A 57,671-nucleotide genomic window follows, 5' to 3' on the forward strand; every position below is an offset into this window, starting at 1 on the left:
TAGAAGATGAAGATAAAGAAGTAGAAGATGAAGAAAATGATAATTTAGCAGAAGTAAAAAATGAAAAGGAATGGAAGAAAATAAAAAACGAATTAAAAGCTAAGAAAAAGGAATTAGAATCTCAAAAAGATGAAGTAGAAAAGCTAAAAGATGAGTTGGAAGAAAAATATGAAGCAGCTAGAGAAAGTGGAGATCAGGAGCTTGCAGATCAATTAAAAGAAGAGTTAGATTCTGCTAAAGAAGATTTTAGAATTATAAAAGATGATATGCAAAGTGTTATTTTAGAGAAAAAACAAATAATTAAAAATAAATATACTAAAGAAGAAATTGAAGAGTTAAAGGAACTAGAGAAAAAAATAATAGAAGAAGATCCAGAAGTGAAAGTCTTATCAGTAGATAGTATACTTTCAGATTCAGGGGATATAAAGTTTGATACACCACCAGTAGTAAAGAACGGAAGGACTTTAGTACCGGTTAGAGCAATTACAAAAGGATTTGGAGCAAAGGTTGATTGGAATCCAGAAACTGGAGAAACTGTAATTACCAAAGGAGAAGTAGAGATAGTTCTTCCTTTAGATACAAATAAAGCAATAGTAAATGGAGAAGAAATAGAACTGGATATTAAGCCAGGAGTTATAAGCAACAGAACGTATGTACCCTTAAGATTTATTGTAGAAACATTTGGTTTAAATGTGGATTGGGACTCTGATTCTGAAACAATAGAAATTGAAGATGACATAAATGAAGAAGAAAGCACTGAAGAAGAAAGTACTGAAGAAGAAAGCACTGAAGAAGAAAGTACTGAGGAAGAAAGTATTGGAGAAGAAAGTGCTGAAGAAGAAAGCACTGAAGAAGAAAGTATTGAAGAAGAAAATACTGAAGAAGAAAGTACTGAAGAAGAAAGCACTGAAGAAGAAAGCATTGAAGAAGAAAGTACTGAAGAAGAAAGTACTGAAGAAGAAAGTACTGAAGAAGAAAGTACTGAGGAAGAAAGTACTGAGGAAGAAAGTATTGAGGAAGAAAGTATTGGAGAAGAAAGCGCTGATCAAGAAGTTAATACAGAAGGACAAACAATATAGAAATAATTTATATACAGTTTAAAGCAAAGGTATTATACCTTTGCTTTTTGGGATTTTTGTATATATTTAATTTGCCAGCAGGAGAAGATAATTTAAAAAAATTGTAAATAAATAATGCTTAAAATTGAATAATTTTATCAAAAAATGTATTGACAAATAGTGACTACAAGTGTAAACTAACATTAGACTACAGTTGTAGTTGAAAGGAGGTGAGATTGATGAAAGATATGCCACAGATATCCGATTCTGAATGGATAGTTATGAAGATACTTTGGTCAAATTCCCTATATACATCTAGTGAAATCATTAAAAGTTTACCTAAAAATACAAATTGGAAGCCTACAACTGTAAAGACTTTGATTAGTAGATTAGTAAAAAAAGATGCAGTTGGATTTAAGAAAAAAAATAGAACCTACTATTATTATCCATTGGTAACAAAGGATGAATGTGTAAAAGCAGAAAGTAAATCATTTTTGAAAAAGGTTTATGGCGGGGCACTAAAGCCAATGATTGCAAATTTTTTAGAAATACAGGAACTATCAGAAAAGGATATTGAAGAATTAAAGTGTATTCTCGATAAGAAGAAGGATTAAAGCGAGGTAGCTATTTATGAATTATTCAGAAGTGTTTTACTGGTTAATTGATACATCTATAAAGGGAAGTTTATTAATAATCAGTATTTTACTAATCAAGTTGCTTTTGAAAAATAGGTTGGGGGCTAGATGGCATTATTCCATATGGTTTTTACTTTTAATAAGATTAGTTATGCCATTTGCACCCCAAAGCTCAATTAGTGTGTTCAATTTATTCATCCACAAAAATATTATAACAGAAAAATATAGCCCTAATCAAATTATTGGCTGGTTTAACACAGAAATTACAGACCCAAATTTATTACATAATAATTCATCAACAGCTTTTGAAGAACCACTTACTAGGTATATAAGCTTATTTATGGAAAGTAGTATCCACTTTAAGCTTGTGTTAATTTGGTTTATAGTGGTAATTTCACTATCGATATTTACAATAATAGTAAATGTAAAATTTGCATTAAATATTAAGGGAAATAGCTTTAGTGTAAATGATTATATTAATGGGATATTAGAAGATTGTAAGGAAAAAATGGGGATTGGGATTAATATACCTATAATACAGACAAGTTATGTGAAGGCTCCTGCCTTATATGGTTTTATTCATCCTAAATTGCTGCTTCCTGTCAATATAGAAAGTCAAGTTAATAAAAATGAATTACAATATATTATTTTTCACGAACTATCTCATCTGAAAAGAAAAGATATTATGGTTTTTTGGATAATGACTTTTTTGAAAATAATATATTGGTTTAATCCTATAATATTGTATGGATTTTATCAAATGCGTCAGGACTGTGAAATATCCTGTGACGCTTTAGCTCTTTCTTATATTGATTATAACGACAGCAAGAAGTATGGAAAAACAATAATTCGTTTGTTAGAAAATAACGCAAAACCCTTAAATCACTTTATGACAGCTGGTTTATTAAGTTCAAAATCACAATTGAAAAGGAGAATAAGAATGATTGCTTTATTTAAAAAGAATGCTTATAAATTATCCTTAGTATCAATAGCTATTTTGATACTTATGGGAGGAATGTTTTTAACAAATGCCAAGGAGAAAACAACTGAAGTTAATAATACTCCCCAAGAGAATAATCAAATAGAAATAGAAGAAATTAATAATACACAAGATAATATAACAGAGGAAGAAACTATAAAGAAAATGATTTGGCCATTACCTGATTCAACTAAGATTGTATCTCCCTTTGGATGGAGAGTACATCCTGTACTAAAAACGAAAAAATTACATACTGGTACAGATATAGCAGGCAAAGAAGGATTATCAATTGTTGCAGCGGTTGATGGTGTAGTAATACATTCAGATGTTGAAGGAGGGTATGGTAAGGCGATAATTATTGACCATGGAGATGGTGTTGCTACTCTTTATGCTCATTGCAGTGAATTATTGGTAAAAAAGGGTCAAAAAGTTAAGGCCGGTGATGAAATTGCAAAGGTAGGAAGTTCTGGCTTAGCTACACAAGCACATTTGCATTTTGAAATTAGAAAAGATGATGAGCCAGTAGATCCATTCAAAGGATATATAGATAGTAAATATGATAATAAGTAAAAATAGGGCATTCCATATATTTTATATGGAATGCCCTATTTTTACTTATTATTAGACTTGAAAGTATTTATTTTCTAATTTGTTGATGTTATATTAAATATATATAATAATAGGAGATGTAAATTTTATGAAAAAAAAGAAATTAGTATTGATAACAATGTATAAATCAACTAAAGAAAAGTATTTAAAAGATCTCTACTATTTTTTTGATGATTATTTAGATATAGAAGGATACAGTATAAGTGAAGGTATAAATGATGTAATAAAAGGAGATTTGGCACTTATTATATCTGCTATATTACCTAATCTTGCTAAAGAATATTTGTCCCATGACATAGAAATAGTATATATGAATAGGACATTTACTAAAGATAGTGTCAGACAATTATATGATTTACCCTTTGGTATGAAAGCTATGCTATCTAGTAACACTAGCAGTTCGTCAATTTCATGTATATCATCACTATATGGTATAGGAATAAAGCATCTTCATCTGATTCCAGTATATCCAGGGATTGAAATTATGCCTGATACAAAGATTGCTATTACTCCAGCCCAGCGAAAATACGTGCCTAAATTTGTAGATAATATAATTGATATAGGCTGGAGAGTTATTGATGTATCAACTTTAATGGATATTACTACAAAACTGGGGATCATGAGTAAGGATTTAGAAGAAAAAATTATAAAATATTCTAAAAATATTATTCCGCAAAGTGATGGACTAGACTTTACTATTAATAATACAAGTATTATAAAAAATGAAATGGATACTCTTTTAAATGTTATTGATGATGGAGTAATTGTTACTGATATGGATTATAAAATCATTCATTATAATAAGGCTATTGGCAGAATATTAAATTTCAATGAAAGTTATATATATAATTTAGTAGATCTAAATGAAGTATTTCCTTCAAAGGTTTTAATGGGAATTATGGAAAAGAAGAGTATAGACAATAAATTAATAAAGTCATTAAAATCAAATAAGAGCTTTGTTGTAACAAAGAGAATTATAAATGTTTATGACAATATGTACGGATATGTAATTATAATAAAGGATATAACCGAATTTGAAAACTTGGAAAGAAAATTAAGAAAACAACTAGTGAAACAAGGATATATTGCTAAATATAAGTTTGAAAATATCATAGGGAAAAGCGAAAAGATGATAGATACTATTAAAAAGGCTAAGAAAATAGCTTGTATAGATGCTACTACACTAATTACTGGAGAAAGTGGGACCGGTAAAGAATTATTTGCCCAGTCTATTCATAATGCTTCAAAAAGAAAAAATAATCCTTTTGTGGCAATAAACTGTGCTTCCTTACCATCGGAATTACTTGAAAGTGAATTGTTTGGTTATGACGAAGGAGCTTTTACTGGTGCAAAAAAGGGTGGGAAAAAAGGTTTGTTTCAGTTAGCTCATAGTGGTACCATATTTCTTGATGAAATTGGAGATATGCCTATAAAGGTGCAAGTTAAATTGCTTAGGGTTTTACAAGAAAAAGAAGTTATGAGTATAGGCAGCAACAGTATAGTTCCTATAGATGTAAGAGTAATAGCTGCAACGAATCAAAATTTAAAAGATCTTATGCATGTAGGAAAATTTAGGAAAGATCTCTATTATAGATTGAATGTTTTAAATTTATATATACCACCTTTAAGAGAGAGAAAGGGTGATATTCCTTATTTAGCAAAAAATATATTGCAAAATATTAATATGAATAATAAAAAAATAGATAACATATTAATGAAGTTTTTTGAAAATTATTCATGGGAAGGTAATGTTAGAGAGTTGAAAAACTGTATAGAATATATGGCATATATGGGGGCGGATGTTCTAACAGCAAAGGATTTACCTAAGGACATGGATTATAGTAAACAAGATGAATATGATTTTATCGAAGAAGAGATTTTTCCCGAGCTTCTTCCTAAGGAAAAAGAGTTGACAGTTTTTATTCTCAAATTATTAAAAAAGAGGAGTGGAGGTAGAAGATTTATATACAATCAAGCTTATTTAAATGAGATAGAAACTACTGAGCATGAAATAAGAAAATTAATGAATTATTTGACCAAAAAGGGCTTTATTACTATAAAAACAAAAAGACAAGGTTCTATATTAACAGATAAAGGGAAAAAAGCACTTTATAATATCTAATTGAAATCCATGTAACGGGAGAAATATAGGTTTAAAATAAAAGTTGTATCCTATATTTCTCCCGTTGTTGTTTTTGAATTTATATTTTAAAAAAATTTATAACTTAGTATGTGTTAGTTAATTGAAAAAATGAGATGTTTATGACTTTGTAAAACTCTATAGTATATATGGTATGCCTTTAAATATTTTAAGACGGTATATAACATATAGTTTCTTTGGAAAGGAACTATCAAAATCTCTATATTGGCATTAATATTGCATAAATCAACTAATAATTATTAATTATCTAAAATTATAACAATAATCGACAAAGAACTATGTAAAAATATTTTATTAGTGTTAGTGGATTGTAAAATAGATTGAAGAAAGATTATAGTCTCTTATTCCTACCTAAATTAGAGTAATAATGATTACGAAAAGAAACAAATACAAAAGAATCAATATTAAAGTTATCTCTAATTAAATTTAGAAAAACCACTGATTTTTCATAAGAAAGTACATTTAAAGAATTAAACCTATCAAATAAATTTAGTTGTTCAAATTTTGATAAAGAAAATATGGTAAAACTCTCCCTATGATGGTATTTTATTTTAATCCCATATTTACTAATATCCACATAGTGGAGGTAAATAAAAAGGCCTATCGGCCCAAATATAGGAAAAAAGCTGATTGTAGTATTTGGCAATCGACTAAAATTATTTAATAATATAAGGAGGTTTAAAATGTCAGTTAATGAAAAGAGAATCCCTTATGATCCAGCATTATTACCTAAAGTAAAAATGTGCTTTGAGAAAATTCTTGGCAATAATGAGGTGAATCTAGGATTAAAATTTTTAGCAGATGACCATGAAAGTACTATTGAGGAACAAAAGAGTATTTGTTCAATTCCTGCACCACCATTTCAAGAAGAAAAACGTGCTATAGATTATATGGATAGGTTAAAAAAGTCGGGATTAGAAAATGTTAAAATGGATGAAATAGGAAATGTATATGGCTTGCTAAAGGGGAAAGCTAATGGACCTAAGCTGTTAGTATCAGCCCATTTAGATACTGTTTTTGATAAGGGAACAGATACCCTTGTTAAAGATAGGGATGGGCTTTTATGTGCTCCTGGAATTGGTGATGACACCCGTGGATTAGCTGAAATACTGTCAATAATAAGAGCATTCAATAAAACTCAAATACAGCCCCTTGGAGATATAGTGTTTTGTGGGAATGTTGGAGAAGAAGGAATTGGGGACCTGCGAGGAATAAAGCATATATTTAAAAAAAATACAGATATTGATGGGTTTATAAGTATTGATGGGAGTGGTGTAGCATCAATTACATACCTAGGAACTGGTAGCTATAGATATAAGATTACATATAAGGGCCCAGGGGGACATAGCTTTGGGAGTTTTGGACTACCTAGTGCAATTCATGCTCAAGGAAGGGCTATTAGCAAGATAGCAGATATTATTCCGCCAGCTACTCCTAAAACGACCTTTACAGTTGGGAAGGTTGAAGGCGGCACAGCCATCAATTCAATTGCTGATAGAGCTAGTATGTATATAGATATTAGATCAGGTGATAAAAGGGAATTAAAGAAGTTAGAATCAACAATTTTAGAATGTATTAAAAATGCAGCTGAAGAAGAAAATAGACGTTGGAATCACAAAGAAAAGATAACAATAGATATTGAATTGATTGGAGACAGGCCTGCTGCTGCACAATCCGTTGACAATATTATAGTTCAAGCAGCCATTGGAGCCATTAATAGTATGGGACTAGGGGCAAAATTAAATGGACCAGGAAGTACCGATGCTAATATACCTATGAGCTTAGGAATCCCTGCTATTGCTGTTGGTAGAGGAGGAATTTCTGGATCAATACATACTTTAAAGGAATGGTTTGATCCAAGGGATGCATATTTAGGTCCTCAGAAAACCTTTTTAACAATATTATCACTAGTAGGAATTGTAAATGTCTGTGAGCCCTTATTACCTTATAAAAAATAATACACTATAAAAAAATAATATTGGATTATGGGATATAAAAATTAACTAAAAATATTTTATTGAGAGGAGGGAACAGCAGGTGAAATATGATTTGATTTTAAAAAATGGAATGGTTGTAGACCCCGCAAACAATTTAGAGAATACATGTGATATAGCCATAAGCCATGGTGTTATAGAAAAAGTTAGCTCTGAAATCGACACTAGTCAAGCTGATCAAGTAATGGATGTAAGTGAATATTTAGTAGTTCCTGGTATAGTTGATTCCCATGTACATATTGTAAGAGAAAATTCAAAAGCAGCAGGATATAGAATGCTTATAAGGGCAGGAGTAACGACTGCTATTGATTTTAAAGGGCCAGTAGATAGGGTTATTGATGAAATAATTCCATATGGATATGGTTTAAATGTAGGGGTTCTAAATAGTATTTTTCCCGGTAACGGAATAAAGGATATTAAGGCAAGTAAAGAAGAAATAAAGGATACTGTAAATAAGGACTTAGCTTCTGGAGCATTGGGAATTAAGATAATTGGGGGACATTATCCTTTAGAGCCTGAAACTGCACAGAAGATAATAGAGGTTACCAATAAGGAGAAGGGTTATATTGCCTATCATGCTGGAACAACAAAGAATGGAAGTAATATTAAGGGAATGGAAGAAGCTATTAAGCTTGCCAACGGATTGCCTCTACATCTTGCTCATATAAATTCTTATTGCAGGGGAGCAGTTAAAAACCCTTTAGAAGAGGTTAAAATGGCCTTAGAACTTCTAAAAAAATCACCCAATATCGTGTCAGAATCCTATTTAGCTTCAATTAATGGAACTAGTGGAGAAATTGATGATAAGGGCTTACCTAAAAGTCATGTTACGAGAAATTGTTTAAAGATGTTCGGATATGAAGTCAATATAGATGGATTAGGAAAAGCTATTCTTGAAAAGGCGGCAGCTGTATATATAAGAATAGGTGAAGAAATGAAGCTAATTTGGGGGCAAGATGCCTATGATATATGGCTGAAAAAAGGTTATAATGCAAATGTTTGTTTTTCTGTTAATCCAAGCACATCAATTTTGGCCTGTGCTACTGCAAAGGATGATAATGGACGATTTATAGTGGATGCAATAAGTACAGATGGAGGAGCAATACCGAGAAACTATATTTTAACCTATGGAATACCATTAGTTAAGATAGGTGCCTTGTCAATGAAGGAGCTAATATGGAAATCAAGCTATATGCCGGCCCAAATGTTTGGGTTAATAAATAAAGGCCATCTTAGCATCGGGGCTGATGCAGACATTACTGTGGTCAACCCCAATAATGGTAAGGCCTATATGACAATAGTTAATGGGAAAGTTTGTATGATAGATGGATACCTAATTAATAATCCCGGTACTTTATTAACTACAGAAAGGGGCTCAAGATATATTAAAAAGTTAAAGATTCCATTTAAAGATATCAATTTAAATCAAAGTATTTTGTATAAAGGAAGGAAGGAGATATATATAAACTAAAATTAGTAGTATATTACTTTAACTATTTATTCAACTAAAATCTAAGGAGGTTATTAAAAATGATAGGTCTTTTATTAGCTACTATTATTACAGTATTTGTTGCAAGATTAATTTTAAAAAAATATAAACCTCAACCAGTTTTGATTCTGGGTGGAATTATTTTAATGCTTTTAACTATAATTTTAGGTTCAGGAACTATTTTACCTAAAGATACTTCTACTGGCTTTGTGTTATTTGATATCTTTGAATTTATTAAAAACACATTTAGCAATAGAGCTGCTAATCTCGGCTTAATTATTATGGCAGTTGCTGGATTTGCTAAATATATGGATCATATTGGAGCAAGTAAAGCATTAGTTAAGCTAACTACTAAACCTTTTAGAAAGCTTAACTCTCCATATTTGGTATTATCATTGGGGTACATAATAGGCCAAATTTTAAATGTTTTTATTCCCAGTGCATCAGGACTTGGCGTTTTACTTATGATTACTATGTATCCAATTTTGGTAAGCATTGGAGTAAGTCCATTGGCTGCAACAGCAATGATTGGTACATCAGCATGTTTAGACTTAGGTCCTGCTTCTGGAAATTCCAATCTAGCCGCTAAAACAGGTGGAATAGATGTATCAATATATTTTGCTAAGCATCAACTTCCAGTTTCAATTGCTGTTATAATAACAATAGCTGTTTTACATTTTTTAGTACAAAGATGGTTTGATAAGAGGGATGGATACGATCCATCAAAATTATCTAGTGCTGAAATTGCAGCTACAAAGGAAATAGAAGAAAATAATGTACCGTTAATTTATGCTCTTTTACCTATACTACCATTGATACTTATTTTGACATTTAGTAAATTAATAATATCCAGTATTAAAATGAATGTTATAACAGCTATGTTGATTTGTATATTTATTAGTTTAATATTTGAATTTATAAGGCTAAAGGATGCTAAAAGTGTTTTTGCAAGTATAGAGATATTTTTTGATGGTATGGGTGCTCAATTTGCAACAGTAGTTACATTGATCGTTGCAGGGGAAACCTTTGCCCATGGGTTAAAATCAATAGGTGCAATAGATAAAATAATTAATTTAGCTCAAGAAGCAGGGTTTGGAGCTGTACTAATGGTTATTGTAATGACAGCCATTATAGCTGTATCTGCAGTTGTTATGGGATCTGGAAATGCTCCTTTCTTTGCCTTTGCAGCATTGGTTCCAGATGTTGCATCAAAAATGGGTATTTCTGCTATATCAATGCTGTTGCCAATGCAGTTTGCGTCGGGAATTGCCAGAAGTGTTTCTCCAATTACAGCGGTAATAGTTGCAGTTTCAGGTATATCTAATGTTTCTCCAGTAGATGTAATAAAGCGTACAGCTATACCTATGGCTGGAGCACTTATAGTTACTGTTATTGTTAACTTTATTTTGTTTTAAAGATAAATATTTTTCAATGATTGAGATATTTTTAAAATATGCCAAAGGGAGGATTCAAAATGACGGATTTGAAATTTGACTTAAATCGATACTTAGAGGAACTAGAAGTCTTAGTTAATATAGATAGTGGGAGTAACTATCCTGAAGGCGTAAAAAAAGTTGCAGACTTTTTCAAAAAAAAATATTTAGAAATTGATTGGTTAATTAAAGAACATAAATTTGATGATTCGGTAGGACCATGTCTTGAAATTAAAAATTGTGAAGTAGATGAATATGATATTTTATTTATAGGACATATGGATACTGTTTTTCCAGCTGGAACAGTGGATAAAAGACCATTTTCTGTTCAAAATAGTAGAGCTTATGGACCAGGTGTAATAGATATGAAATCGGGGCTTTTATCATTATACTATGTAATAAATTTCCTTGATATAGATAAATATAAAAATCCTTCTTTTTGTATTGCTTTAAATAGTGATGAAGAGATAAGCTCTAAATTTTCCAGTGAGTGGATTGAATCTCTAGCTAAAAAAAGTAAATATGCTTTTGTATTAGAACCTGCTAGAAAAAATGGGGCTTTGGTTTTAGAAAGAAAAGGCTTGGCAAAATATGAGGTTGAATTCCATGGAATAGCAGCCCATGCAGGTGTTGAACCTGAAAAGGGTGCTAGTGCAATAACTGAATTAGGTCATTGGATTGTTGAGCTTAATAAATTAAATAATATTGAAATAGGAACTACTGTCAATGTAGGAGTTGTATCTGGAGGAACAAAGGCTAATGTAGTGGCAGATAAAGCCTTAGCTGAAATAGATTTTAGATTTAAATCTAAAGAAGAAGGAGAAAAAATAAAGGTTAAAATGGATGAGCTTAAAAATAATCCAATTGTTTCTAAAGTAAATATTATAATGAATAGAACTGGATATAGACCACCAATGAATCCATCCAAAGAGACAATAAAGTTATGTGGAATAATTGAAGAGGTTGGAGAAAAGCTAGGAATAGATATAAAATGGGCATCTACTGGCGGAGGATCAGATGCAAACTTTACTTCAGCTGCAGGGACTTCGTCAATTGATGGATTAGGTCCAATTGGTGGAAATTCCCATAGTGAGTCAGAGTATTTAGAAAAAAATAGTATAGAACCAAGGATTCAATTGTTAAAAAAAATAATTGAGAAGTTAATCTAATTAGCTGAAATGATTAGATATTTTGAAAAAATCAACAAAAATATTGACCAGAAAGTAGTAATATAGTTTTCGTATATAATCCTTTCTTAAATGAGGAAATTGCATAACTCTAATTTGGTTGGGTTGCATATGCGAATATTATCCTTAATTTAATTATTTAGAATTAAATATATTTCGATGATATGGTTTTGAAGATTTTAAAACTATATGTAGTAGATAATCTTTTGGGAAGGTAATTATGCAATTTGCTCAAATAATTATTTTTAAAAAAATTTAAATATAAGGCTCATGCTTTTCTAAGAAGTTAATATCTTAGCTAAGTTATGAGCCTTATTTAGTAATCTCCATTCAAAATTCATCTTTTAATCCTCAAAGCATAAATCTTCTAAAAGCCCAATTGTTTTTTATCTGTCCAAATACATACTCTAACCAATAGGTCTTTTGAGCGTAAGAAGATACGATAACTTTTAGTATCTTTTTTTATTGAAAGACTATATGGTGATATATATAATTGTTAATAATTACTAAATAAACAATATATATTTGTTATTTAATTATAAAGATATTAAGTTTAATGTAATGTAATATATATAATAAGGAGTATTGTAAGAATCTAGTGCTTATATTTTTTATTGCTATAAATTATAATATTAAATAAATTTTTTTGTGAAAATATTTAAGGGAAAGAAGGCTAGATGATGAGGGGATTTGTATTAGAAGAAGCCACTATAGCTCAGGTGCATAAATCCATGAAAAAAGGAATATTAAAATGCAGAGAACTTGTTGAAGGGTATCTGGAAAGAATAGAGGCTTATGACAAAAAAGGTCCATCTATCAATTCGGTAATTTATGTTAATCCTAAGGCATTAGAAGAAGCTGATAAGCTTGATGAAAAATTTAATAAACAAGGTTTTACAGGGCCATTACATGGAATTCCAGTTCTTTTAAAGGATAATATAAATACTTTTGATATGCCAACTACTGCCGGTTCATTGAGCTTAGAAGGAGTTGTTCCTGAAAGGGATGCATTTATTACTCGTAGGCTTAGAGAGGCAGGAGCATTGATTCTTGCTAAAGTTAATCTTCATGAATTTGCTATATGGGGAGAAACTATTAGTTCGATTTTAGGTCAGACTTTAAATCCCTATGACTTAACTAGGACTCCTGGAGGCTCAAGTGGCGGTACAGGTGCTTCTGTGGCTGCTAACTTTGGTATGCTGGGCATTGGCACTGATACTATCAACTCTATTCGCTCACCAGCTTCTGCTAATAATTTGGTAGGTATTAGACCTACTATGGGACTTATAAGTCGTAATGGCATAGTTCCTTATTCATATACTCAGGACACAGCTGGCCCAATTACAAGAACTGTTGAAGATGCAGTTAGATTATTAGATGTAATTGCTGGTTATGATAATGATGACTCGGAAACTTCTTGGAGCTTTGGAAGAAAACCAAAAGCATACATTGAATATTTAAAGTTAGATGGACTCGAGGGTAAGAGAATAGGGATACTTGAAAGCTTCTTTGGAAAAGAAGAAATTCATGAGGATACAAATAAAGCTGTTAGAAATAGCATTAAGACCATGGAAGAAAAGGGAGCTATTATTGTATCAATAGATGAAATAATTGATTCGGAATATCTTGTTAAGAATGTAAGTGTTCATCTTCATGATTTGAAAGATCATCTAAATTCGTATTTAGATAAATTACCTGAAAACGTACCAGTTCGTACAGTTAAGCAGATATTTGATTCTGGCAAATATCATCGGGGAATTAAAGATAATCTTAAAAAGGCAATGAACTTAAACATAAATACCCCAGAGTATAATAAAAGATTAGTGGAAAGAGAGAAAATCAGAAAAATAGTTATGAAACTAATGGCTGATTATGAATTAGATGGAATTGTATATCCACATCAAAAGCAGCTTGTTTGTCTAATAGGTGAAAGTCAGAATGAGAGAAATGGTGTTCTCGGTTCTGTATTAGGATTTCCCTCTATTTGTGTTCAGGCTGGTTTCTCTAAAGCAAGTGATACAGCACCTATAGGTATTCCAATTGGCATGGAGATTCTTGGAAGACCCTTTAGTGAAGGAAAGCTAATTGAGATTGCTTATTCTTTTGAACAAACAACTAAAATTAGAAAAATGCCACTAAGTACTCCTCCTTTAAGAAAGTAATAATTTTAGGTAAATCTTTTCTTTATAAACATTATAAACATTTTGAGAATATTTTAAGTTTTTTATATTATTATTTAAAATTTATTAAACCTTAAAGTTTTTTATCTTTATAAACTTCTTAATGATCTAATCTAAAAATATCTTTTACTACAATAATTCTAATCTTTATTAATTTCAGAGAAGCTTCAATAATATACACGTTGGGAAATTGTTTAATTCTAATTTTCTAATTTGGCAGAATTGCATAATATATGGGGTATACCTCTGCATAGTCTAAAACTATATAGTAGATAGTTTTCACTGAAGGTAATTATGCAATTTGCTCACTTAATAAATAATCAATATCTGGATTTAATACACAATTATTTGTACTTAAAATAATTTTGTGATTCTATAACTAAATAAAATTTTAAAAATTCTATAATTTTAGAAGTTTCTTACAAAGGACTAATTATTTGTATATAGAAAATATATAGTATAAAATAAGAGGTTATATTTTCTAAATAAGTTTTTAAAAGTAATAAAATTTATTTATTGGACTATAATCAATAAACTGCCAATGATCGACAAAAGAATTTATGGATTGATAACTAAACCTAGGGGGGATATAATGAAAAAATTTGACTATTTTAAGCCAAATAGCTTAAAGGAAGCAAGCCAAATGTTAATTCAAAATGAAGAAAATACTCATATACTTAATGGAGGTACTGATCTGATTGTTAGAATAAATGAAGAGATAATTTGCCCCGATGTAGTTGTTGATATAAAGGGAATAAAAGAATTGTATGAGATAAAGTATGATGAAGTTAAAGGATTAACTATTGGTGCTTGTGTTACCATGAATGATTTAGATTGGAACGAAATTGTTAGAGAAAAATTCAAAATTGTTTCGGATTCTGCCCATATGGTAGGATCAAGTCAAATTAGAAATAGAGCTACAATGATAGGAAATATATGTAATGCTTCTCCCTTAGCTGATACTGCAACATGCTTATATGCTTTAGATGCTGTAGTTCTAATTTATGGACCTAACGGCGAAAGAGAAGTGTCGATACATGACTTTATATTGTCAGTAAGAAAAACATGTCTTAAACCGGGAGAAATAGTTACTGCAATTAGGATTCCCGAATACAAAGAAAAAGTATTTGCTCCATATCAAAAATTATCTCGTAGAAAGGAAGTTGACCTATCTACAGTTTGTGCCTCAGTCATTAAAGTTGATGGAGAAATTAGAATAGCATTAGGGTCAGTTGCTCCTACTCCAGTTAGAGCTAGAAAAACAGAAGATTTTTTAAAAGGCAAAGATCTAAGTGATGAAGTTATATATAAAGCAGGAGCAATTGCATCAACAGAGGTATCTCCTATTGATGATGTTCGAGGATCTAAGGAATATCGCTTAGAGATGGTAGATATATTGGTTAGAAGAGGTTTAAGAGAACTTAAAGGAGACAAATAAGGGGGGATTCAAAGTGAAATATAGAGTAAAGTTCATATTAAACAATGAGGAAGTGGAACATTATGTGGAGGCCAATAAAACGTTGCTTAAAATGCTTAGAGAAGATTTTAATTTGACTTCAGCTAAAGAAGGCTGTGGGGCAGGAGAGTGCGGTGCCTGTACTGTAATTATGAATGGGAAGCCTGTAAACGCTTGCCTGGTTTTAGCCCCAGAGGCTAATGAAAGTACTATTCTTACTGTAGAGGGACTTTCTGATGGAAAAACATTAGATGATTTACAAGTGGCATTTGTAGAAAGAGGAGCAATACAATGTGGATATTGTACTCCGGGTATGATTATGATGGCGAAAGCTTTACTAGATAGAAAAGCTAATCCAACAGAGGAAGAGGTTAAAGAAGCGATAAGTGGTAATCTTTGCAGATGTACCGGATATAAGAAGATTATTGAAGCTATAATGGATATAGCTGAAAAAAATGTCAATTAGTAAGTTTTGAAAGGAGGGGGTAAAATGAAATATGTCGGTACTAGTGTAAAAAGAGTTGATGGAATTAAAAAAGTCACAGGTTCATTAAAATATGTTGATGATTTAAATTTACCTAGAATGTTGTATGCAGCTGTTAAAAGAAGTCCATATGCTCATGCTAAAATAATAGAGATTGATACTGGCAAGGCTGAAGCACTAAAGGGTGTAAAGGCTGTTATAACTGGAAAGACTTTTCCTAAAAGGGTTGGGCTGTATTTGGAAGATAAAACCTTTTTAGCTATTGATAAAGTAATATTTATAGGTGAAGTAGTTGCAGCAGTTGCAGCGGAAACTGAAGAAATTGCAAAAGAGGCCGTTAAGCTTATTGAGGTTGAGTACGAACCTCTACCAGTGGTACTTAATGCAAAGGAGTCCATGAAAGAAGATGCGCCTTTGGTACATCCAAATTTAGGTGATTATAAATGGGAGCCGATATTCTTTCCGAAACCTAGAACAAATATAAGTAATCACTATAAATTGAGAAAAGGAGATATTGAAAAAGGTTTTTCTGAGTCTGATATTATAATAGAAAATGAGTTTTATGTACCGCAAATTCAGCATACACCTATCGAACCCCATAGTACTATTGCTCAAATGGATCCCGAAGGATATTTGACTGTATGGGCAAGCTGTCAGTCTCCTTATGCAGTTAGGAAAGCTTTATCAGTTGCTTTTGGTTTACCTTTGAATAAACTAAGAGTTATTTCTCCGGCCGTAGGAGGAGGCTTTGGCGGTAAAGCTGGAACAACCTTGGAAGGTATAGCAATACCCCTTGCTATGCAAACTAATGGAAGACCTGTAAAACTTACTTATTCAAGGGAAGAAGTATTTATAAATAGTTTTGTTAGACAGGGACTTTTTGCAAAAATAAAAACTGGAGTTAATAGGGAAGGTAAGATCTTAGCTGAAAAGATAGAGTTTATATGGGATGGTGGTGCCTATACAGAGTACGGAGTTAATATAGCTAAGTCTGCTGGATATGCTTCTGTAGGACCCTATGATGTGCCTAATATCTGGGCTGATTCTTATTGTGTATATACTAATACTCCTGTAGGAGGGCCCTATAGAGGATTCGGTATGTCTGAAATACATTTTGCTATTGAACAGAATTTGGATGTAATTGCAGAAAAACTAGGTATGTCAGGGGTTGAGATAAGAAAAATTAATGGACTTAAGATTGGTGGACATACAGCTACAGATGAAGAGTTAGATGTTTGTGGTTTTATTGATTGTATAAAACAAGTAGAAGAAGATATTAAATTGCATGAAAAAAATAGGCCATCAGCACCTCATAAGGTTAGAGGTAAAGGTATTGCAGGTGGATTTAAGGCACCTTCTATGCCAAACAATGTTGCATCTTCAGCAATTATTAAGCTTAATGAAGATGGAACGGCACATCTTTTAACAAGTGCTCAAGATATAGGCCAGGGATCAGATACTACTCTTACTCAAATAGCTGCTGAAATATTATCTATAAATCCAGAGAAAATAACTATAAAAACAGGTGATACAGATCATACGCCATATGAATGGCAAACAGTTGCCAGCCGTATTACATATTGTGCCGGTAATGCTGTAAAGCTTGCTTGTGAAGATATAAAAACTCAACTCTTAGACTTGGCTCAAATAAAGCTAGGTATATTTAAGAGAGATTTAGAACTTAAAGATGGATATGTTGTTTCAAAAATATATCCTGATAAGAAAGTTTCATTATCAGAATTGGCTCTTGGATTGACAATGCCCGATGGATCAGGTGTACATGGACCGATAATAGGCAGAGGTTCATTTATACCACCAAATGTTAGAAATGCCGATAAAAATACTGGCCTTGGTGATAAACCTGTTGCTTTTTGGACCTTTGGAGCCCAAGGTGTAGAGATAGAAGTGGATACTGAAACAGGGCATATAGAAGTCTTAAATGTAGTTTCATGCTTCGATGTGGGTAAAGTTGTAAATCCAAAGTTAATTGAAGCCCAGGTTGAAGGTGCTATTGTACAGGGAATAGGCTCAGCGATTTGGGAGGAGCTTATTATTAATGGTGAAGGCAAGGTATTAAATTCCAGCTTTTCTGATTACAAAATACCAACTGCCGATGATATTCCTAATATGAATATAAAGTTTCTTGAATATCCGGAAGAAACAGGACCTTTTGGAGCAAGAGGCGTTGCAGAAGCTGCTATGGTACCAACGGCACCTGCTATTACAAGCGCCTTGTATGATGCATTGGGTATAAGGATAAAGACATTACCATTAACTCCTGAAAAGGTATTAATGGCAATTAAAGAAAAAAATAGAAATAAGTAATTTAAATCGTTATGCTAGTTTTTATATAGGGGTTTTAATATTTCCTTTTCGTTCATGTAATAAACCAGTTTTTTTATATATACATGAAGGAAAAAACAGGTTTATAAAAATCACTCAAATGAAATATTAAAACTCCTAAATTGGATTTAAAGCAAAATATTTAATTTATTAGCATAACAGGTTAATTTATCTATTTACTATTGGTGCTAATACTATATTTATATGTAAATGATAGTGATAACTCTGATAGTATATGTATTGTTATTGGGCAAGGGGAGTTTTTCAATCCAAAAAATAGGGGGAGTTTAGAATGGGTGAAAAATCAGTTCAAGATTATGCTATTAGAGATGCTAGTCAAATTTCTAATAGTAAAAAGATTGTATTGGGTCTTCAACATACCTTTACAATGTTTGGCGCCACGGTTTTGGTTCCTATAATTACAGGTCTTAATATTTCGGTAGCTTTATTGATGGCAGGTGTAGGAACCTTATTGTTTCATTTAATCACTAAGGGTAAAATACCAGTTTTCTTAGGTTCATCCTTTGCATTTATTGTACCAATATTATCTGTAGTAGAGGTGGCAGACCTAGCCCATGCTCAGGGAGGTATAGTTGTTGCAGGACTCATATATCTGATTTTAGCAGTATTAGTACAAATATTTGGGGTGGAGAAGATAATAAAGTTTTTCCCACCAGTAGTAACAGGGCCAATAATAATGGTAATTGGATTAAAACTTGCTCCTAATGCTATAGATATGGCTAAGGGAAATTGGGGGCTTGCAATAGTAAGTTTTATTGTAGTAACAGGGATTTGTATATATGCTAAAGGCTTTCTTAAGATTATTCCAGTAATGATAGGTTTGATAGTAGGTTATATTATTGCTGTAATAACAGGAAATGTTGATTTCACACCTATTATAGAAGCAAAATGGTTTGGTTTTCCTGAATTTACAATTGCTAAATTTAAATTTGATACGGTAATGATTGTTGCACCAGTTGCATTTGCCACAATGGTTGAACATATGGGAGATGTCCTTGCAATAGGAGCTACAGTAGAAAAGGATTTTATGAAGGACCCAGGATTACATAAGACATTAATTGGTGATGGTATTGCCACTTCATTATCAGCAATGTTTGGTGGTCCGGCAAATACAACATACTCTGAAAATACAGGAGTTTTAGCTTTGACAAAGGTGTTTGATCCATTAATTATGAGAATAGCGGCCTGTTTTGCAATTTTGATAGGTCTTATACCAAAATTATCTGCAATTATTAGTACAATTCCAACCTCAGTAGTTGGAGGTATATCAATTATATTATTTGGTATGATAGCATCAATAGGAGCTAGAACATTAGTTGAGCATAAGGTTGATTTTACTTTATCAAGAAATTTAATTATCTCAGCAGTAATACTTGTATTAGGACTTGGTGGAGCAGTTCTTCCAATTAAATTGGGAGCATTGAATTTTTCAATAGAAGGGATGGCGTTGGCAGCTATAGTTGGAATTATATTAAATAAGATTTTACCGGAGTAATCCATATATAGTCTATGATATAACCCTTGCTCTTAGAAGTTCATTTATAAAATGAGCTTCTCTTTTTGTTATATATAGGTTTTTTAGTAAATTTTGCAAGAATATTTAAAAAATATATAATATAATAAACTTAGTATTATTTATCTTTAAAAAGGAGATGTCAAAAGATGAAAAATAATATAATAGTTGTTAGAGGTGGAGGAGATGTTGCTTCGGGAACAATTTACAGATTATTCAAAAGTGGGTTTAAAGTAATAGTTCTTGATATAGCAAAACCAACTGTAATAAGAAGAACAGTTGCTTTTGCTCAGGCAATATACGATGGTGAGATTAAGGTGGAAGGCGTAACGGCAAAAAAAGCCTCTAGTGTTTCAGAGGCATTAAGCTTTTTATCCCAGAATATAATACCTGTTCTAGTTGATGATAAAGGTGAATTCATAAAAGAAATTAGACCCTATGCTGTGGTTGATGCTGTATTGGCTAAAAAGAATATGGGAACTAATATGGATTTAGCTGAAATTGTTATTGCTTTGGGACCGGGATTTGTTGCAGGAGAAGATGTTAATGCTGTTATTGAAACAAATAGGGGACATAATCTTGGTAGAGTAATATTAAAGGGCTCAGCTGAAGCTAACACAGGTGTTCCCGGTATTATCAAAGGGATTGGAGAAGGAAGAGTAATAAGAGCTCCTGGTAAAGGTGTTGTTAAACATGTGTTACAGATTGGGGATATGGTCAATAAGGGAGAACTTATTTGCTATGTAGGTGATATGGAGATCAAGGCTTCTATATCTGGAGTTATTAGAGGATTGATAAAAGAAGGCTTAGAGGTAACACAAGGATTTAAAATTGGGGATGTAGATCCAAGGGGAAACAGGAAATATTGTTTTACTATATCTGATAAAGCCAGAGCAATTGGAGGAGGAGTTTTAGAAGCTATATTATATTTAACTCCGGATTTACCATAAAGTGTTTAAAAATGAACTTCTTAAAAGGAAGTTCATTTTTAAATTAACCTGTTGTGCTAGTAAATTAAATATTTTGCTTTAAATGCAATTTAGGAGTTTTTAATATTTCCTTTTGTTAGAAGTTAACAAATAATAGTATCAGAAAAATCCCAAAATTATGAAATAATACAGTGAATTTTATAATATAATTAATTTAGATAAGAAAGTTATCTAAAAGCATTTGTAAGTTATTAACAAAAACTACTTGAATCCCTTTCAAACTTTCCATGAATAATATGGGTTAAAGATAAATATATTATCCAATAATTAAAATGGATGGTGAAAAGATGAGAAATTCATTTGGAATTACATTAAGAGAAATGCTTAGTATAAATATTTTTAAAGATGCTAAAATTCTTGCGGGAGAAAAAGGATTGCTTAATAGGGTAACAAAGGTCAATGTTATGGAAGTACCTGATATAGAAGATTGGGTTACAAAAGGGGAGTTTTTATTAACCACTGCCTATTCTATTAAAGATGATATAAGTCAATTGGAAGATCTTATAAAAAGGTTAAAGGATAAAGGGTTAGCAGGACTTGGAATAAAAACTAAAAGATATGTTGATAAAATACCCAAAAATGTTATAGATATTGCAAACAAAATAGGATTCCCAATAATAGAAATCCCTATCAATATTTCCCACACCGATATAATCACGCCTGTTTTAACAGAAATCGTTAATAGCCAAACCAATAAATTAATACAAATTGATAATTTCCATAGAAGATTGATAGATGTAATGTTAAACGGAGGAGGCCTTACAGAAATAGCTAAGGCTATTCATGAAAGTATTGATAATACCGTTGCAATTTATGATGAGATATTTCAATCCTATATTATATATGGAAATAAAAAGTTGAAATCTAATATATCTGAGATATTGGAAAAGGAACAGGATGAAAGAATACTTAATAGTGCAATAGAAATAGACAAAAAAATTAAAAAGTCCATGGACAGAATAGAAAACAGAATGATTCAAAGAATTGTAATACCTATATTTAATGATGATAGGCTCTATGGATATGTATATATATGGGAAGATAACAGAATAATCAATTCAGTTGAACTTACTGTTATTGAATCATCTACTCCGATTATTGCATTAGATCTATTAAAGAAATTATCTATTTTTGAGATTGAAAACAAAAACAAGATAGAATTTTTTGATGATTTACTTTCAGATGATAGGAGCAGACAAAAAAAGGCCATTGACAGGGGACGCTATTTTGAATTTGATAAGGGCAAAACTTATTCTGTAATAGTTGTATCTATAAGAGGTATAGAAAAATTAGTAAGCTTGACACCATCTAATGCTAACTACATACATCAAATAAATAGTAAGATTTTAAATATAGTTGATAGATTGGCAAGATACTCTAAGGAAAAGGTTATTTTCACAAATAAGAGTAATAAATTGATAATTATGTTTGGTATGGATAACAGAGCAAAAACAGAAGAAATAAAAAGGAAAGTTTTAGAATTTTCCAACCATATTTTTAACTATGTAAAAAGAGAAGGATTTGAAGAGAATATTTCAATTGGAATAGGAAGAAGCTATTCGGATTTTGGACTTTTGTGGAAGAGTTATAGAGAGGCCTCTAGAGCAGCTGAAAGTTTAAAGGACACTAAGGGATTTCCTGCTCACTATGATGATCTAGGCATATATAGAATTCTTTCCTTTGAAGAATTAAAGCCGGAATTGAATCAGTTTTATAAAGAAATACTTGAACCTTTAGTTATATATGATAAGGAAAAGGATTCTGAACTTGTAAAAACATTACAAATGTATTTTGAATGTGGAGGCAATCTAAAAAGGATATCAGAAGAGATGTTTACCCACTATAATACTATTATTTATAGAATGCAGAGAATAAAGGATATAACAGGAATAAATATAGACAATGCAAATGATAGACTTAATATTCAAATAGCCCTTAAAATATATGAGGTATATAAAAGCATACTTTAGTAGATACTCACAAAATTTTAAAATTATATTTAGAAATTCTATCTAAAGGTAAATATCCTAAAAAATAGAATTTAATAGACGAAGCAAAAAATAAAATTTACAGAGGGAAATGGTTAAATGAAAGCTATAAAAATGTGTCAAAAAGTAAAGGAAGAGTTAAATGACAAAACTATTATTGAGGGATATGTTCATTCAGTTTTTAATAGAGCTTGTAATATTATAACTGAAGAAGATAATTTGATTTCTGTTTTATCTAGGGATAGACCAATATATCCATTTTCTATAGTTATAAAAGGTCAAGAAAATTTTTTAGAGCTTGGAATAAATCATGGAACAGAGGTAGTAATTAATAATAAGAGAATACTTTTTAAAGATTTAAACTTAGCAATAGATCTTACGGAGGCAAGAATTTGGAGTGGTAGATCTAGTGCTAAAGAAACACCTGTATCTGAGGATGATATAGTAGAAAAATTAGGTTTTATTGAAGATTATCTATGTAATTTTGGAAATAGTGAAGGGGTTGCTCCACTAATATTCAATCTAGGAAGTTATATTGAAGAGTTTAAACCCTTTAAAGAATTAGACTTAAAAATGAACTTTTATTGTCTATTTATATTAGAAAAGTTTGTAAACTTTATAAATTCAGTTAAAAAGGGTGATATGAGGGAAATATCTGAATCAGCAAAACAGATAATAGGATTTGGACCTGGACTTACACCTTCTACTGACGATTTAATATGTGGATTCATGTTAACATTAATTTATTTGAGCAATTATTATGGATTGAAGGTTGAAAAGGCGATGAAGATCAATAGGTCAATAATTGATGATATTGGAGATAGAACAACAAAGGTTAGTCATAAAATGCTTGAGTTTGCTTCTCAGGGAGAGAGTTCTGAAGATATAAATACTTTACTTAATGCCATTTTCTATGAACCTATAAATGAGAGCTTTAATAAAAGAGTAGTTAATGTTCTAAGCTTAGGGGAAACATCTGGAACAGATTTATTATGTGGCATATATTTTTGTTGCAAAATTATGATGAATATAGATAATAGGAGGATTTTATAATGAAGGTTGATGTAGTAATAAGAAAAAACACCTATTATGATTCCGTTACATTAATGCTTGTAACTAAAGAAGTTAAGAAAATTAATGGAGTAATAGAAGTTCTTGTTGGTATGGGGACGGAGCTAAATAAAGAATTAGCTAAAGGTCTAAAATTAGCCACTAAAGAAACGGAAGCTCTTACAGCTAATGATTTCTTTATTTCCGTTCTAGCAGAAAAGGATTCAATCATTGAAGAAGTTGTTAAAAAAGTTGATATACTATTGACTCAAAAGAAGAGCGAAAGTTCATCAGAATATAGGCCATCAACTATTGAATCAGCATTGAAATATGTACCGGATTTAAATTTGGCTGTGATTTCAGTTCCTGGCAAATATGCTGCAAATGAAGCTGAGAAAGCTTTGATGAATGATCTCCATGTAATGTTATTCAGTGATAATGTTTCAATAGAAGAAGAAAGAAGTTTAAAGGAGTTAGCAAGGGAAAAAGGGCTTCTGATGATGGGACCTGACTGTGGAACAGCTATAATTAATAATGTTCCTTTGGCCTTTGCAAATGTTGTAAGCAAAGGGAATATTGGAATAGTTGGAGCTTCAGGAACTGGAACTCAAGAGGTCTGTGTAATAATAGATAAGCTGGGAATGGGGGTATCACAGGTAATAGGAACCGGTGGAAGGGATCTAAAGAGTGAAATAGGTGGAATAATGATGATTCAGGGAATGAAAGCTTTAATAGAGGACCCTAAAACAAAGGTAATAGTCCTTATTTCCAAGCCGCCAACCCCTGAAGTTACAGGTAAGGTTCTTAAATTAGTTCATACTTCCAATAAGCCAGTTGTAGTTAATTTTATAGGTGGAGATCCTAAAATTATTAAGGAAAGTGGAGCTTATCCCTGCTTTACTCTGGAAGATGCAGCATATAAAGCCGTGGCTTTAGCTAAGGGAGAGGATGTGAAAGATTTTGAAGGTTTTTCTATATCTGAAGAAGTTAATAAAATAGTTGAGGAAGAAGTATCTAAATTAGATCCAGAACAAAAGTACTTAAGAGGTTTATATACAGGAGGGACTTTGGCTGATGAAGCAATGAATATGCTTAGTAAACAAATAGATGGAATATATTCAAATATTCCCTTGGACCCTCGATATAAGTTGAAGGATATTAATAATAGCATTAAGCATACCTGTTTAGACCTGGGAGATGATGAGTTTACTGTGGGAAGACCTCATCCAATGATAGATCCAAGTACAAGGGTAGATAGAATTGTAAAGGAAGCAGAGGATGATGTGGCAGTAATTTTAATGGATTTTGTATTAGGGTATGGATCCCATGAAGACCCTGTAGGAGAAATGTTAAATTCTATAAAAGAAGCAAAGAAGAAGATGGCTAGTAAAGGTAAATATTTATCTGTAATAGCTTCAATATGTGGTACGGATAAAGATCCTCAGGATCTTGGAAACTCTAAAAAGAGATTAGAGGAGATTGGAGTTATAGTAATGCCTTCAAATGCCCAGGCGGTGAGATTAGTTTATAAAATTCTTGAAAAAGTAAATAGCTAAATGGAGGATATTCATTATGGAAAAGATAAAGGAATTGTTTAAAAAAGAATTAAATGTTGTCAATATTGGACTTGAATCCTTTTACATGGATTTAAAGAAGCAAAACAAGAAAGCTATTCACCTTGATTGGAAACCCCCAGCTGGAGGTAATGAGAAAATGGCCAGTCTATTATCAAAATTAAAGTGATAGAAAATAATAAGACAAAAATAAAGGAGTTGAAATTAATGGTTCAAGAAAGAATTAATAAGGCTAATAAAGAAGCATTAAATAGAATTCTTTCTGCACAACCTACTCTTGTGGGAATAGGTAAAGCACAAGAAGTTATACCGGGAATGAGCAAAAATACAATTTTGCATGCTGGTCCCCCAATAAATTGGGATGATATGAGTGGTCCCCTAAAAGGAGCTGTAATAGGAGGCTTGATCTATGAAGATTTAGCGTCAAATGAAGAAGATGCAATAGCATTAGCAGAGTCAGGGGAAATTACCTTTGATCCCTGTCATCATAATAATACAGTTGGACCTATGGCTGGAGTTGTTACAGCTTCAATGCCAGTATGGATAGTTAAAAATAAAACCTTTGGTAACTATGGATATTGTACATTGAATGAAGGCTTGGGAAAGGTTTTAAGATATGGTGCATATAGTCTGGAAGTTATAGATAGACTCAAGTGGATGGAAAAGACTTTAGCACCTGTTTTAAAAGCTGCTCTTGAGCTTTCAGGAGAAATAGATTTAAAAACAATGATTGCACAAGTAGTTCAAATGGGTGACGAAGGTCATAATAGAAACAAAGCAGGTACCTCTTTATTAATTAGGGAGCTTGCACCTCATATAGTTAAGACAGATTTTTCTGATGATGATAAAGCAAATGTATTAAAATTTATGCATGGAAATGATCATTTTTTCTTAAATTTAACAATGCCAGCATGTAAATGCACTTTGGATCCTGCTGCTAATATAAAATACAGTACTATAGTTTATTGTATGGCCAGAAATGGTACAGAGTTTGGCATAAGAGTCTCAGGTTTAGGGGATAAATGGTTTACAGCTCCAGCTGAAATTATTGATGGATTATTTTTCCCGGGATATACAAGTGCAGATGCCAATCCTGATATAGGAGATAGTGTAATTACGGAAACAACTGGTATTGGTGGCTTTGCAATGGCAGGAGCTCCAGCTATAGTTCAATTTGTGGGAGGAACTCCACAGGATGCTATTAATTATTCAACTAAGATGTTTGAGATAACCGAGACAGAAAATAATACATATAAAATACCAGCCTTAAATTTCAGGGGAACAGCTACTGGAATAGATATAAGAAAAGTTGTAGAAACGGGAATATTGCCAATCATAAATACAGGTATTGCTCATAAGGATCCAGGTGTTGGTCAAGTAGGAGCAGGTTTAGTTAGACCGCCTATGAAATGCTTTGAAGATGCTTTGGAGGCATATGTGATCAGCTTAGAAGAAGAAGGTTTAGTTTAAAAATAAATTTAAATATCTATAATTAAAAGGAGGACAATAGTATGAATTTTTGGAAAAATGTAAAAATGTATGATTTAACTCAAAATTTGAGTCATTTGACACCGCCTTGGCCAACTTATGAACCTTTACAAATCAAATTTTTTAAAAGATTATCACCAAATGGAGCTAATGGGCAATTAATTACCACCTCAAACCATGTGGGGACTCATTTAGATGGTCCATTGCATTTTGATACTGCCGGAAGAGATATGGCTTCATTGGAACTTGAAAAATTGGTGGGACCTGGAGTAGTGGTTGACCTTTCTGATATGGCTGAAGACTATGGTATATACACTCCACAGGATATTATGGATAGAGTAGAGGTTAAAAAAGGTGATATTCTTATTATAAACACAGGATATCACAAATATGGATGGGATCAGCCGGAAGCAGATGAAAGAAGATATATGCTTAGACATCCTGGACCATCAATGGATTTTGTAAAATGGGTTCAAGATATGGAGATAAAGTGGATTGGTGTTGACTGTGGCTCGGCAGATCACCCTATGAATACTAAAATTCGTGATTGGGAACCAAGGGAAGCTGAGGCTGCTGATAAGTATTTAAGAGAAAAGTACGGAAAAGGCTTAGATGATATCTATTCATGGCCAGATACTTATCAAGCAATGCATGTTCAAGTATTTCCAAAACCATATGAAATAATCCATGCTGAAAACCTAGGTGGAGAGATAGATAAAGTATTAAATAAGCGTTTAATCATCGGATGTTTTCCATGGAAATTCCAAGGGGGAGAATCGAGTATTTGCCGTATAGTTGCCTTTGAAGAAGTAAAATAAAAATATAATTAATTAAGTTTAGCCTTAGACATACTTTTCAAGAAGCTTATACCCGCCTAAAAGGCGGGTATAATTATAAAAATTATGCTTTGCTATAAGTTTATAGATGAGGAATGAGGAACTTAAATAATACATGTGAAGAAATTTAATTATGCAAGTTTCTCAAATAATTAAGGGGGATATTTATGGCTTTATCATTAGAAGGAATAAAGGTTCTTGACCTTACAAGAGTACTTGCCGGCCCGTATTCAACGATGATTTTAGCTGATTTGGGTGCACAGGTTATTAAGATTGAAAAACCTGAAACTGGCGATGATTCCAGACAGTTTGGGCCATATATTGAAGATGAAAGTGCTTATTTTATGAGTATTAATAGAAATAAAAAAAGTGTGACTTTAAATTTAAAAAAGAAAAAGGGTAAGGAAATACTATTAGGATTGGTGAAGGAAGTAGATGTAGTAGTTGAAAATTTCAGACCAGGTACAATGGAAAAATTAGGTCTAGGATATGATGTGCTAAAGGAAGTAAATCCAAAAATAATTTATGCAGCAGCATCAGGGTTCGGGCATACAGGACCCTATAGTAAAAGACCTGCTTATGATGCCGTAGTTCAGGCTATGGGCGGTATCATGAGTATAACAGGGCAGAAGGGTGGAAAAGCAACTAGAGTTGGATCTTCTATTGGAGATATAACTGCAGGGCTGTTTTGTACAATAGGAATATTAGCTGCACTTATAAATAGAAATTCCATAGGAAAAGGACAGAAGGTTGATGTTGCTATGCTTGACTGTCAAGTGGCTATTTTAGAGAATGCAATAGCTAGATATATTGTTAGCGGTATAGTACCACAGCCAGCTGGAAATAGACATTCATCAATTGTTCCCTTTGAACCCTTTGATACCAAAGATGGAGAAATTATGGTGGCTGCTGGTAATGATGTACTATGGGTTAAGCTTTGTAAGGCTTTGGGTATAGAAAAATTAGCCTATGATGAAAGATTTTTAACAAATCCTTTAAGAAATAAAAATTATAATGAATTAAGGCCGATTGTGGCAAAACATTTTATGGAAAAAACAACCAAGGAGTGGCAGGATATTTTAGATGATATTGGTGTTCCAAATGGACCTATTAATACAATTGATAAAGTATTAAAAAATCCTCAAATTCTTGCAAGGGAAATGATAGTTGAAGTAGAGCATCCAAGGGCAGGTAAAATGAAAATGCCTGGTATTCCAATTAAATTAAGTGAAACACCTGGAACTATAAGAACAGCAGCTCCTATACTAGGCCAGCATACCCAAGAGATTCTAAAAGAGATGTTAAACATGAATAATGAAGAAATTGAAAAATTTAAGAAATTAAATATATTTTAGAAATCCCTTTAAAAAACTCCAATTTAATATAAGCTCTATGATTTAATATCATAGGGTTTATATAGTAAAATAGATTGCAGGCTATTTTAAAAAAAATAAAAAATTAAAAGAAATTAAAAAGCACTAAGGATTTTTTTCAACTCTATAGAATATATATAATATAAAATGTAAACGATTACACAATATTGCATTTATAATATCTAATATTGAAAAAATATATATTAACCAGTTGTGTTAGTAAATTAAATTTAGGAATTTTAATATTTAGGTTAAGTGATTTTTATAAACTTGTTTTTTCTTAAAAGCTATATAAATAAACAGGTTTATTAGATGAACGAAAAGGAAATATTAAAAAGTCCTAATATAAAAACTGGCACAACGAGTTGTATTACCATTTTTAATTTTATTGTAATCGATTACAAATATAGAAAGAAAGGAGCAATTTTATGTCAGAAAAATTAGTTTCCAATCAACATGATGATTTTGCTTTAGAGCCTGTTCCAGAAAGTGAAAGACGAGGACTTATTTCTATGTCTGTAGTTATGCTGGGATTCACCTTTTTTGCTGCAAGTATGTGGACGGGAGGAACACTAGGCCAAGGATTTAAGCTATGGCCCGACCTGATTTTAGTAATATTATTTGGAAATCTGATATTGGGAGTTTATGGAGCTTTTTTGGGTTATGCAGCCTCTACTACTAATTTATCTACCCATATATTAGCTAGATATGCTTTTGGAATCAATGGTTCTAAATTACCATCCTTTATGCTTGCTTTTACCCAAATTGGATGGTTTGGAGTTGGAGTTGCCATGTTTGCATATCCAATAAACAAGTTTACAGGTTTTCCAGTGATACCATTAATATTAATTGGTGGGGCGTTTATGACAGCAACTGTTGTTATAGGAATGAAGGCAATAGAAAAAATAAGTTTAATTGCAGTACCTGCTATTATATTATTAGGATTTATGTCAGTGGGTAAGGCAATAGCTGATAGTGGTGGGTTACAGCCATTAATAGAGGTTAAGCCTGAGAATACTCTTACAGTTGCAGTAGGTGTTGCTTTGGCAGTAGGATCATTTATTAGTGGAGGAACTTTAACTCCTGATTTTGTAAGATTTGCAAAAACTAAGAAAATAGGAGTAACTTCGACTATTATAGGCTTTACCTTTGGAAATAGCTTGATGTTTCTTTTTGGAGCAATTGGTGCCATTGCCACCGGTTATTCTGATATATCAGAGGTTTTAGCTATTCAAGGACTTCTTGGTGGAGGTATCGCACTATTGGCTTTAAACATCTGGACTACAAATGACAATGCTTTGTATGCCTCGGGACTTGGATTGGCAAATATTACAGGCCTTAAGAGAAAGCATTTAACAATATTTGCTGGGACGATTGGAACTATATTTGCAGCATATTTATATAACAATTTTACTGGATGGTTAACCTTTTTAAGTGTTTCTTTACCGCCAATAGGTGGAATTATAATTGGAGACTTTTTTATAAAAAACAAAGGGGATTATCCACCACCAAAGGAATATAAGTTTAAAAAGATAAATTGGGCTGCTATAGTGGCATGGATTATAGCCATATGGGTTTCCAAACTTTCACCTGAGACTGGTATATTAAGTATTGTACCATTGAATGCCATAATTACTGCAGCAATAGTTCATGTAATAGCTGATAAATTTATAAATAAAGAAAAATAAAATAGTGCAGAAAAATCTCAACATAATTAAAGGGAGGTAATGGAAAATGTTTGATATGATTATAAAAAATGCTAAACTTAGAAATGCTAAAGATTTAGTTAATATCGCTATAAAAAATGGTTTGGTTAAAGCAATTGAAAGAAATATTGAAGGTAAAGCTATAAAAGAAATAGATGCTATGGGTAATTTGGTTACGCCGCCTTTTTGTGATCCTCATCTTCATTTAGATGCAGCACTCAGTGTAGGGGATCCTAGATACAATATGAGTGGAACCCTCCTTGAGGGAATTCAGATATGGGGAGAAAGAAAGCCCAATTTGACAAAGGAAATTATTAAGAAAAATGCCATTGAGGCCATTAAATGGGAAGTGGCAAATGGAACACTAAAGATAAGGACCCATGCTGATGTTTGTGATCCAAGACTATTATGTGTAGAAGCGCTTTTAGAAGTAAAGGAAGAAATGAAGGATCTAGTAGATATTCAAATAGTTGCATTTCCTCAAGATGGTATTTATGCGTACAAAAATGGAGATAAGCTATTGGAGGAAGCTTTGAAAATGGGAGCAGACGTTGTAGGAGGAATTCCACATAATGAATTAACAAGGGAAGATGGAGTAAAGGATATTGAATATGTATTTGAATTAGCTAATAAATATAATAGATTAATAGATGTCCACTGTGATGAAACAGGTGATGATCAATCAAGATTTGTTGAAGTTATGGCTAAACTTACGATTGATAATGATATGGAGGGATTAGTTACTGCTAGTCATACAACGGCAATGCACAATTATAATAATGACTATGCTTTTAAATTAATAGGTATATTGAAAAGAGCTCAAATGAATATAATAACAAATCCATTTGATAACTCTGTATTGCAAAATAGAACAGATGGATATCCTAGAAGAAGAGGACATACAAGGGTTGATGAGATGTTAAATCGTGGAATAAATGTTTGCATAGGACATGATTCTATAATGGATCCGTGGTATCCATTGGGTAAGGGAAGCATGCTCCAAGGGGCAAATCTTCTTATGCATTATGCTCATCTTAGTGGATATGATCAGATATATGAATTGTATGATATGATAACAAATTATTCAGCAAAAACCCTTGGAATTAGTAATGAGTATGGTATTGAAGTAGGAAAGCCTGCTGATATGATAATTTTAAATGCCAAGGATGAAATGGATGCTATAAGATTAATGTCAGAGTGTTTATATGTCCTAAGAAAGGGAAAGGTAGTTTCTCAGACAAAACCATCAATAAGCGAAGTTATTTTTAATGGGAAAAGGGAGAATATAGATTTTATAGTTGAAAGATAATGCTAGAAAATAATAGCCTACTGAATATAGATGTATGCTTGTAAAGTTAAATTTAAGGGAGTATTTACTGAGAATCCTTTATTAAGTTTTATTGGCGTACATCTATAAGATTCTATTAGACTACTATTTTTTGTAAATCTATTAAAATAATTATTGTAATGATATAATTATTTTAATGAAAGGGGTTACATTGTGAGGTGAAGACATGGCAAATATCCGTGAAGTAGCAAAGATGGCAGGAGTATCTGTGGCAACTGTTTCCAGGGTTTTAAATCATCCAGAAGCTGTTTCAGATAAAACAAGAAAAAAAGTATTGGATACAATAGAAGAAATGAAATATACTCCCAATGGAATTGCACGCAGCTTAGCATTAAATAAAACTAGCACAATTGCACTACTCATACCAAACATACTTAACCCTATTTATTCACGACTTGCTATGGGAATAGAAGAAGTTGCCCATCAAAAGGGATATAATACATTTTTATGTAATACAGAAGAGGATAAGGAAAAGGAAAGAGAATATATAGAGATATTGTTAGAGAAAAGAGTAGATGGATTTATATTGATTTCTAGTTTGTTAGATAAAGGCGATATAGATAATTTTAGAAAAGAAAATATACCTTTTGTTATAATTGGGAGTGATTTAAAAGACTTAGATGCCAATATAGTTTATACTGACTATCTTAAGGGTGCTTATATGGCCACTCAGCATCTTATAGAAATTGGATATAAAAGGATTGCCCATATTTCAGGCCCTTTTAAAAAGAGAGATAGTATTCAAAAGATAGAAGGATTTAAAAAGGCCATGATAGAAAATAATTTAAGTATTTTTGAAGGTTATGTAATTGAAGGTAATAACGAAATAGAAGGTGGATATCTAGGAGCCAAAAGATTAATTAAAATGAAATATTTACCAGAAGCTCTATTTGTTGCAAATGATTTAATGGCTATAGGGGCTATGGATGCAATAAAGGATACAGGTTTAAGTATTCCAAAGAATATTGCAGTGGTAGGGTTTGATGACATACGTATGGCTTCATTGGTTGAGCCTAAACTGACTACTATATCTCAGCCAGTTTATAAAATGGGTTTAATAGGAGCTAGGTTATTAATAGAAAATATCGAAGATTCAAAAGAAGATGATTTTAAGCAGAAAATATTCTTGCAGCCCAAACTAAAGGTTAGAAAATCTTGTGGGCACTCCCATAGAATAAGAGAGATATTTAATTAATTGGAGGAGGAGAACATGGATTTAAAGGTATCATTTATGGGTTTAAAACTAAAGAATCCTATAATTGTTGCAGCAGGGCCTTTAACTGCCAGTGGGAAAATGATTAAAAAGGCAATAGATGCAGGGGCAGGAGCTGTAGTTACAAAGACAATTGTAAATGAAGTAAGATCTAATGTTCGACCTAGATTAGTAGCTAATAAATACGGGATGCAGAATATTGAACTTTATAGTGAATACAGTTTGGAAGAATGGGAAAATGAAATATCTTATGCAAAAGAAAATGATGGAATAGTTATAGCAAATATATTAGCTCATACTCCCTCGGAAATGGCTTATATAGCAAGTAGGGTGGAAAAATTTGGAGCTGATGCTATAGAACTAGGGATTTCTTCGCCTAATGGAGAGGGAATAGAAGTTCTTGGTTCTAATCCAAATAAATTATATGATTTTACTAAAAGTGTGGTGGCAAGGGTTAATATACCTGTTATGGTAAAGCTATCTAGTAACGTTACTAATTTAGCTCGATTAGCTAAGGCAGCAGAAAAAGCAGGGGCATCTGCTATTAGTGGTATAGATACAGTAAGGGGGATACTTGGAGTAGATATTGAAAAGAAAGAAGCATTACTTCCTACATATGGAGGGTATTCAGGTGCTGGAATAAGGCCTATTGGGTTAGCTGCAGTTTCTACAATATCTCAGGCTGTAAATATTTCAGTTTCTGGTATAGGTGGAATTATAAATTATAAGCATGTATTGGAATATATAATGCTTGGAGCAACTACCGTTCAAATGTGTACAGGTTTAATATTAAATGGTGTTGAGAATATAAAAAATGTTTTGAGCGAATTAGAATCCTGGATGAATAGAAGGGAATACAATAGTATTGATGATATAAAAGGCGCAGCCTTAAGATCTTTAAAGTCTTATGAAGAGATAAAGCTTGAACCCTATGGCTTAAAATCAAGGGTATTCAAATGCCATGTTAACTGTGATAAATGCGTAAAGGCATGTGCATATGAAGCCATTACAAAGCAGAATGATAGAGTTTATGTTGAGAGTAAAAATTGTACAGGATGTGGACTATGTGTTAGTTTGTGTGATAGTAGAAAGTTCAATTTAGAATGGATAAATTGCTTATAAATTATATCTTTGGAAATTTTTAATCCTAACCTTGTAATATTTAAGTAAATAAATCAAATACTAATTTAAAATAGTTATGAGGGAGAAAAATATGAATAAGGAAGGTATTTCAGATAAACAAGGTATAGCAATCATAAGTTTATTTATAATAGGGAGTTCAATAATACTAGCAACAGCAGGAGAAGCAAAGAAAGATTTATGGATTGCAATTATTTTATCGATTATAGCTGCAATACCTATGATATTAATATATTCTAGGCTTTTGTTGATTTTTCCTGGACATGATTTGTATGGTGTTCTTCAGATTGTATTCGGAGAATTTATTGGCAAAGGAATATCTGTTCTTTTCATAGGATTCTCCTTCATTTTAGGAGGGTTAGTGTTAAGAGTTTTTGGTGATTTTGTTAATGTGGCTTCTTTGACAGAGACACCAATAATCATACCAATGCTGATGATTGGCACTTTATGTATTTGGTCGGTAAAGGAAGGTATCGAAACCATAGGTAGATGGGGTAAATTTTTTTTAATAGGGACTGCTATATTAATATTTATAGTTTCTCTATTGTTAATTAGTAAAATGAATATAAATAATCTAAGACCTGTATTAGAAGAAGGCATAAAGCCAGTTTTTAAAGGAGCTTTTCAGGCATTTACCTTTCCTTTTACCCAACTTATTGTATTTTCAACTATTTTTACTTCCCGTAAAAAGAAATCTGTTTATAAGGTTTATATAATGGGTTTATTGATAGGAGGATTAGTGCTATATGTGTCTTCTATTACTGATATTTTAGTATTAGGATCAAATACTGCTAGTAATGTGTATTTTCCAACATTTGAAACTGCAAGAAGATTAAGTCTAGGAAGAGTAGGGGAACGTTTGGAGATTGTAATTGCTATTACATTATTACTGGGAGGCTATATTAAAGTATGTATATGTTTATTGAGTACTTGTAATGGAATAGCTAAAATATTTAATTTTAATGATTACAGGTTTATAGTAACACCAATTGGATTATTAATAATTGATTTGTCCTATTTTATTCATAATAGTGTAATGGAAAAGGCAGAATTTGCTTCAGAAATATATCCTTATTATGCTATACCATTTCAAATCATTTTACCTGTTATTATTTGGATTGCTGCAGAAATAAAAAAGAAGAAAATAGAAATAGAAGCTTAGCTTTTCAAAAAAAATCCCTAATAAAGATAATTCCTATGAATATCTTTTTATTAGGGATTTTTTAATAATTTTTTAATATATAATTATTTATTTTAATTATTAAATATCCATTATCCTAATATTATCTGGAATGATTAACTCAGCCTCGGTTTTATCTATAACTTCTTCTACAGTTACATTTGGAGCAATTTCCTTTAAAAGGAGTCCTTTATCGGTTACAGTTATATATGCTAACTCAGTTACAATTACATCGACTACATTTGCACCTGTTAGAGGATAAATGCATTCCTTTAGTATTTTGGGTTCGCCTTTTTTTGTACAATGTTCGGTACCTACTATAACTTTTTTTGAACCGGTAACTAAATCCATTGCTCCTCCCATACCGGGTATGATTTTATTTGGAATCATCCAGTTAGCCAAATTTCCTTTACCATCAACTTGAAGAGCACCAAGAACAGTTATGTCAACATGACCTCCTCTTATTATTGAAAATGATGTGGAACTATCAAAATAGCAGCCCCCTTTTAGAATAGTTACTGGCTGACTACCAGCATTGGTTAAATCCTTATCTATTTTGCCTTCCTCTGGGGCAGGACCTAATCCTAAAAATCCATTTTCAGATTGAAAGGTAACTTTAATGTTTTCCGGAACATAATTGGCAACCATAGTAGGTAGTCCAATACCTAGGTTTACTATATCTCCATCCTTTAATTCTTTAGCAATCCTTCTTGCGATTAATTCTTTACTATTCATTATTTTACCCCCTCTACTATATAATCAACAACTTCACCTGGTGTCATTACTAAATGAGGGTCGATTTCCCCTATTTCTACTATTTTTTCTGCTTCTACAATTACTGTATCTGCACTCATTGCCATCAGTGGATTGAAATTTCTTGTTGTTTTATTATAAAAAATATTACCCTTTTTATCTACAATTGACCCTCCAATCAAAGCCATGTCAGCTTTTAGAGGTAATTCCAACAAATAGTCTTTTCCGTCAATGGTGATTTTTTCTTTTCCTTCCTCAACTACTGTTCCAATTCCAGTAGGGGTTAAGAAACCACCTAAACCAGATCCACCAGCTCTTATTTGCTCAGCTAGTGTACCTTGAGGAACTAGAACAACTTCTAATTCACCTCCAGACATTTGCCTTCCAGTTTCCTTATTGGTTCCTATATGAGATGTAATTACTTTTTTAACCTGTTTATTAACAATGAGCTTTCCTATACCAATTTCAGGAAAAGCAGTGTCATTTGCAATTATTGTTAAATCTTTAATTCCTTTTTTTACTATAGCATCGATTATCCCATGGGGGTTTCCCACTCCCAAGAAACCTCCTATCATAATAGTCATTCCGTCTTTAATCTTTTCTACTGATTTTTCATATGAAATAATTTTATTCAAAAGTAACACCTCCTATTTTTTTTCAACAAGTATGGAAGTTCCCATACCTCCACCAATACAGAGTGTGGCTAGCCCTTTTTCTGACTTGCGCTTATCCATTTCATACAAAAGTGTAACTAATATTCTTGCTCCAGAACAACCTATTGGATGGCCTAATGCAATAGCCCCACCATTTACGTTCACTTTTTCAAGGTTTAAACCTAAATCCCTTACTACAGCAATTGATTGAGCAGCAAAGGCTTCATTTGCTTCAATTAAATCCAAATCACCTACTGTCCATCCCACTTTCTCTAAAACCTTTTTAGTTGCCGGTACAGGTCCATACCCCATTATGCTGGGATCTACACCTGCTGAAGCATATCCTTTTATTTCAGCCAATGGTTTGATTCCTAACTCATTTGCCTTTTCTTTAGACATGATAACAAGCATTGCTGCTCCATCATTGATTCCAGAGGCATTGCCTGCTGTTACAGTACCATCTTTTTTAAATGCTGGCCTTAGCTTTGATACTTTTTCAATATTTGTACCATGCCTAGGATGTTCATCTGAATCTACAACAATGGGTTCTCCTTTTCTTTGAGGAACTTCCACTGGAACAATTTCATCCTTGAATTTACCAGAATTTTGTGCTTCTTCAGTTTTGTTTTGACTTGATACAGCAAATTCATCTTGTTCCTTTCTGGTAATATTCCATTTTTCAGCTATATTTTCAGCTGTAATTCCCATATGATAATTATTAAAAATATCTGTTAATCCATCATGCACCATATAATCAACAATTTTTCCATCACCCATTCTATAACCCCATCTGGCTTTAGGTAATAGATATGGCGCATCACTCATATTTTCAGTTCCACCACATAAAATAATGTCTGCATCTCCAAGTTTTATAAATTGTGCAGCCATACTTACTGCTCTTAAACCAGAGCCACAAACTTTGTTAACTGTTAATGAAGGAATTTCATTAGGGATTCCTGTATTGATACTTATTTGTCTTGCCACATTTTGACCTAATCCTGCACCTAGTACATTGCCAACAATTACTTCGTCTACCATATTACCTTTGATATTAGCCCTTTTTAAAGCTTCTTTCGCAGCTGTTACTCCTAAATCGACGGCAGATATTTTTGATAATTTGCCATTGAAAGTTCCAATTGGGGTTCTAACAGCTGATGCAATAACAACATCTCTCATTATATAAACCTCCATTTCAAGTTAATATTGGTAAAAAACATTTCAAGTGATGATTGCAAAAGATTATATATATTTTTAATTATGAATATAGTTTTTTATAAAACTAACATCATTACACAGATTATGACTCCACTATAAAGCAAATTAATAACACAGTATCCCATTATATCCCTTGCTCCTAATCCAGCTATACCTAAAGCAGGTAATGCCCAGAATGGCTGAATCATATTGGTCCAAGCATCTCCCCATGCAATTGCCAATGCTGTTTTAGCAGCGGGAACACCAATTTCCGCACCGGCAGGCATCATAATAGGAGCTTGTACGGCCCATTGTCCTCCACCAGAAGGAACAAAGAAATTAACTACACCAGCACTTAAGAATGTAAATAGTGGAAATGTAGTTTCATTTGAAATACTTACAAATGAATTTGATATAGCTCCTGCCAAGGAAAGCCCATCTATGTTTTTACCAATCATCATACCCATTATGCCGGCATAGAAGGGAAACTGAAGAACAATACCTGAGGCTCCCTTCACAGCTTCTTTTACTGCATTAATATAGTTCTTAGGAGTTTTATGTAGAGCAATACCTACAAATAGAAAAATGAAGTTAACTATATCTAGATTTAAGGAAAATCCTTTTAGAATGAAATAATAAATTATACAAATAAAACCCATGATACTTAATAATACACTTATTACAAAACTGTTTTCTATTTTGTCTGCTGGAGTTGAAAGTTCAATAGCTGTTGCTTCTTCTTCGGTTAATAAAGAAGGGTCTATAGTAATTGTTTCATCTTTTTTAGGATGCATTGCTTTATTAATAAAGGGCATGGTTAGAAGAATAATCAACAGAATGACTATATTCAATGGAGAAAAAATTGTATGTGAAGTGCCAATTGCTTCTGTTACAGCTTGGTTAGTTGCTTTAGCCAAATCTTCTCCACCAGTGGCCAGTTTTAAAGGAATTGATCCGGAAAGACCTGCATGCCAAACAAGGAAGCCAGAATATGCAGAGGCGATTAATAGCCTATAATCAACACCCTTTACTTTTTTTGCTACTTCCTTGGCAAGTAGTGCACCGATAACAAGACCGAAACCCCAGTTAATCCAACATGCAATAATTCCAATAAAGGATACAATTAGAATTGCTGATCCCGGCCCCTTTGGTATAGCGGCTATATTTTCCAGTCCTTTTTTAAATACTGGAGCTTTTGCCATAGCAAAGCCAGTAACTAAAATTAGAACCATTTGCATAGAAAAAGCTAATAATGTCCAAAATCCGTCATACCAATGGAGTATCATGTCAATAGGACCCTGACCCGTTACCAGAATACCTAGAATAAAAACTATAAATGTTAATATGACTGCAAATAGAAAAGGGTCAGGCAAAAATTTTTGTACAATGGAAACACATCCATTTGTGAATTTTTTAAACATAATAATAAGACCTCCATTTTTAAAATAATTTTGCAATCATCACATAAAGTTAAAAACAATTAATTAATACAGCAATATTCATACCAAAATTACTAAAATTGGGTATATAGAGATAAACTAGTATTTTAAAGGGATTTTAAATTGTATTTGATAAATTAATAAATAGTATTTATAATTTAAGTATGCATATATGCATATTCGTATTAAAGAAGTTTTGCAAATTTGCATATATATCTTGAATAAGATTCTAGAATATGAGAAAATAAGGTATCGACCTAAATTTTCCTATGGAGGAAATTATATGAACGATTTATTATTTTATCCTAATTTTGATAATGTTTATTTTGGGTTTGTAATAACAGATACTGAATACAAGATAATTGAATATAATGAAGGTTTTATGTATTTTATAAATGAACCCGATAATAATATAAGAAATAAAAAATTGACTTATTATTTTCCAGATATGGATAAAACTATTTTTAAACAATATAAAATATCAGCAGATTGCAATAAAGATTATTGTATAAAAGCAAATATAATAAATTTTGGAGGAAAAAAACATTATCTTTTCTTCTTTGCTGATTTTTCAATAAAATATAAATTAATAGACCAAATTAAATATCTAAATGAACAGGTATATTTACATAATGAGATGTTTAATAAATTAAAGGATGGAATCTATATAACCGATGAAAAGGGGAAAACTCTATATGTAAATGATTCTTTTGTAAATCTATCAGGTCTTCCTAGAGAATTATTAGTTGGGAGAACAGTTTATAAGTTAATAAAAGAAAAAATTTTACCCAATTCATGTTGTGCAAAAATTATTAATGATAAAGCAGAGGTTTCAACAATTAATAATTACTATGAAGGTCAAAAATGTCTTGTAAGCGGATCACCTATTTTTGATTCAAATAATAGATTTAAAAGAACCATTGCTGTTGTAAGAGATGTATCTGAGCTGGACTTGTTGATGAAGGAAATTGCAAAAGAGGAAACATTATCTTTAAGCTATGCGAAGAAAATTAATACAAATGATAAAATGAATTCTGATGAGCAATTTGTTTCAGAAAATAAACGTATGAAAGGCATATATAAAAGAGCAAAGAAATTGGCAAATTTTGATAGTACTGTTTTAATTTTAGGAGAAACTGGAGTAGGTAAGGATTTTCTAGCATCCTATATCCATAATAATAGTAGTAGGAGTCAGACCGGTAGTTTAATTAAAATAAATTGCGCTGCTATACCCGAGCATCTTTTAGAATCAGAGCTTTTTGGATATGAGGAAGGGGCCTTTACTGGAACACAAAAAGGTGGGAAAAGAGGGCTCTTTGAAGAGGCTAATGATGGAACCTTGTTTTTAGATGAGATAGGAGATATGCCATATACATTGCAGGTTAAGCTTTTAAATGTAATAAATGACAGAAAGTTTTATAGACTCGGATCAACAAAAGCCACTAAATTTAATGCAAGAATCATTTCTGCAACAAATGCTAATATTGAAAAATTAATTGAAGAAAAAAAGTTCAGAGCTGATTTATATTATAGATTAAATGTAATAAATATTAATATTCCACCCCTGAGGGAGCGTAAAGAAGACATATTGCTACTTGCAAGGAGTTTTTTAGAATACTATAATAATAAATTTGAAAAATCCAGCTTCTTTTCTTCTGATATTCTTGAAGTTTTTTTGTTTTACTCTTGGCCTGGTAATATTAGGGAAATGGAAAATTTGATTGAAAGACTTGTTTTGATTTCCGATAAGGCATGTATAGATGCAAGTACTTTTCAGGAACAGGTATCCAATAAACATAAAGCAGACTTGCTAAAGCATAAGGGAGCCACATCGATAAATAAAAAGTTAACTCTTAAAGAACAGATAAATATGTTTGAAAAATCAGTAATCCAAAAAACTTTATCTGAATCCAACACACTTAAAGAGGCCGCTGAGGAGTTAGGAATTCATATATCTACTTTAGTTAGAAAAAAACAAAGCTATGATATATAAAATTAAATAGAAATACCATAGAAAATCCTCCTTTTCATACTATGCAAAGGAGGATTTATTATTTACTTATTCATTCATAGCTTTTTTAGCAAACTCAGTATTTACTATTTTATCATAAGGGGCTCTATCATCAAGACCTATTGCGGCATCTATAATATCCATCATATGATTTAATCCTTCTTCAGTTAAAATTAAATCGGGTTTCCAAGTGTCTTGAGCCTTATATCTTTCTACTAAAGCAGTAAGCACCTCTAAATCAGCGTCTGGAAAATGTGGGTGTAAAGACTTAGCAATTTCTTCAGGATTATGATTTTCTACCCAATTCATACCTTTAGCTATGAATTGCTATTTGTAAAACATAATCCTTTTATATAGAGATGTAAATTTTCACCATCCCATACTATTTTATCAATCAGTCTGTGTATTATGCTTTGCTTTTCTTTAAAATCATATTTTTCTATATTTTGCATTTCATCCATCAAATCAAAAGTCATTTCTATGTTTAGATTTTTCAGTAAATCTGTTTCAGTGTTTTCTTCAATTTGTTTTAAGGAATTTTGAAGTTCTTTAATTAATGCATCTATACTGTTTATTTTTTTAATAATATATTTAGAAGCAGCATCGTTGGAAGTGTCAGCAATAGATTCAACTAACTTATTTATTAATTTATTTTTTCTTTCAATCTCATTTAAAATATATTTCTTTTTATCTTCTATGGTTTGCTGGTTTTTATTAAATGATTTAATTTCCTGGTCAAAGGATTTTTTCAATAATTTTTTATCCAAGGATATTTTTTTTAAGGTAGAGATCACTTCCCTATCAGTTTTTATCCCATTTAAATTTTTTATATTACACAAGCTGCCATTAGTTCTTTCTTTTCTTCTGCAAACATAGTAGAAGTATTTAATACTTCCATCATCATTTTTGATAATACTGGAAGATTTCATAGTTTTCCCACAGGAGCATTTTAAAAGTGGAGTAATTAGGCTTATATTGCTTGTGCCATTCTTTATAGCTTTCCCTTGATTTTCTTCTATTATATTCTGTACCTTGATCCACTGAGAGGCAGGTATAACTCCTTCATGTTTTCCCACACCTATAAACCAGTCTTCCTTATCCCTAATTATCCATTTCCTTTCATCTCTTTTGGCATAGCCCAGGAGTCCGTTTTTTCCATTAAATTCCTTTATATCGGCAGCAGTGGCTCTTCTATTTATAAAATATTCGTGGATTATAGGTTCTGCTGTGCAATAAACAGGATTTTTCAATATGTAACTTATTGTAGACTGATTGAAGGAGTTATTATTTCTTCTAATATTACTTTGTATTAAATAACTTTCAACCTTAGTAAAGCTACATAATTCAAGATATTTTTCATATATAAGCTCAACTATTTTAATTTCTTCAGGGATTTGAATAAGCTTAAACAACTTTCTTTTTTTACCTTCTTTGTCTAGGGTTTCTATCTGCTGACTTTTAAAACCATAGGGTTTTTTACCCCCTAACCAGCGACCAGTTAAGGCGAGTTTTTGCATATTATCTTTGATTCTTTCAGCAATAGTTTCTCTTTCAAGCTGAGCAAAAACCGAAGATATGTACATCATAGCTCTACCCATGGGAGTAGAAGTATCAAATTGTTCTTTAATAGAAACAAAGCTGATATCATATTTTTGGAGCATTTCAATAGTTTGAGAAAAATCCAGTACGTTTCTGCTTATACGATCAAGTCTATAGCATATAAGAACATCAAATTTTTTATTTTCAGCATCATTTATCATTCTTTGGTATTCAGGACGATTAGTATTTCCACCGGAAAAGCCTTCATCTTCATAGATAATAAAATTATCAATTTGAAAATGGTTTTTGGCATAGTCCTTACACATTTCTATCTGGTTATGGGTAGATTCACCTTTTCCTGTAAACTTGGATTTTCTAGAGTATATGGCTGCTTTCATATTATCACCCTTATTTATATATGCTATATTTTCATTATATTGTCCTAAATGGGAAAATAGAAGAAGTTAGATAGAAAATAAGCTTTATTATATCAAGGGCTATATATGACATTATTGAGTAAAATACTACCAAAATATGATATAATATGTAAAAGATATTTTGGATATAGACAAGTAGCAGCTACACAACTAATATGGCGAGCTTATTTATAGGAGATATAAATAAGAGTTTTAAATTTCAAATAGAATACTAAGTAGCTAAAACCTGATTAATTATGATAAGAACTAAGCGGTAGGCACTATACAACCTTTGATTTGTGAGGATGTTTAAATAAATCAAATTATGGGGGAATAAGATTTATGGCATTTTCTATAGAATTACATTTTGATGAGAAGAGTAATTTCATTATAAAAAATATGTGGAAGAAGTTACGCGAGAGAGGCATATCAGATTATATGGATCAATATGGTGGCTTTCCACATATTGCATTAGCAGTATTTAATAATATTGATATTTTAGAGATTGAAAGGATAATAGAAAAAATTATTAAAAACGAAAGTATGTTTATTATAAAAATGTCAAGTTTCGGGATTTTCCCATCAAATGAAAGTGTATTATTCTTATCTCCAACTGCTTCAAAAACATTAATTAATTTGCATGGAAAACTACATGAGTCCTTAAAGGATATTGATGAAAAGTGGCATTATTATTTACCTGACTTTTGGCTTCCTCATTGCACATTAGAGATGAATATTCCTAAATCCAAAATTCATTATGCATTAGATGTTATTATTGAAAAGTATGAGCCCTTTGATGTTAAGATTGAGAGTATAAAATTGGTTGAGTTTAATCCTGTTAAGTTAGTAAAATCATTTAAATTTAGGACATAGTTGTGGAGTAAGAAGATACTCCAACTAAAATATTATTTGACTAGGTCATATGAAATGATTTTACATACTGAAGCTGAAGGAGGGTAAAAATATGAATTATTTAATAAGGAAGGAAAAATCACAAGATTATCCTAAAGTCAGGGAAGTTATTAAATCAGCTTTTTCCAGAGAAGGAAAGGATTTAGTATTTAATGAATGGGTTTTGGTTGAAAAAATAAGAGAGAGTGAATATTATATAAATGATTTGTCTCTTGTGGCAGAAGCTGAGGGTGAAATTTTGGGACATATTATGTTTACACCTATGAAAATAGAAGGTGATTCAATTCCTTTTGATTCCCTTGCTTTGGCACCTGTGGCTGTCCATAAGGATTTTCAAAAACGGGGAATAGGAAAACATTTAGTCAGAGCAGGAATAGAAAATGCTAAAAATCTTGGGTTTAAGTCTATTATTGTTATGGGAGATCCAGAGTATTATACTAAATTTGGGTTTGAAAAAGCATCAAAGTGGAAGATAGGCACAACAAATGATTTTAATGATAATTGTCTTTTTGCATTAGAATTAGTTGAAAAAGGACTGGTAGGTGTATCGGGAATAATTGAATATTGTCCTCCGTTTTATAATGAAAAAGGAGAATTAATATAGATTATTAGTAATAATTTTATGGAAGTCAACATAATGTCATTTTTGAATTTAGGCTTGTCCAACATTAGCTGATGATAATAATGTATATCTTTACAAAAATACAATTTCACCAAAATTGAAATGTATTTCATTAAAAGATAGTAGTTCAAAGCTATATGACATTTTACCACTAACTGATTTTTTAGTTACTGATGATTAGATTTACTATGTGAATACCGATAACTATGGTCCTTTATGGAGCACGTTAACCGGTCCTATCTATAGAATTTCAAAAGATGGTACTGTTAATGAAAAAATTAGTGATGAGGATTTAATATTAGCAGTGGCTGATAAGGAATGGATTTATTATACCGATACTGAAATTGGGAATCTATATAAAATGTCCCATACTAATTTAAATAAGATAAAGTTATTAGATGAAATTTGTCTAAACTATACGCTTATAGACAATCAGTTATATTATCTTAATTTCAAAGACGAGTTTAAGCTGTATAGGCTTAACTTATATACTAAAGAAAATATTAAGGTGTTAGACGAAAAAGTTAGTTATTACATTAGTGAAGGCTATATTTATTATACGAATTCAAATGATGAGAAAATATATAGGGTTAATCTTGATGGAAAGAATAAGGAAAAGATAATTGATTATAAGCTGTATTCATTTATAGTAAAGGATAGTTGGATTTATGGAGTAGATTTGGATTATAAAAATGATATTAAACTATATAAAGTCAAGACAAATGGAACTGAAATTATAAAGATACCAGATAATGCATCTTTAAGTAATATCTTTATCTATAAAGATTATATCTTTTATATTAATGCAAAGGATAATAGAGCTTTATATAAAGTTAAAATGGATGGATCAGACAATGTAAAGGTAACAGATAATATTAATATTAAATCTATCAGATACAGTAATGATTTTGTTTACTTTATTGATGAATGCAGGGATAATTATTTATATAAAATGGATACAAACGACTCAAATATTTCATTAGTATCTAATGATAAGATGAAGTGTATTACTATTATTAAAGACTGGATTTTTTACACAAATCCTACTGAGAATAATACACTTTATAAAATTAAAAAAGATGGTACAAGGAAAACAAAGATCACAGATGACAATGTTTCTTTTGGATTTACCATAGATGGAGATTGGATATACTATTCTAATTATGATGAAAGAGGTAGAAAATATAGGATTAAAATCTATGGATCTAAAAGAGAAATTATTAAAAATGAACCTATATCTAACCTAGCTGTCAATAAGGGCTGGATCTACTTTGTAAAAGGTAATTCTGATATAGAAGGTACTATACATAAAATGAAAGTTAATGGGTCGAGTGAAGAGAAACTCAGTAATGATGTTGTTCCTACAATGGGAATGAAAGGGATACGGGTAATAGATGACTGGATATATTATATAAACAAAAGTGATAATAATAATCTTTATAGAATAAAAATAGATGGTTCTTCAAAGGAGTTAATTGAATAAGATATTAAATATCCCCAAAAACTATCTATATTAAAGAATAGGACAAAGAACTTTATTCCTTGTCCCTAGCAATAATCATTTATTCAAAATCAAGATAAAAACCAATATGTATGTAGGTAGTAGAATCATAGATTTCTATAACTCTTTTACAGTATTCAGAATATTTACTCTCGCCCTTTTCCTTTAAATCCTTCATACAATTTTCAACCTGGGATTCATCTATTTCTAAATCCAATAATATATTTTTTACTATATCATAATAAGTCTCTTCTCCAGAATCCTTAGAAATTCTTATACGACCAGCGTTTTTAAGCTTAATATCCTTTCCAGGCCATGTATACATCTTAGATACTGGTGCAGAGCCGGTTCTAAAATTGCTAAAGGATACAAAATCATACTTTTTATAATATTTCCACATAGTCTTAGAAGTTAGATCCCTATAATTTCGGAAATGTCTTTCAAATTCTTGTTGATCCAATAAATCAAAGGCTTCCTTGGATATAGTGCCATCTTCTAGGAGCTTTGTTATAAGTTTTTTGTCGGAGTTTTTAAATTTTTTGTTTAAGGCATCCTTGTTTATATTTATCATTTTTGCCCTCAAAAAAGACTCATCTTCATAGGGTGCTCGGGGAAGACCTAATTTGATGGCAATTTCTCCTATATTTTCCAAGTTGAAATCAATATTCTTTTTATACCCTAGACCTCTAAGTATCATGGACATATATTCGTCATAGCTCATAATTTTATTAGGGCTAAATAAATTATTTTCAGTACTATCAATTAAGCCCTTTGTATAAGCGTAGCCCACATATGCATTTAATTCTTTAGGGACATCTGTAAAGGGATGATTGTAGATAGAGGATTCAGAATCTTGTTTTAGACCAAAAAGCTTTGCTGCCATTTTAATTCCTTCCCTTCTGGTAGGGGTTTCACCAAGCCTATAACCATGATCTGCTACATTTAAAAGTCCTAGCATATTTAAATCATAGGAATAATAAACTGGACTATCACCATAGTCAACGGACAATATATCTACACACAATTCCTTTTTAAAAATTTCTAAATCCTTGTCAGAAATCAATTTTTTTTCATAGGCTGCATTTGCCTGGGTAATATAAAAATCCTTATTATAGATAGCATTAGACTGAATACTTGTACAGCCGAAAACAATACATAGGGTTAATATCGTACATAATATTTTATTTTTCATATAAATCTCCTTTATATTTTATTTTTCTCTAGGGACAGTAAAAGCACCTATCACAGTAAGATCACTTACTTCTACATCTGAATAAAAGGCCCTAACACCGAAATTTGACCATGCAGGCATATCTTTTATTTGAGCAACTGGGAAGTTAACTAGAACACGATTACCTTCAATAAATAGGTTTAGGTAAACATGATTTTTTATAGGTGATAATGTTGCTCCAATGTTCATTTCATCATTAAAAGTGTCTATATCCTCTGGTATATCTGCATATTTTAGTGTAATCGATTGACCGTCAATAAATCTTTCTAATTCAACATGTTTTGTGCTTGGATTGAAGCTGAGTCCAAATCCATTAAATCCTTTTTCTGAAAGGGGATCATTTTTTACGCCAAATACAATGCCTCCCTTGCTGGCTTCATTTTGCAAATTAGATATTTTTATTCTGAAAGTATAATGGGAGTCTGTAGGATTTGAAATCAAAGTACCATTTTTATCTGCAACTAAAGCCATAGGCTGTTCGTTCATTTCAATTCCGTTGAAAATTGTATTTGATGATAATTTAATCTTTTCCTTCATTTGTACATTTTTCTTTTTTTCTTTTCCATATAGCATAAAATGGGATGCTGAATTTGAATCACTTACATTTTTCCCATATTTTACAGTGGCAAAGGGAACAGAGTCAACAGTTTTCATATTTTCTATAGAGTCAATCAGTGAAATAAATTCAAAATCTTCATTATATAATACATAGTTATAGTCGATAGAATACGACCTTCTTTGAATAGCAATATTACCATCTGATGTAATATTTAATTTGTGGGGAATCTCACTGCTTCCATAATCTTTTCCTGGAGCAGTAAACATAAAAGTAGGTAAGATTAATTTTTTTGTATTGAGGTCATATCTAAAGTAATAGGGACCTCCATATTTTATAGGATCGGAATACCCACGTTTTGCATTAAAGTAGATTTTACTTTTATCTGGGGATGTTTCAACATCTTTTATTTCTGCAAATACAGCATTCGTTATTCGAGGAGTATCTTCGTCGCCGTAATATAAATCATTTTTGTCGATGATTACTTCCTTTTCCATAGTATCTTGATAGGTAATTACAATTTTACTATTATTATCTACTATATTAATAGTATAAGGACGAATGCTCATTTCCAAATTCACAGGGTTTTGCACATTGGCTGGAGCTTGATTTTCTGCATAAGCAGTGTTTCCAATTAATAAAAGTGCGATTAGTAAATATACAATTTTTCTTTTCATAATATCCTCCTCAATTATTTTTTTTACCAAACAAACAGAGAAAATTCCATAATTATTTTTGAAAAATCCAACTATTACATATTGGCTTAAAATCTTTAAAGCTATACTATCGAAATATATTTCATTCTAAATAATTAAATTAACGATAATATTTTTATATGCAATTTTGTCAAATCAGAATTATGCAATTTTATCAAGTTTATAAGAGTTGATTTGATATAAAAAATTATAGCATAATCAGTTATCTAAAAATCAAAATCTAACCATTTGGTTAGATTTTGATTTTTAGATAAAGGAACAAAAAACTGCACTCTTGTTCTAGTTCTATTATTAATGGTAAAATAAAAGAAGAAAATTTATATTTGAATAGTAGCATATCCAAACCTGTGTAAAATGTTACAAATTTAACATATTTTCTTTATCCTTATTGTTAGTATAATGTTTAAAAATATTAAACACCTGATATGGAGGCAATGGGAATGGAAAGATTATCAATTGGTCAAATGGCAGAGCTTAATCATATATCTAAGCAAACCCTGCGGTATTATGATAAAATAAAGCTCCTAGAGCCTTATTTTACTGATGAAGAAACAGGATATCGTTATTATGATATCAGACAAAGTGCACGGCTTGATATAATTCAATATATGAAATCTTTAGGGATGAAGTTAAAAGACATAAAGAAACAATTGGATCGTAATGACCCATCCCTTATAAAAAGTGTACTCCGTCAAAAAATGTATCAAATTGATGAGCAGATTTGTGAACTGGAATGTCAGAAAAGAGCTGTTAGGCGTACATTGATGTGTTATGAGCGATACGAGGCATCGCCACGGGATGGCACAATTGTCCTTGAATACATTGAAGATAGGAGTATGTACTGCATTGATGCTGGGATAAATTTTTATGGCCATGGAATTGAGGTTTATGAGAAGATGCTGAGAAAGTTGAAGGAAAGCTTGATTGATGACAAACTACCCCAAGTTTATTTTTGCAATGCAGGTACTATCTTGCGACAAAAAAACTTAGAGCAGCTTAATTTTTATTCAAGTGAAGTTTTTGTATTTGTAGATAAAGACTATGTTCCTGATGATTTGACTGTTTCTATACCTGCAAACACCTACCTTTGTATATATTGTGATAAATTTGAAAAGGAAAAGAAATATATATATCGTCTTTTAGATGCTATAAAGGAGAATAATTACACTATTGTAGGGGATTATATATGTGAAGTTTTAGTTGAATTGCCCTTTTTAGCAAAGAATGAGCGAGGTATGTTTTTACGATTACAAATACCAATAAGACTTTATTAAATTTATAACAATACAACTGTTGACATTATTCTAACTATAACCCTTATACTGTAATTAACGGCGGTAGTATTAGAAGCATTTAGCCGATAAATAATTATAATGGGGGGTTTTAACTTTGTTTAAGGAAAAGATTCGTGTTGTTCAGTATGGCTGTGGGAAGATGTCTAAATACACTCTTCGATATTTATACGAAAAAGGAGCAGAGATTGTGGGAGCAATTGATGTCAATCCCGATGTTGTAGGAATGGATGTTGGGGACTGGGCAGAGTTAGGTGTTAAGCTAAACGTTCCCATCAGGAGCGATGCCGATGCTGTTTTGGATGAATGTGATGCGGATATTGCTGTTGTTACATTGTTTAGTTTTATGGAAGATGTAATGCCATATTTTGAAAAACTTGTAAGTCGTGGAATCAATGTTATTACTACCTGTGAAGAGGCTATTTATCCCTGGACAACTGCTTCTGCTATTACTAACAAATTGGATAAAATGGCTAAGGAAAATAATTGTACTATTGCAGGTGCAGGTATGCAGGACATTTACTGGATTAATATGATTAGCTGTGTAGCTGGAGGCGTTCATCATATTGATAAAATAGAAGGAGCCGTAAGTTACAATGTGGAAGATTATGGTCTTGCCCTTGCAAAAGCCCATGGTGCCGGACTTACACCTGAAGAGTTTGAAGAGCAGATTGCCCATCCAGAAACATTAGAACCTGCCTATGTATGGAATTCAAATGAAGCTTTATGTTCAAAAATGGGATGGACTATTAAGTCACAGAGTCAAAAATGTGTTCCATATTTCTATGATACTGACTTGTATTCTGAAACTTTGGGCAAAACTATTCCAAAAGGAAATTGTATTGGAATGAGCGCTGTCGTAACTACTGAAACTTATCAGGGACCAATTATTGAGACACAGTGTATTGGCAAGGTATATGGTCCCGATGACGGAGATATGTGTGACTGGAAAATAATAGGTGAACCTGATACAACATTCTTTGTAAAGAAGCCTGCAACCGTTGAACATACCTGTGCAACTATTGTTAATCGTATTCCGCTGATTATCGATGCTCCAGCAGGATATTATACTATAGAAAAAATGAGAAATGTAGAATATTTGTCTTATCCTATGCAGATGTATCGAAAATAGGATAAGAACAAAAATAAGTGCAGCAATATAAATTTAATTGTTGTACTTATTTTTTATTTATTAGCCAGAAGCTACATTTGATTCTTTAACTTTATATAAAATTAACTAATGATTTAATGATATAAGATTTTCTAGATTCTTATAGGTAAACTATAAATTTATGGCTGAATAAAGGCATAGAATAGACTTTATTCAACCATTTTTAATATTTTCATTAATTTTTAACTGCGATACAGTCGATTTCAACTAATGCACCTAATGGTAAAGCTGCAACTCCATATGCACATCTTGCTGGATATGGTTCAGAAAAATATTGTGCATAAACTTCATTAACGGCAGCAAAGTCGTTGATATCTTTTAAATAAACTGTAACCTTTACAGAATCTGTTAATGAATATCCTTCACTTTCTAAAATTGCTTTAATATTTTTGATTGATTGATGTGCTTGATCTACGACCTCGTTTGAAACAAATTTTCCTGTTGTATGATCAATTGGTAATTGCCCTGAAACATAGATAGTATCTCCTGCTTTTATTGCCTGTGAATATGGTCCAACTGCTTTTGGAGCATTTTCTGTAGAAATTTTTATATTCATAATTACACCATCTTTCCTATTTAACTTTTTTTATGTAGCGATAAGTAGTTGCAACAGAAATTTGTAAATGTTTAGCCACTGCATTTACTGCACCTTTGACCTTAAATATGTTATTTTTGTCTAAATCTTCTATTATTTTCATTTTTTCTTCAGCTGTTAATCTATTAATAGGTAGATTGATAGCATTTAAGCACTTTGAAATTAGCTCTTCAATTAATTCTTCAACATCTAGATTCAATTTTTCAATTGGTTGATCAATTAATTCATGATTGTGGTTAGTATTGTTTAGACTTTCTTTAGAATTTTTATCAACATTATTGATTAAATTTAATTGTTCTTTTAAATTGTTAATTGTTTTATCAATAATATTATTCTTTATAGAAGGATCATAATTAATACAAAACAATCCAACTAAATCATTATTACTATTTTTAATAAATAAAGTACTAGATTTTAGAATTTTATTTTTTACAGATCCTTTATAATTTGTTAAATAGTCATTTTTTAAATATTCATCACTATTTATTAATGATAATGCATAATTAGTAATAGGAGAATTAAGAGTTCTACCACTTACTTCGCTATGCTCTAACCAAGCTATGCTGATTTCCTCACCATCAATCTTATGAATTACAATTTCATAATCTGTGGTAAGTACTTGTCCAAGAAATTTTGCCATAGTTATGTGAGCATTAATTAACAATTCATTTTCTTTTGAAAAGTTATTGTTCACATTAATCACCTCATAATTACCTTATAGTATAAAGCGTTTAGCATAATTTCAAACGCTTTATATTGCTTTTTGATATTATGAAATCTTTACATCTTATTAGGTTTTTCAAAGGTTTATTAAAAATACTTAATAATCGTTATTTTTATAAAATTATACTTTGATTTCAGAAATTTACGTAATACGTAATTTTATTATTGTTTTCTTTTGCCTACTCCACTCTTATTAATTATGCTCATCTCTACATATACATATTATCATCATAATAATTTTTTTGCAAGTTTTGAAAATATTATTAAATAATCATAATTTGTAAGTTGTTAATCCATTGCTGAATGGTTTTAATTTTTTTCAATTGTACAGATTTTCTTTCTAATAGGCGATTAAATTTACTTATTTGTTTTAGCAAATTTAATAACATGTCCTTTAATTTAGCAGGGGTTTAAGGTCGAATTTTTTCTGTTAAATTTTTATTTTATTATCAAGATAAAAAGATATCATACTGATAAAAAGTTATTGACAAGATAAATAATGGTGATATAATTTAGTTACGTACTAAATTACACAATAATCAAATTAGTTAGGTATTTGCAAAATAGCAGTACGAGGAAGTGAAAATGATAAAGCAGAATGTACTTTGATAATTTTAATGCACCTTGATAATTTTGAAGAGTTAAAAAATAGCAACAAGAGTTAAAAATTAGAATTGTATGAGAAAAATACATATAAAATTCTAATTATTTTTCTTTACTTCAGTTGTAAAACTCATAAATTTTGTGTTTTTTTAGGTGTTATTGATAAATTTTAATTTACTAGATTTTAAACAAGATTAAGTTAGGTAAATTGAAAATATATTTAATCGTTTTGTTGAAGTTATTGAACCTATTTGCCCAAAAGTTGATCGCGATCATGTTTTAACTATTTATTATAATAATTATGCTCATAATTTTATCAGCAAGGATTACTGGAATTATTTGAGTAATACCTGCAAGAAATAAATTTGATTATTTTGTAGATATTGTATTTTCAATATATACAGCATTTTGCAAATAACTAACCACATTAATTAAATGGAGGAATGAATATGACAAGTTTTATTCAAGTTTTAACAACAGTTTTAGTTATAGCTATCGCAGCAAGGCTGATTATTAAAAAGCACAATCCAGTTGCTGTATTTTTAGCAATTGGTATCATTACTCTAACAATCTACAGTTTTGTTACGGGAACTTCGTTAGTTGAAGCATCTACGGGAAACCTTTTCTTTGACGTGTTAAAATTTGTTGAAGAAAAAATGAAATCTAGTACACAAGGTTTAGGATTGATTTTAATGACTGTTACTGGTTATGCTGTTTATATGAGTCATACTGGAGCAGCAACAAAATTAGCTTTAACAGCAACTAAACCATTATCAAAATTAAATAACCCATATATAGTTTTAAGTTTTGTATTTATTATTGGTACAATATTAAAATTAGTTATTACAAGTCATAGTGGATTAGGATTATTAATGATGGCAACTTGCTTCCCAATTTTAATTCAATTAGGTGTTGGAAAAGTCAGTGCAGCTGCAACAATGACATTAGTTGGATTCTTGGATTGGGGTCCTAATGATTCAAGTGCAATTTTCGCAGCTAAGATTTCAGAAATGGAACCAGTTCAATATTTTTTAACATATCAAGCAAAGGTTAGTATTTGTTGTATATTAGCAATGGCAGTATTTTTGCCAATTTATTTTAGAAAAAAGGATAAAGAAGATAAAGCTTCTAATTTAGATGGAATTAAAGTTGAAAATTTAGAAATGCCTGATTTACCTGTTATATATATCATTTTACCTGCAATTCCGTTACTATTAGTATCAATATTTGCATTTATTCCTAATATAAATATGGGTATTATTTCTGCAAATTTAATTGGTTTTGTAGTAACTTTTATATTAGAAATAATAAGAAGAAAAGATATAAAAGCAGTTGGTGAAGATATGCCTGTTATTTTAAAAGCAATGGGTACTTGTTTTGCTAATATTGTTTCAATTATCATATCAGCAGGTGTTTTTGCTAAATCAATAATTGTTTTAAATGGTGTATCTGTATTAGGTGATTTCCTTGCCGGATTAGGCGGAGGAGTTATAATTTCTATGATTCTAATGAGTTTAATTACTTTTGGTGCAGTTATGTTACTAGGATCAGGAAATGCTTCTTGGTATGCATTTGGTCCATTAGTTCCAAATATTGCAGCTGAAATGGGAATTTCTACTGCAGTTATTGCAGTTCCAATGCAATTAGCTACTGCTATTGGTAGATCACTATCACCGGTTGCAGGTGTAGTAATTGCGGTTTCAGGTTTAGCAGAAATAGATAGTATTGATATGATCAAAAGGTGTGTGGTACCTATGTTAGTATCATTTGCTGTTTGTATCATTTCATCATATATATTTGTAGTATTATTATAAATAAAAAAATTGAGGAGGAATATAGTTATGAGTAAGTATGTTTATGATTTCGATAAAGGAGTTCAAAGAAGAGGAACAGATGCTAAGAAATACGATCCGTCTTTATGTCCTGAAGAGATTTTACCATTTTGGATTGCAGATACAGATTTTCCAAGTCCAATTGAAGTTAAGGAAGCATTATTAAAAAGAGTTGAATTAGGACATTATGGATATCCATATATTAGTAGCACTTTTGAAAAAGCGGTGGCTAGATGGTATAAAGTAAGACATAATACTGAAATTAACCCTGATTTTGTTGATTTTTCTCCATGTGTTATTCCAGCAATGATTTGGTGTGTAAATGAATTTTCAAGTGTAGGAGATAAAATTGTTCTACAAACTCCGGTTTATCCTCCATTCCATGCATTAGTTAAAAACAATGGTAGACAAATCTTATATAATGAAATGAAATTAGAAGATGGTAAATATTATATTGACTTTGAAGATTTAGAAAATAAATTGAACGATCCAAAAGTTAAGATTTTGTTTATTTGCAATCCACAAAATCCAACGGGTAGAGTGTTTACACGTGAAGAATTAATTAAAATGGGTAATTTATGCTTAAAATATAATGTATTAATTGCAGTAGATGAAATTCATGCTGATATCGTATATGATGGAATTGAATTTGTAACTTTCTATTCAATTTCTGAAGAATTTGCAAACAACTCAATTACATTTATTAACCCAGCTAAAACATTTAATGTTGCAGGCTTTAGAACAGCTGCATGGTTTACAGCCAATGAAGCAATCTATCAAAGAATGATTAATCAACAAACATATAACAAAGGTATGGGAAGAAATATTTTTGGAAATGTGGCATTAGAGGCTTGCTATAATCATGGAGAAGATTATGCAGATCAACTTAAAGAATATTTAAATGAAACAAAAAATCAAGTTGTTGATTATATCAATAAAAATATTCCCAAAATAAAAGCTATAAATCCAGAAGCTACTTTCTTAATGTGGTTAGATTGTAGAAAATTGGGTTTTGAGACACAAGCTGAATTAAAGGATTTTATGTTTAATAAAGCCAAAGTATTATTAAATGACGGAACAACTTTTGGAGAAAAAGAAGGTAAAGGATTTATGCGTTTTAATTTTGCCGTACCTAGAGATATGGTTATGGAAGGATTAAAGAGAATTAAAGATGCAGTGGATCAATTATAATGAATTATTTTGCTGAAATTGGAAAAGATAATGAATTGATTATTATTGTAGACAGTTCAAATTGCATTGTTTATAAATCTAACGTAAAACCTATTTCTAAATTTATGAACTTATATAATGAAAATCAGTTTGATGATGAATATACAATTTATACATATCAGGCTGGAACTGCTTTAGCAGTATTATCTAGGATGATGAAAATAGAAAAGATTAATACAGTTAAATTATCTAAGCCTGGTAAAGTATTGCTAGATAGTTATTCGGTTAAATATGAATTTAATGAAATTATAGATTTTGTTAAATCTTCATCTAATCCGAATAAAATTTGTGGTATTGAAAAGAAATTAATAGAATTGGACGATTTGGATAAACAAATTGAACACTTAGTTAGCGTTGGAAAGAAAACGATTTATCAATGTAGTATTAGATAGAGAGGCGTTGTATAATCAATGTCGTTAGCTTAAGGCTATGCAAAGAAAACAAATTGAAAATTGAAAATATAGTACATATTTCAAATTGCTTGTTTACGCTCTTTAGTTCGATAAGGATGAATTATTGAGCGTAATTTTTTATCTAACTACAGTGAATTAATCTTAAAACTTAGAAGGGAAAATTGCATAATATATATGGTATAGCTTTTAAAGTTTTAAAGAGAGGCTTATATAACTTACTAGGAACAAGGATGTTAAATATAGCAATATTAAAAGCCATTCATGAAAAGTAAATAAAAAATTATTTGATAATGGAATTAATAAAATTTTGTAATAAGACAAATCCCTCAATAAATAAGATTTACAAAAAGGGGGATAATCATGGAAGTAATTTTACATGTTCCTAATCCAGAATATGCATCACAATTATTAACTGAACAGATATTTTACAACGTGAGAAATAAAATTGATGAATATGCCAAAAAAAATAATTTATCTAACAATCATAAAAGAATTATATATGAGCAGTTAATTGAAGAGCTTGATAAGATTAGAGATTGAATATTTTAATTTTTTTTAATCAAAAAATGGACAAATAACGATTAAGTTCTATTTTAATAAAGATTCAAAAATATTTCACCAAAGATATTGGTGATTTCTTTCGAGGCCTGACAAAAAGTTAAATAATTAAAATTTAGAATGCTAGTCCAATTCTTCTGGTATACGAATTAAATAATGATATAAAAATAATATAGAAAATGCTAAAGGGTTTATAGAAATATTGTTTTCAACAGTAAATAGCATATAACTCAGAAAGCATATAAATGAGATTGCAAAGATAGTGAATCTATATTTACCAATTG

At 31.1% G+C, this 57,671-nt stretch carries 46 protein-coding genes; 36 read left to right on the forward strand and 10 right to left on the reverse strand.

Annotated features, from left to right (window positions below; genetic code table 11):
• From B5X81_RS03455 to B5X81_RS03580, 26 genes are all read left to right on the forward strand, one after another.
• A partial coding sequence (locus B5X81_RS03455; protein WP_170917257.1) for a copper amine oxidase N-terminal domain-containing protein occupies positions 1-1,079 on the forward strand: 1,079 nt, incomplete at its 5' end.
• A 218-nt stretch (positions 1,080-1,297) separates the two neighbouring features.
• Positions 1,298-1,672: a BlaI/MecI/CopY family transcriptional regulator gene (locus B5X81_RS03460; RefSeq protein ID WP_079489377.1), complete on the forward strand. Its 375-nt coding sequence runs from the start codon at positions 1,298-1,300 to the stop codon at positions 1,670-1,672.
• 16 nt (positions 1,673-1,688) lie between these two features.
• Positions 1,689-3,242, forward strand: coding sequence for a M56 family metallopeptidase (locus B5X81_RS28015; protein WP_079489379.1), 1,554 nt, complete (start codon positions 1,689-1,691; stop codon positions 3,240-3,242).
• Positions 3,243-3,369: 127 nt separating this feature from the next.
• Complete coding sequence (locus B5X81_RS03470) at positions 3,370-5,403, forward strand: sigma-54 interaction domain-containing protein (RefSeq protein WP_079489380.1); 2,034 nt, start codon at positions 3,370-3,372, stop codon at positions 5,401-5,403.
• Between the two features lie 722 nt (positions 5,404-6,125).
• Positions 6,126-7,400, forward strand: a complete 1,275-nt coding sequence (locus tag B5X81_RS03475; protein WP_079489382.1) for a M20/M25/M40 family metallo-hydrolase — start codon at positions 6,126-6,128, stop codon at positions 7,398-7,400.
• A gap of 79 nt (positions 7,401-7,479) precedes the next feature.
• Positions 7,480-8,907: an amidohydrolase family protein gene (locus tag B5X81_RS03480; protein ID WP_079489383.1), complete on the forward strand. Its 1,428-nt coding sequence runs from the start codon at positions 7,480-7,482 to the stop codon at positions 8,905-8,907.
• Between the two features lie 59 nt (positions 8,908-8,966).
• Positions 8,967-10,340: a C4-dicarboxylate transporter DcuC gene (gene dcuC, locus B5X81_RS03485; RefSeq protein WP_079489385.1), complete on the forward strand. Its 1,374-nt coding sequence runs from the start codon at positions 8,967-8,969 to the stop codon at positions 10,338-10,340.
• Between the two features lie 59 nt (positions 10,341-10,399).
• Entirely contained in the window at positions 10,400-11,527 is a 1,128-nt protein-coding gene (locus B5X81_RS03490; protein WP_208984971.1) for a M20 family metallopeptidase, read from the forward strand.
• A gap of 698 nt (positions 11,528-12,225) precedes the next feature.
• A complete protein-coding gene (locus B5X81_RS03495; protein ID WP_079489386.1) occupies positions 12,226-13,707 on the forward strand; it encodes an amidase family protein in 1,482 nt (493 codons plus the stop codon).
• Positions 13,708-14,317: 610 nt separating this feature from the next.
• The gene (locus B5X81_RS03500; RefSeq protein WP_170917258.1) at positions 14,318-15,163 is read left to right on the forward strand and encodes an FAD binding domain-containing protein; all 846 of its coding nucleotides are present in this window, start codon (positions 14,318-14,320) and stop codon (positions 15,161-15,163) included.
• A gap of 13 nt (positions 15,164-15,176) precedes the next feature.
• A complete protein-coding gene (locus B5X81_RS03505; RefSeq protein ID WP_139380233.1) occupies positions 15,177-15,647 on the forward strand; it encodes a (2Fe-2S)-binding protein in 471 nt (156 codons plus the stop codon).
• 24 nt (positions 15,648-15,671) lie between these two features.
• Positions 15,672-17,990, forward strand: a complete 2,319-nt coding sequence (locus B5X81_RS03510; protein ID WP_079489389.1) for a xanthine dehydrogenase family protein molybdopterin-binding subunit — start codon at positions 15,672-15,674, stop codon at positions 17,988-17,990.
• A gap of 310 nt (positions 17,991-18,300) precedes the next feature.
• Positions 18,301-19,524, forward strand: coding sequence for a uracil-xanthine permease family protein (locus B5X81_RS03515; protein ID WP_079489390.1), 1,224 nt, complete (start codon positions 18,301-18,303; stop codon positions 19,522-19,524).
• A gap of 167 nt (positions 19,525-19,691) precedes the next feature.
• On the forward strand, positions 19,692-20,492 hold the full coding sequence (yqeB, locus tag B5X81_RS03520) for a selenium-dependent molybdenum cofactor biosynthesis protein YqeB (RefSeq protein WP_079489392.1): 801 nt from the start codon (positions 19,692-19,694) through the stop codon (positions 20,490-20,492).
• A 326-nt stretch (positions 20,493-20,818) separates the two neighbouring features.
• Complete coding sequence (locus tag B5X81_RS03525; RefSeq protein ID WP_170917259.1) at positions 20,819-22,501, forward strand: PucR family transcriptional regulator; 1,683 nt, start codon at positions 20,819-20,821, stop codon at positions 22,499-22,501.
• Positions 22,502-22,618: 117 nt separating this feature from the next.
• A complete protein-coding gene (locus B5X81_RS03530; RefSeq protein ID WP_079489395.1) occupies positions 22,619-23,572 on the forward strand; it encodes a DUF2877 domain-containing protein in 954 nt (317 codons plus the stop codon).
• Complete coding sequence (gene fdrA, locus B5X81_RS03535; protein ID WP_079489396.1) at positions 23,572-25,125, forward strand: acyl-CoA synthetase FdrA; 1,554 nt, start codon at positions 23,572-23,574, stop codon at positions 25,123-25,125. The genes B5X81_RS03530 and fdrA overlap by 1 nt, the downstream gene beginning before the upstream one ends.
• 16 nt (positions 25,126-25,141) lie before the next feature.
• Entirely contained in the window at positions 25,142-25,312 is a 171-nt protein-coding gene (locus B5X81_RS03540; RefSeq protein ID WP_079489398.1) for a fdrA domain protein, read from the forward strand.
• Positions 25,313-25,350: 38 nt separating this feature from the next.
• On the forward strand, positions 25,351-26,613 hold the full coding sequence (locus B5X81_RS03545; protein WP_079489399.1) for a YlbE family protein: 1,263 nt from the start codon (positions 25,351-25,353) through the stop codon (positions 26,611-26,613).
• A 41-nt stretch (positions 26,614-26,654) separates the two neighbouring features.
• On the forward strand, positions 26,655-27,449 hold the full coding sequence (locus B5X81_RS03550; protein ID WP_079489401.1) for a cyclase family protein: 795 nt from the start codon (positions 26,655-26,657) through the stop codon (positions 27,447-27,449).
• Between the two features lie 185 nt (positions 27,450-27,634).
• Positions 27,635-28,822: a CaiB/BaiF CoA transferase family protein gene (locus tag B5X81_RS03555; protein ID WP_079489402.1), complete on the forward strand. Its 1,188-nt coding sequence runs from the start codon at positions 27,635-27,637 to the stop codon at positions 28,820-28,822.
• 446 nt (positions 28,823-29,268) lie between these two features.
• Positions 29,269-30,528 (forward strand): cytosine permease, encoded by a 1,260-nt coding sequence (gene codB, locus B5X81_RS03560; RefSeq protein ID WP_079489404.1) that lies wholly within the window; start codon positions 29,269-29,271, stop codon positions 30,526-30,528.
• A gap of 46 nt (positions 30,529-30,574) precedes the next feature.
• The gene (gene codA / locus B5X81_RS03565) at positions 30,575-31,855 is read left to right on the forward strand and encodes a cytosine deaminase (protein WP_330397326.1); all 1,281 of its coding nucleotides are present in this window, start codon (positions 30,575-30,577) and stop codon (positions 31,853-31,855) included.
• A 205-nt stretch (positions 31,856-32,060) separates the two neighbouring features.
• Positions 32,061-33,089, forward strand: a complete 1,029-nt coding sequence (locus B5X81_RS03570) for a LacI family DNA-binding transcriptional regulator (protein WP_079489405.1) — start codon at positions 32,061-32,063, stop codon at positions 33,087-33,089.
• Between the two features lie 15 nt (positions 33,090-33,104).
• Positions 33,105-34,229 carry a tRNA-dihydrouridine synthase gene (locus B5X81_RS03575; protein ID WP_079489407.1) on the forward strand — a complete coding sequence of 375 codons (1,125 nt, stop codon included), beginning with the start codon at positions 33,105-33,107 and terminating at the stop codon, positions 34,227-34,229.
• A 91-nt stretch (positions 34,230-34,320) separates the two neighbouring features.
• Positions 34,321-35,409: a GerAB/ArcD/ProY family transporter gene (locus B5X81_RS03580; RefSeq protein ID WP_170917260.1), complete on the forward strand. Its 1,089-nt coding sequence runs from the start codon at positions 34,321-34,323 to the stop codon at positions 35,407-35,409.
• A 99-nt stretch (positions 35,410-35,508) separates the two neighbouring features.
• On the opposite strand, the gene B5X81_RS03585 is transcribed toward B5X81_RS03580, so the two are convergent.
• The 4 genes from B5X81_RS03585 to B5X81_RS03600 form a co-directional block, all read right to left on the reverse strand.
• On the reverse strand, positions 35,509-36,162 hold the full coding sequence (locus B5X81_RS03585) for a CoA transferase subunit B (protein ID WP_079489410.1): 654 nt from the start codon (positions 36,160-36,162) through the stop codon (positions 35,509-35,511).
• The gene (gene atoD, locus B5X81_RS03590; protein ID WP_456298915.1) at positions 36,162-36,824 is read right to left on the reverse strand and encodes an acetate CoA-transferase subunit alpha; all 663 of its coding nucleotides are present in this window, start codon (positions 36,822-36,824) and stop codon (positions 36,162-36,164) included. Before atoD ends, B5X81_RS03585 begins: the two co-directional genes overlap by 1 nt.
• Before the next feature lie 3 nt (positions 36,825-36,827).
• Positions 36,828-38,009, reverse strand: a complete 1,182-nt coding sequence (locus B5X81_RS03595) for an acetyl-CoA C-acetyltransferase (protein WP_079489413.1) — start codon at positions 38,007-38,009, stop codon at positions 36,828-36,830.
• A gap of 95 nt (positions 38,010-38,104) precedes the next feature.
• Positions 38,105-39,448: a short-chain fatty acid transporter gene (locus tag B5X81_RS03600; RefSeq protein WP_139380234.1), complete on the reverse strand. Its 1,344-nt coding sequence runs from the start codon at positions 39,446-39,448 to the stop codon at positions 38,105-38,107.
• Positions 39,449-39,749: 301 nt separating this feature from the next.
• Between B5X81_RS03600 and B5X81_RS03605 the strand changes: the two genes are divergently transcribed.
• A complete protein-coding gene (locus tag B5X81_RS03605; RefSeq protein ID WP_170917261.1) occupies positions 39,750-41,459 on the forward strand; it encodes a sigma-54 interaction domain-containing protein in 1,710 nt (569 codons plus the stop codon).
• A 66-nt stretch (positions 41,460-41,525) separates the two neighbouring features.
• Here B5X81_RS03605 and B5X81_RS03610 read toward each other — a convergent pair whose 3' ends face one another.
• Entirely contained in the window at positions 41,526-41,786 is a 261-nt protein-coding gene (locus B5X81_RS03610; RefSeq protein ID WP_079489417.1) for a hypothetical protein, read from the reverse strand.
• Positions 41,787-41,794: 8 nt separating this feature from the next.
• The gene (locus B5X81_RS03615; RefSeq protein WP_079489419.1) at positions 41,795-43,414 is read right to left on the reverse strand and encodes a recombinase family protein; all 1,620 of its coding nucleotides are present in this window, start codon (positions 43,412-43,414) and stop codon (positions 41,795-41,797) included.
• Between the two features lie 360 nt (positions 43,415-43,774).
• Here B5X81_RS03615 and B5X81_RS03620 point away from each other — a divergent pair, with 360 nt between their 5' ends.
• From B5X81_RS03620 to B5X81_RS03630, 3 genes are all read left to right on the forward strand, one after another.
• Positions 43,775-44,305, forward strand: a complete 531-nt coding sequence (locus B5X81_RS03620) for a 2'-5' RNA ligase family protein (RefSeq protein ID WP_079489420.1) — start codon at positions 43,775-43,777, stop codon at positions 44,303-44,305.
• 91 nt (positions 44,306-44,396) lie between these two features.
• Positions 44,397-44,948: a GNAT family N-acetyltransferase gene (locus B5X81_RS03625; protein ID WP_079489422.1), complete on the forward strand. Its 552-nt coding sequence runs from the start codon at positions 44,397-44,399 to the stop codon at positions 44,946-44,948.
• 208 nt (positions 44,949-45,156) lie between these two features.
• Positions 45,157-46,449 (forward strand): DUF5050 domain-containing protein, encoded by a 1,293-nt coding sequence (locus B5X81_RS03630; RefSeq protein ID WP_170917262.1) that lies wholly within the window; start codon positions 45,157-45,159, stop codon positions 46,447-46,449.
• Between the two features lie 79 nt (positions 46,450-46,528).
• Here the strand turns inward: B5X81_RS03630 and B5X81_RS03635 are convergent, their stop codons facing one another.
• Together B5X81_RS03635 and B5X81_RS03640 are read right to left on the reverse strand one after the other, a co-directional pair.
• The gene (locus tag B5X81_RS03635) at positions 46,529-47,659 is read right to left on the reverse strand and encodes an S-layer homology domain-containing protein (RefSeq protein WP_079489425.1); all 1,131 of its coding nucleotides are present in this window, start codon (positions 47,657-47,659) and stop codon (positions 46,529-46,531) included.
• Between the two features lie 18 nt (positions 47,660-47,677).
• Positions 47,678-48,931, reverse strand: coding sequence for a hypothetical protein (locus tag B5X81_RS03640; RefSeq protein WP_079489427.1), 1,254 nt, complete (start codon positions 48,929-48,931; stop codon positions 47,678-47,680).
• Between the two features lie 479 nt (positions 48,932-49,410).
• Between B5X81_RS03640 and B5X81_RS03645 the strand changes: the two genes are divergently transcribed.
• On the forward strand, positions 49,411-50,244 hold the full coding sequence (locus tag B5X81_RS03645; RefSeq protein WP_079489428.1) for a MerR family transcriptional regulator: 834 nt from the start codon (positions 49,411-49,413) through the stop codon (positions 50,242-50,244).
• Between the two features lie 115 nt (positions 50,245-50,359).
• The gene (locus B5X81_RS03650) at positions 50,360-51,394 is read left to right on the forward strand and encodes an NAD(P)H-dependent amine dehydrogenase family protein (protein ID WP_330397328.1); all 1,035 of its coding nucleotides are present in this window, start codon (positions 50,360-50,362) and stop codon (positions 51,392-51,394) included.
• 214 nt (positions 51,395-51,608) lie between these two features.
• Here B5X81_RS03650 and B5X81_RS03655 read toward each other — a convergent pair whose 3' ends face one another.
• Both B5X81_RS03655 and B5X81_RS03660 read right to left on the reverse strand, forming a co-directional pair.
• Positions 51,609-51,989 (reverse strand): RidA family protein, encoded by a 381-nt coding sequence (locus B5X81_RS03655; protein WP_079489430.1) that lies wholly within the window; start codon positions 51,987-51,989, stop codon positions 51,609-51,611.
• Positions 51,990-52,005: 16 nt separating this feature from the next.
• Entirely contained in the window at positions 52,006-52,722 is a 717-nt protein-coding gene (locus tag B5X81_RS03660) for a helix-turn-helix transcriptional regulator (protein ID WP_079489431.1), read from the reverse strand.
• A gap of 1,081 nt (positions 52,723-53,803) precedes the next feature.
• Between B5X81_RS03660 and dcuC (B5X81_RS03665) the strand changes: the two genes are divergently transcribed.
• The 4 genes from dcuC (B5X81_RS03665) to B5X81_RS03680 all read left to right on the forward strand — a co-directional run bounded on the left by dcuC (B5X81_RS03665) (position 53,804) and on the right by B5X81_RS03680 (position 57,369).
• Positions 53,804-55,168, forward strand: a complete 1,365-nt coding sequence (gene dcuC, locus B5X81_RS03665) for a C4-dicarboxylate transporter DcuC (RefSeq protein WP_079489433.1) — start codon at positions 53,804-53,806, stop codon at positions 55,166-55,168.
• A gap of 27 nt (positions 55,169-55,195) precedes the next feature.
• Complete coding sequence (locus tag B5X81_RS03670; protein WP_079489434.1) at positions 55,196-56,377, forward strand: MalY/PatB family protein; 1,182 nt, start codon at positions 55,196-55,198, stop codon at positions 56,375-56,377.
• Positions 56,377-56,808: a DUF1893 domain-containing protein gene (locus B5X81_RS03675; RefSeq protein WP_079489436.1), complete on the forward strand. Its 432-nt coding sequence runs from the start codon at positions 56,377-56,379 to the stop codon at positions 56,806-56,808. The genes B5X81_RS03670 and B5X81_RS03675 overlap by 1 nt, the downstream gene beginning before the upstream one ends.
• A 381-nt stretch (positions 56,809-57,189) precedes the next feature.
• Positions 57,190-57,369 carry a hypothetical protein gene (locus B5X81_RS03680; RefSeq protein WP_079489438.1) on the forward strand — a complete coding sequence of 60 codons (180 nt, stop codon included), beginning with the start codon at positions 57,190-57,192 and terminating at the stop codon, positions 57,367-57,369.
• Positions 57,370-57,671: the final 302 nt, after the last annotated feature.

The sequence above is a fragment of the Maledivibacter halophilus genome (assembly GCF_900167445.1).
GTDB classification, from domain to species: domain Bacteria; phylum Bacillota; class Clostridia; order Peptostreptococcales; family Caminicellaceae; genus Maledivibacter; species Maledivibacter halophilus.

Bases quoted from the DNA above. Each gene is read 5' to 3' on its own strand.
- B5X81_RS03460 (WP_079489377.1), top strand. From the start codon at position 1,298: ATGAAAGATATGCCACAGATATCCGATTCTGAATGGATAGTTATGAAG.
- B5X81_RS28015 (WP_079489379.1), top strand. From the start codon at position 1,689: ATGAATTATTCAGAAGTGTTTTACTGGTTAATTGATACATCTATAAAG.
- B5X81_RS03470 (WP_079489380.1), top strand. From the start codon at position 3,370: ATGAAAAAAAAGAAATTAGTATTGATAACAATGTATAAATCAACTAAA.
- B5X81_RS03475 (WP_079489382.1), top strand. From the start codon at position 6,126: ATGTCAGTTAATGAAAAGAGAATCCCTTATGATCCAGCATTATTACCT.
- dcuC (WP_079489385.1), top strand. From the start codon at position 8,967: ATGATAGGTCTTTTATTAGCTACTATTATTACAGTATTTGTTGCAAGA.
- B5X81_RS03490 (WP_208984971.1), top strand. From the start codon at position 10,400: ATGACGGATTTGAAATTTGACTTAAATCGATACTTAGAGGAACTAGAA.
- B5X81_RS03495 (WP_079489386.1), top strand. From the start codon at position 12,226: ATGAGGGGATTTGTATTAGAAGAAGCCACTATAGCTCAGGTGCATAAA.
- B5X81_RS03500 (WP_170917258.1), top strand. From the start codon at position 14,318: ATGAAAAAATTTGACTATTTTAAGCCAAATAGCTTAAAGGAAGCAAGC.
- B5X81_RS03510 (WP_079489389.1), top strand. From the start codon at position 15,672: ATGAAATATGTCGGTACTAGTGTAAAAAGAGTTGATGGAATTAAAAAA.
- B5X81_RS03515 (WP_079489390.1), top strand. From the start codon at position 18,301: ATGGGTGAAAAATCAGTTCAAGATTATGCTATTAGAGATGCTAGTCAA.
- yqeB (WP_079489392.1), top strand. From the start codon at position 19,692: ATGAAAAATAATATAATAGTTGTTAGAGGTGGAGGAGATGTTGCTTCG.
- B5X81_RS03525 (WP_170917259.1), top strand. From the start codon at position 20,819: ATGAGAAATTCATTTGGAATTACATTAAGAGAAATGCTTAGTATAAAT.
- B5X81_RS03530 (WP_079489395.1), top strand. From the start codon at position 22,619: ATGAAAGCTATAAAAATGTGTCAAAAAGTAAAGGAAGAGTTAAATGAC.
- fdrA (WP_079489396.1), top strand. From the start codon at position 23,572: ATGAAGGTTGATGTAGTAATAAGAAAAAACACCTATTATGATTCCGTT.
- B5X81_RS03540 (WP_079489398.1), top strand. From the start codon at position 25,142: ATGGAAAAGATAAAGGAATTGTTTAAAAAAGAATTAAATGTTGTCAAT.
- B5X81_RS03545 (WP_079489399.1), top strand. From the start codon at position 25,351: ATGGTTCAAGAAAGAATTAATAAGGCTAATAAAGAAGCATTAAATAGA.
- B5X81_RS03550 (WP_079489401.1), top strand. From the start codon at position 26,655: ATGAATTTTTGGAAAAATGTAAAAATGTATGATTTAACTCAAAATTTG.
- B5X81_RS03555 (WP_079489402.1), top strand. From the start codon at position 27,635: ATGGCTTTATCATTAGAAGGAATAAAGGTTCTTGACCTTACAAGAGTA.
- codB (WP_079489404.1), top strand. From the start codon at position 29,269: ATGTCAGAAAAATTAGTTTCCAATCAACATGATGATTTTGCTTTAGAG.
- codA (WP_330397326.1), top strand. From the start codon at position 30,575: ATGTTTGATATGATTATAAAAAATGCTAAACTTAGAAATGCTAAAGAT.
- B5X81_RS03570 (WP_079489405.1), top strand. From the start codon at position 32,061: ATGGCAAATATCCGTGAAGTAGCAAAGATGGCAGGAGTATCTGTGGCA.
- B5X81_RS03575 (WP_079489407.1), top strand. From the start codon at position 33,105: ATGGATTTAAAGGTATCATTTATGGGTTTAAAACTAAAGAATCCTATA.
- B5X81_RS03580 (WP_170917260.1), top strand. From the start codon at position 34,321: ATGAATAAGGAAGGTATTTCAGATAAACAAGGTATAGCAATCATAAGT.
- B5X81_RS03585 (WP_079489410.1), bottom strand. From the start codon at position 36,162: ATGAATAGTAAAGAATTAATCGCAAGAAGGATTGCTAAAGAATTAAAG.
- B5X81_RS03595 (WP_079489413.1), bottom strand. From the start codon at position 38,009: ATGAGAGATGTTGTTATTGCATCAGCTGTTAGAACCCCAATTGGAACT.
- B5X81_RS03600 (WP_139380234.1), bottom strand. From the start codon at position 39,448: ATGTTTAAAAAATTCACAAATGGATGTGTTTCCATTGTACAAAAATTT.
- B5X81_RS03605 (WP_170917261.1), top strand. From the start codon at position 39,750: ATGAACGATTTATTATTTTATCCTAATTTTGATAATGTTTATTTTGGG.
- B5X81_RS03610 (WP_079489417.1), bottom strand. From the start codon at position 41,786: ATGAATTGGGTAGAAAATCATAATCCTGAAGAAATTGCTAAGTCTTTA.
- B5X81_RS03615 (WP_079489419.1), bottom strand. From the start codon at position 43,414: ATGAAAGCAGCCATATACTCTAGAAAATCCAAGTTTACAGGAAAAGGT.
- B5X81_RS03620 (WP_079489420.1), top strand. From the start codon at position 43,775: ATGGCATTTTCTATAGAATTACATTTTGATGAGAAGAGTAATTTCATT.
- B5X81_RS03625 (WP_079489422.1), top strand. From the start codon at position 44,397: ATGAATTATTTAATAAGGAAGGAAAAATCACAAGATTATCCTAAAGTC.
- B5X81_RS03635 (WP_079489425.1), bottom strand. From the start codon at position 47,659: ATGAAAAATAAAATATTATGTACGATATTAACCCTATGTATTGTTTTC.
- B5X81_RS03640 (WP_079489427.1), bottom strand. From the start codon at position 48,931: ATGAAAAGAAAAATTGTATATTTACTAATCGCACTTTTATTAATTGGA.
- B5X81_RS03645 (WP_079489428.1), top strand. From the start codon at position 49,411: ATGGAAAGATTATCAATTGGTCAAATGGCAGAGCTTAATCATATATCT.
- B5X81_RS03655 (WP_079489430.1), bottom strand. From the start codon at position 51,989: ATGAATATAAAAATTTCTACAGAAAATGCTCCAAAAGCAGTTGGACCA.
- dcuC (WP_079489433.1), top strand. From the start codon at position 53,804: ATGACAAGTTTTATTCAAGTTTTAACAACAGTTTTAGTTATAGCTATC.
- B5X81_RS03670 (WP_079489434.1), top strand. From the start codon at position 55,196: ATGAGTAAGTATGTTTATGATTTCGATAAAGGAGTTCAAAGAAGAGGA.
- B5X81_RS03675 (WP_079489436.1), top strand. From the start codon at position 56,377: ATGAATTATTTTGCTGAAATTGGAAAAGATAATGAATTGATTATTATT.
- B5X81_RS03680 (WP_079489438.1), top strand. From the start codon at position 57,190: ATGGAAGTAATTTTACATGTTCCTAATCCAGAATATGCATCACAATTA.